We start from the raw sequence: 57,671 nt of genomic DNA, 5'->3' as shown, positions 1-57,671 counted from the left end.
CAGATTTGGACATCTTTTTGGTCGGCTCCAGCAGCGACATTACGCGCGCGCCGGATTTAGGAATAAACGGCTCCGGCACCTTAAAGATCTCGCCGTACAGCGCGTTGAAACGTGAAGCGATATCGCGACTCAGCTCGAGGTGCTGCTTCTGATCGTCGCCCACCGGCACCTGGTTGGTCTGGTACAGCAGGATATCCGCCGCCATCAGCACCGGATAGTCAAACAGCCCGGCGTTGATGTTCTCTTCGTAGCGTGCGGACTTATCCTTGAACTGGGTCATGCGGCTCAGCTCACCAAAATAGGTGTAGCAGTTCAGCACCCAGCCGAGCTGCGCGTGCTCGGGCACGTGGGACTGAACGAAGATGGTGCTTTTTGCCGGATCGATACCGCAGGCCAGGTAGAGCGCCAGCGTATCCAGTGAGGCTTTACGCAGGGCCACCGGATCCTGACGGACGGTAATAGCATGCATATCCACGATGCAGTAAACGCAGTGATAGTCGTCCTGCATCTGAACCCACTGACGCAGCGCACCCATATAGTTGCCGATGGTCAGTTCACCTGAAGGCTGTGCGCCGCTGAATACGATGGGTTTGCTCATGATAGTCATCCTGATAATGGCAGCCCGAGTGCGGGCAATAAATCGTTAAAGTGATCGAGCGTGAGGTCCGGCTGGCTGGTGGCGATCGGCTCACCGTGGTTGTAGCCGTAGGTCATACCGATGCAGGGACATCCCGCCGCCTGCGCCGCCAGAATATCATTGCGCGAGTCGCCGACAAACAGCAATTCCGCGGGCAGCAGGCCAAAATGACCCAGCACCATAAACAGCGGCGCCGGGTGCGGCTTTTTCACCGGCACATCATCACCGCCGATGATCAGCGAGAAGTAGCCGGCGATGCCGAGGGACGCCAGCAGCGGCGCGACAAACGGCGTGGGTTTGTTGGTGACCAGCGCCATCGGCAGGTTGTGTGCCGCCAGCACGGCCAGCGTCTCGCGCACCTGCGGATAGAGCAGGCTGCCGCTGTTTATGCTCTGTGCGTAGTGCTGGTCCAGCAGCAGGCGCGCCTCGCGCAGGTATTCAGGCTGCGGTGCATGGCCCTGCGCCCAGGTCAGCGCACGTTCAATCAGCACGTCGGCGCCGTTACCAATCCAGGTGGCCACCCGTTCGAGGCCGGCCACCGGCAAATCCAGCTCGGTTAAAGCCGCGTCCACCGCGGCCGCCAGGCCCGGCGCGCTGTCGGTCAGCGTACCGTCAAGATCAAACGCCAGCGCGCGAGGTTTAGTGAAACGCGCCATGATGAGATTTCTCCAGTTCGGTACGCATTTCGTCGATCACTTTCTTGTAGTCAGGATGACCAAAAATGGCCGAACCGGCGACAAACATATCGGCACCCGCCGCTGCGATCTCAGCGATATTATCGACCTTCACGCCGCCATCCACTTCCAGGCGAATATCAAAGCCGCTCTGGTCGATCAGCTTGCGCACCTGGCGCAGTTTGTCGAGGGTGCCGGGGATAAACGACTGGCCGCCAAAGCCCGGGTTGACCGACATCAGCAGGATCACATCCAGCTTGTCCATCACATAGTCGAGAATGCTCAGCGGCGTCGCCGGGTTCAGCACCAGGCCCGCTTTACAGCCGTGCTCTTTAATCAGCTGCAGCGTACGGTCAACGTGTTCAGAGGCTTCAGGGTGGAAGGTGATATAGCTGGCACCAGCTTTAGCGAAGTCCGGCACCAGACGGTCAACGGGTTTGACCATCAGGTGCACGTCGATCGGCGCGGTAATGCCATAATCGCGCAGCGCTTTCAGCACCATTGGCCCCATAGTGAGGTTGGGCACGTAGTGGTTATCCATTACGTCGAAATGCACCACGTCACCGCCAGCGGCAAGCGCCTTCGCCGTGTCTTCACCCAGGCGGGCAAAATCTGCGGCCAGAATCGATGGGGCAATTAAAAACTTTTTCATTCGTTTCTCCCAAATCACTTCATGGTTTTTTACCGACGCCGCTGTACAGCGCCAGAAGCTCACTCACCTTACTACGCGTGGTGCCGCTGCGGCTGATCGAGCGTCGCACCTTAATTTCGTGCAGTTTCGCCTGATGATACCACTCACGCGTCAGCGGCGTGTCATGGTTGGAGATCAGCACCGTAACGCTCTCACTCGCCAGCGTCATCGCCAGCTCGGCCAGATGCTGCTGCTCGCGCAGGCTGAAACTGTTGGTGTGGTAGGCCGTAAAATTGGCGGTGGCGGACAGCGGCGCGTACGGCGGATCGCAGTAGACCACCGTGCCCGGCAGCGCCTTGGTCAGGGTAGCATCGTAGGATTCACAGACAAAGATCGCCTTCTGCGCCCGTTCAGCAAAGCCGTAAAGCTCCTCTTCCGGGAAATAAGGCTTACGATAACGACCGAAAGGCACGTTGAACTCGCCGCTCAGGTTATAACGGCACAGGCCGTTGTAGCAGTGGCGATTCAGGTACAGGAACAGCAACGCACGCCGGTATGAATCACGGCTGAGGTTGAACTCCCGCCGCAGGGCATAGTACACCTCCGAATCATTCACTTCCGGGGTAAACAGTGCACGTGCGTCGCCGACAAACTCGTCGGTGCGGTCTTTAACGATGTTATAGAGGTTAATCAGGTCGCTGTTGATATCAGCCAGAAGATAGCGCGGATACTGCGTATTGAGAAAGACCGACCCGGCACCGACAAACGGCTCGATCAGACAGTCCCCTTCCGGCAGATGGCGACGGATGTCGTCCAGTAGGGGATACTTCCCTCCTGCCCACTTCAAAAAAGCGCGATTTTTTTTCATGCCGTCGTTAATTATTTTTACTCATCAGGCTGTGGTTACACCGACAGCATATCTGCGCTCAGAACTGTCCACGTGCCTGCGGCACGCTCACACACTTCAGTAATCGCCGGGTTGCCCCGGCGGAGAATTATTTTCCGGCTTCTTTTTTCACCTGGCTGACCGGCTTCACCCAGGGGTTCTGCGCCCGGACTTCAGCAGGTAATGTCGCGACAGCGCGTTTGGCATCGGCAGAGGTGGCATAAGAACCACTGACCAGCACGTACCACGGCTGACCGTTACGCGTGGTCTGATAGACATGGTAGCCGTTGAGATTCTGCTTTCTTGCCCAGGCGTTCAGCGTATCTGAACGGGATGCGCTGCTCAGCTGCAGGGTGAAATTCCCGCCAGGCGTTGAACCGCCTGAGGCCACCGGGCTTCTGCTGGCGGTGTTGCTGCCTGCACTGGTGCCGGTGCTGCGGCTGGCAGGAGCGCTGCTGGCGGCATGATTAACCGTACTGCGCGCCGTGGACTGGGGTTTGCTTTCAGCGTGAGCCGCTTTGCTGTTGGGCTTATGCGCCGCCGCAGGTTTGCTGCTCTGCTGCGCGCCAACGGACGAACCGGCCAGCGGTTTACCGGCCAGGGCACGGCTGCCCGCACCTGCGGCTACGGTAGCCGGAGCCACCGGCAGGGTGGAGTCGCCGATGCCGCTCTGGGCTGCCGCATCCACCTGCCCCTGCTGATTGCTCAGGGCGTTATTCAGATCGCCCGGCAGCTCGACCCGCTGCTGATTTTGCGGTGTTGGCAGTGCCTGCGCTTCGGTTGGGCTGGACGCAATCTGCGGCGCGCTCAGCTCCTGTGGCGAGCTGCCCTGGCCGCTGGTCACCGGCTGCCCTTCAGCCGCTGCCGCAGAGGGGGATGAACCACTCATCGACGAGGAGCCAGAAAGGTCGATATTTTTCTCTGCGCTGCCGCTGGCCGGTGTGTTGCCGCCACTCTGTGCCGTGCTGCTGTCGGGCGACTTCAGCGCCGATCCAATCCCCACCACCAGCAGGATCAGCACCAGGATACCGATCGCCATCATCATATGCTGACGTGATACCGGTACCTTTGGCGCAGCGGAAGGCGTTTTACGGGGCCGCGTAGGTCGGCGATCGCTGGTGTCAGGTTTTAACTCGTCTTCCGGTTTAAACTCGTCCATTTAATCTCCTCCCATAGAGCAGCAAAGCCGTTCAAACCCTGTGAACGGCCGTAACATCTGAAGATGAACCCGCGGCAGAGCGCGGGTGGATATCACGGCTTCAGACAATCCTGAACAGAAGCCAGCACCATATCATGTGGCACATCACTACGCACTTCGGCCTGGCCTACCTTTAACGGCAGGACCAGACGCAGTTTACCGCCGATCACTTTTTTATCACGCATCATCAGTGGTAAATAGTCGGCGGGAGCCATGCTTTCCGGGCCATGTACCGGTAATCCGGCACGCTGCAGCAGCGCAATAACCCTTGCCACGTCTTCGGCAGTGAACTGACCCAGGCGCTGTGCGTTACGCGCGGCCATCACCATACCGGCCGCCACGGCTTCACCGTGCAGCCAGTTGCCGTAACCCATAAAGGTTTCGATCGCATGACCGTAAGTATGGCCCAGATTAAGCAGCGCGCGTTGCCCACGCTCATGCTCATCGGCCGCCACCACTTCCGCTTTCAGTTCGCAGCAGCGGCGGATGCAGTAAGCCATTGCGCCAGCATCCAGCGCCAGCAGATCGTCGATATGCTGTTCCAGCCAGCTGAAAAACTCGCCGTCGAGGATGATGCCGTACTTAATCACTTCCGCCAGGCCAGAGGCCAGCTCGCGCTTCGGCAGCGTTTTCAGGCAGTCGAGATCGATAATAACCGAGGCCGGTTGATAAAACGCCCCGATCATGTTTTTACCCAGCGCATGGTTCACGCCGGTTTTACCGCCAACGGAGGAATCCACCTGTGATAACAGCGTGGTGGGGACCTGAATAAAGCGCACGCCGCGCTGATAGCTGGCGGCAGCAAAACCGGTTAAATCACCGATCACTCCACCACCCAGCGCGACCAGCGTGGTATCACGGCCGTGGGGTTTAGACAGCAGCGCGGTAAACACCTGGTCCATCACGGCCAGCGTCTTATGCTGTTCACCGTCGGGCAGGATCACGCTGTCGACCAGCACGCCGGCACCTTCAAGGCGTGCGCGCACAACGTCCAGATAGAGAGGAGCCAGGGTCTGGTTGGTCACCAGCATAACCTGATCGCCTGCCTTCAGTGGCCAGAATGAAGCCGGGTCGTTAAACAATCCGGCGGCGATAGTAATGGGGTAACTGCGCTCCCCCAGCGTTACTGTAATCCTCTCCATGACGCCATATCACCTTTTGTGCGCTGCCCAGGACAGGGCATCAGAGCGTTATCAGCTCTTCTCCAGCATATTGATAATCTGATTAGCGACCACTTTCGCACTCTGATCGTCGGTGCGGATGGTAACGTCAGCAATCTCTTCATACAGCGGGTTGCGTTCGTCAGCTAAGGCTTCCAGCACTTCACGTGGCGGAGAGGCCACCTGCAGCAACGGACGCTTTTTATCGCGCTGAGTACGTGCCAGCTGCTTTTCGATGGTCGTTTCAAGATAGACCACCACGCCACGAGCGGAAAGACGGTTGCGCGTTTCGCGAGACTTGACGGAACCGCCACCTGTCGCCAGCACAATGCCCTGTTTTTCAGTGAGTTCGTTAATGATTTTTTCTTCGCGGTCGCGGAAGCCGTCTTCGCCTTCAACGTCGAAAACCCAGCCCACATCCGCTCCGGTACGTCGCTCAATTTCTTGATCGGAATCGAAAAATTCCATATTGAGTTGCTGAGCTAATTGACGCCCAATAGTGCTTTTGCCGGCACCCATAGGCCCAACCAGAAAGATATTGCGTTTCTCTGCCATTTTTTCGATATAACTAAGACAATTCGTTGATGATACCCCACCCTAAACCAGGCAGGACATGAACTGAAACCTCATGAGCGATAGTGCGAGAGTCAGACTAAAAATTATCTCAACACTGAAGGTGTTTTGGCAACCGATTAAATTTACCTTGCCCATTGCACACAGAACTGTCGCGCGTTTCAGTCCGCTTCATTTATCAGCCGGATGTGGTTGCAGCGGCTACGCCGGTTGCGCACGATAAAAAACGGTTAAAATGCATACGCTAATGGGCCGCTGGCCCGTAATTCAAAATCGCTAAACCTTGTAAGCTAATTCCGCCCTTGCGTCAAACGTAACCGTTACCAATTCCGGAAAAAACATGCTGGTGCTTCAGTTTGGTTCAAAATTCGCATTAATCGCTGCGGATCAGCCTTGGTGTGATGAAGATCACCAATTCTCGCCTTTTCTGCTCACGAACACCGTGCCGGAACAGGGCGCCCAGCAGTGGAATATCCCCGAGCAACGGTACCGCTCTCCGGCCGGCAGCGCTCTCCTGCTGGAAAATACCGCCCAGCGCCAGCGTCTGGCCATCCTTCAGCGTCACCTGGGTGGTGATCTCCTGTTTATCGATGGTCAGCACCTCGCTGTCACCGCTGCGCATCGTGCGCCCGGGCACGTTCTGCGTGATGTGCAGCTTCAGCAAAATACGTCCGTTGGCCTGCACCGCCGGGGTCACCTCCATGCCCAGCACCGCCTCTTTAAACTCCATGGTGGTCGAGCCGCTGTTACCGGTCGCCACTTCATACGGGATCTCAGTGCCCTGCTTAATGCTGGCCGTCTGCTGGTGCGAAGTAAACAGGCGCGGGCTGGCGATGATATCCGCCTGATGCTCACGCTCCAGCGCGCTGAGCTCCAGCTCCAGCAGGCGGCCGTTCAGCCGTGCGAGGGTAAAACCGGCCGCCGCCGCGGGCCGCGCCACACCGAGGTCAACGCGCAGCTGGCTGGCACGCAGGGCGTCAGCGACCGGCGGCTCGCCGCCCAGCCCCCAGTTAACGCCAAGCTCACGCAGGCTCTCTTCACTCAGGGTAACAATCTGCGCGGCCAGCTCGATCTGCTGTAGCGGCACGTCAAGCGAGCGCAACCAGCGGCCGGTCTGCTCTAACGCCTGCGCCGTGTCGCGCAGCAGCAGCGTGTTGGTACGGGTATCCAGCGTTACCGACCCGCGTGGCGTCATCAACTGCGCACGTTCACTCTGCAGGCTGGCATTGACCACGCTGGCATCGGCATGCTGCAGCGTCAGGTTCAGCGTCTGCAGCGGCATACGGCGCTCGCGATCTTCCCGTTGCTGCTCGGCCTCACGCTGCTTCTCCTGCTGCCGGCCGGGGGGATAGATCAGCATCACGTTGCCCTGCTGTTCCAGGCTCAGCCGCCCCAGCTTCAGTACCAGTTGCAACGCCTGACGCCAGGGCACCCCCTCCAGGCGCAGGCTGATGCGCCCCTCCACGCCGGGTGCCAGCATCAGGTTAAGCTGCTGGTAGTCGGCCAGCGCCTGCAGCACCTGGCCCACCGGCGCATCATCAAAGTTAAGCGACAGCGGCACGCGCCCGGCCTGCGGCCTGCGTTCAGCTGGCAGCGTCCGCTCAGCTACCGGAGGGCGGTCAGCCAGCAGCACAGGCTCAGCCAACGGCGTACGTTCAGGTTCAGCCAGCGCCGGACCGCTGAGCGCCAGCAGCAGCAGTGGGATTGGTAGTCTGTCCACGGTTTCTCTCCTTGAGTGCCAGCCTCAGCGGCGGCGGGCAGCCGTTGTCTGCGCCCAGCGTGATGCTGAACCGGGCAATCTCCACTACCTGCCAGCGGGTCCCCGGCAGAGTTTCACCGGCCCGCAGCCGCAGCCGGGTGGCCGGCGGGGCCACCAGCCAGGCATGAAACTCGCCCGGCTGGCCAATCACCCCCTGCAGTTGCCAGCTCAGCCGTTCGGCGGCCTGCAGCTCACAGCGGGCCAGCGCCGGCGGGGCAAAAGGGTCACGCAGAGTCACCCCCTCCCCGGCCAGTAACGGCCCCGGCAGCAGCAGGGAGAGTATGAAGGTCGCTCCACGCACCTTAAGAAGTGGGCAGCGTGGTACAGCCGCACAAAGCCTGTTAAGCAGCCTACAGCGCGATATGGCTGCACAAAGCCCATCAGGCAGCCGACAGCGCCATATGGCTGCACAAAGCCCATCAGGCAGCCGACAGATCGTGGTAGCCGCTCTGAGCGGCACCTTCAGCCGGCGGTAACGCGTGATCATCGCGCGCCCCCGACATCCGGCTCCGTCACCAGCGTCAGCAGCAGACGCAGTGCCTCAGCGTTACCGTGCAGCGAAAGCCGTACGATCGACACCGTCGGCCGCAGCGTGGTCAGGTAATCCAGCAGCCGGATAAACTGCGGCCACTGCAGCGTCAGCGCCAGCTCCCCGCCCTGTGGGCCGGGCTGCCAGTGCTGCAGCCGCGCGCCGCTTTCACTCAGCAGTGCCGGCAGGGAGAAGTCGCGCCGTGCCTCGCCAGCCGCCTGCAGTTGCTCTAGCCTGGCGCGAAGCGTGCTCAGCGCCGGTATTTTTTGCAGCTGTTGCAACTGCAAACGGTAACGCAGCAGCGCCTGACGCTGCTGGTGTGCCAGCTGGTCAGCCTGCTGCAGCGCCGGTCTGGCTCCCCACAGCCACCCCAGCGCCGCCAGCACAGCCACCAGCGCCAGCACGCTGGCGGTTTTCAGCCACCACGCGGCCTGCAGCCACCTGAGCAGATAACGTTGAGTCATGCGTGTTCTCCCTGTCGCCTGCAAACCGGCAAAAAATACGTCACTGTCGCTCGTTCTGTCGTCAGCCGGACAGATAAGCCCGGGTCATGAGGGTTCTCCTGCAGCCCGCCCAGCCGGCAGTCCTGAATCACGGGGGCACCGGTTGACGCAAATGAACCTGCAGGCTGAAATGCACCTCGTCCTCTGCGTTACGCACCACGCTGCCGGACGTGACCTGCTGCACCCAGCTCAGCTGCCCGAGACGGTCACGGAACCTGTGCACGCCCGCAACGCCACGGCTGGCACCTTGCAGCTGCACGCCAGCGGTGCCTGTTTTCAGCTCGCTCAGCCACACCCCGGCAGGAATGACCTGCGCTATCCGTTCTGCAACATCCCGCCACTGCAGAAGCCGTTGCAGCCGCTGCTGCTGCTGCAGGCGCTGCAGTTGCAGAGCGTTCAGCGGCTGCAAAACGGCCTGCGTGCGCGCCTGCAGTGCGGCGGCCAGCCGCTGCGCCTCGACGCAGGTTGCCAACAGCGCCTTCTGCTGGCGGTTAAGCTGATGCTGCCACTGCAGCCACAGACCCGGCAGGGCACTCAACAACGGCAGAGCCACCAACAGCAGCAGACACCAGCGCCGCCACTGCCGCCGCAGGCGCTGCGTGCGCCACGGCAGCAAATTGACCGGCACCATCAGCGATCCTCCGGGCGCAGCGCCAGCCCGATCGCCAGCGAAAAAGCACCGGCACAGGCAGGTAACGGCGGCTGCCAGAAGCGCATCGTCTGCAGCGGAGACAGCGCCAGGGTGCCCGGCGGCGGCGGCTCCGCCAGCGCCGAGCTGTACCAGATCTCACCCGCCGCCGGCAGCTTACTCAGACGCAGGCTGCCAAAGTCTGCCGCCTCCTCCAGCGCACACCATCCCCACGGCTGCTCTGCATGCTGCGGTGCATACCACAGCCAGTGATCGCTGGTGCGGTGTACCAGCGTGGCGTGAGGGTCAAGGTTCAGGGTAGCGGCCAGCACGCCGAGTGCACCGGGGGTCAGTTCCAGCACCTGCGGCACCAGGCCGGCCTGCTGCAGACAACTGACCCAGCTGTGTAACGCTTCCTGGCGGGTGGCGGTCAGCATCAGTTGCCCGGCGGCCGCAGAGCGGTAATCCAGCGCCAGCGCCTCCGGCTCGATCGGGAACAGCTGACGCGCCGCCGCGGTGATATAGCGGTGGCGATCGGGTTCGTGCAGGCGCATCGCCGGCAGGCTCAGCGGGCGCTGCATTACCGGATGTGGCGGGAACCCCACCCGTAGCGAAAAGCGGCCCGGCAACAGCCGACGCCAGCGCTGCAACAGCGCGCTAACGATGTCCGGACGTTGCATGAGGCCATTTCTTAACGTATCTTGCGGCAGGTCGTGTTGCCACCAGTGGCGGAGCTGCCAGCCGTTGCGGCGTTGCTGAACGGCAAGGGCACACAGCTGCCCGTTTTGAATATCCAGCCCGATCTGCCATATCTGAAGAGCCATGCGGCGATCTCCTTATCGTCAGTTTTAAAAGGACGTATCCAAGCTACTGGCTAGCCTTTATACTACCGCGCGATTGTTTATAAACTGCCCAATCGACTTTAAATGGGAAATATCAGGTGAAGTTCGTAAAGTATTTATTGATCCTTGCAGTGTGTTGCATTTTGCTGGGAGCAGGCTCGATCTATGGTTTATACAAATACATAGAGCCGCAGCTACCCGACGTCGCCACGCTGAAAGATGTGCGTCTGCAGACGCCGATGCAGGTGTTCAGCGCAGACAACGAGCTGATCGCCCAGTACGGTGAGAAACGCCGTATCCCCCTGACGCTGCAGCAGATGCCGCCGCAGCTGGTGAAGGCCTTTATTGCCACCGAAGACAGCCGCTTTTATGAGCACCACGGCGTCGATCCGATCGGCATTTTCCGTGCGGCCAGCATTGCGCTGATGTCAGGGCACGCCTCGCAGGGTGCCAGTACCATCACCCAGCAGCTGGCGAGGAACTTCTTCCTCAGCCCCGAAAAAACGCTGACGCGCAAAATCAAGGAAGCCTTCCTGGCGATTCGTATCGAACAGACGATGAGCAAAGATGAGATCCTTGAGCTGTACCTGAACAAGATCTACCTCGGCTACCGCGCCTATGGCGTGGGCGCGGCGGCGCAGGTCTACTTCGGTAAAAACGTCGATGAGCTGTCGCTGAGCGAAATGGCGATGATTGCCGGCCTGCCGAAAGCGCCGTCGACCTTTAACCCGCTCTACTCCCATACCCGGGCGGTGCAGCGCCGTAATACGGTGCTGGCGCGCATGCTGGACCAGCAGTACATCACCCAGTCACAGTATGATGATGCGCGTAACACGCCGCTGGTCGCTAACTACCACACGCCGGAGATCGCCTTCGGCGCCGCGTATCTGACCGAAATGGTGCGCCAGGAGATGGTTAAGCGTTACGGTGAAGACGCCTACAACGACGGCTACAAGGTTTACACCACCGTCACCCGCAAGCTGCAGCTGGCCGCGCAGGACGCGGTACAGAACAACGTGATCGCCTACGATATGCGCCACGGCTACCGCGGCCCGGCCAGCGTGCTGTGGCAGGCCAGCCAGCCGGCCTGGGGCCATACGGAGATCGTGAAGACCCTGAGAGCGCTGCCGGTCTATGGCCCGCTTAATCCGGCGGTGGTCACCCAGGCGAGCAGCGAGCAGGCCAGCGCCACGCTGCGTGACGGCAGCATCGTCAGCCTCGATCTGGCGGCCGTCCGCTGGGCGCGTCCGTTTAAGTCGGATACGCTGCAGGGCGCCACACCACGCTCCGTGAGCCAGGTGCTGCAACCCGGCCAGCAGATCTGGCTACGCCAGGTGGATAACGCCTGGCAGCTCGCCCAGGTGCCGGACGTCAACTCCTCGCTGGTGTCGCTCGATCCCAACGACGGTGCCGTGCGCGCGCTGGTCGGCGGCTTCGACTTCAACCTCAGCAAATTTAACCGCGCCACCCAGGCGCTGCGTCAGGTCGGTTCGAACATCAAACCCTTCCTGTATACCGCAGCGATGGATCGCGGCCTGACGCTGGCCTCGATCCTCAACGACGTGCCGATCTCGCGCTGGGATGCCGGTGCCGGTGCCGACTGGCGGCCGAAAAACTCACCGAACACCTACGCCGGGCCAATCCGCCTGCGCCAGGGGCTGGGTGAGTCGAAAAACGTGGTGATGGTGCGCGCCATGCGCGCCATGGGCGTCGACTATGCCGCTGAGTATCTGCAACGCTTCGGCTTCCCGGCGGAAAATATCGTGCATACCGAATCGCTGGCGCTGGGCTCGGCCTCCTTCACCCCGCTGCAGATGGTGCGCGGATATTCGGTGATGGCCAACGGCGGTTTCCTGGTCGATCCGTACTTTATTACCCGCATTGAGAACGAGCAGGGTGACAAGGTCTTTGAGGTCAAACCGAAAATCGCCTGCCCGCAGTGCAATCTGCCGGTGATTTACGGCGAGACCCAAAAAGCGGTGGCGCTGAGTGAAGACAGCGTGGAAAACGTGGCGGTATCGCAGGAGAAAACCAACTTTGCCGTACCGCAGCCGCAGCTGGGCGAAGTCACTCAGCAGCAGGTGCAGCAGGACGGTGAGCAGCAGTATGCGCCACACGTGATCAACACCCCGCTGTCGTTCCTGATCAAAAGCGCGCTGAACTCGAACATCTTCGGCGAGCCGGGCTGGATGGGCACCGGCTGGCGTGCCGGCAAGGAGCTGAAACGCAACGATATCGGCGGCAAAACAGGCACCACCAACAGCTCGAAGGACGCCTGGTTCTCCGGCTACGGCCCTGGCGTGGTGACCTCGGTGTGGATTGGTTTTGACGACCACCGCCGCGATCTGGGGCGCACCACTGCGTCAGGGGCGATCAAGGAGCAGATCTCCGGCTACGAAGGCGGGGCCAAGAGTGCTCAGCCGGCGTGGGATGATTATATGAAAAGCGCGCTGGATGGCGTACCGCTAGAGCCACTGACGCCGCCGCAGGGCGTGGTGACGGTGAATATCGACCGCGGCACCGGTAAGCTGGCCAACGGTGGCGGCAACACCCGCCAGGAGTACTTTATCGAGGGCACCCAGCCCACCGAATACTCCGTGCACGACACCGGTACCACGCTTATTGATAACGGCGAAAGCCACGAGCTGTTCTGATCGAGTGATGCCGGGCCAGCCCGGCGGTTCAGCGATACAGGCCGGGGCAACCCGGCCTTTTTTTATCCCCGCGCCCGATCCTGACTAAGGTTGTGACTGCGCGTTTACCCTAAAGGGGTCACCGCTGTATGACTGCACGTACCGCGTTTACCTGCGGATCAGTACGCTATACGCCCCTGCTTCACCAGCCATTCACGCACCAGAAACAGCGCGCTGACGTTACGCGCTTCGCGGAAATCCGGCTCATCAAGCAGCGCCAGCAGGTTGTTAAGCGGCCAGCGCAGCTGCGGCAGCGGCTCCGGTTCATCTCCTTCAAGCTGTTCCGGATATAACCCTTCCGCCACCACGATATTCATCTTGCTGGAGAAATAGGAGGGGGCCATGGTCAGCCTGCCGAGACTTTCCAGCTGCTCTGCCCCAAAACCGGCCTCTTCTTTCAGCTCACGGTTCGCGGCTTCAAACGGGGTTTCACCCGGGTCGATCAACCCTTTAGGGAAGCCCAGCTCGTAGCACTCCAGCCCCACCGCGTACTCCTGAATCAGGATCAGGTGATCGTCAACGATCGGCACAATCATCACCGCTTCACGATCGGACGGGCGCATCCGTTCATAGACCCGGCGTGCGCCGTTGCTGAAGGCAAGATCCACCGCTTCAACGGTAAACAACCGCGATTGCGCCACCGTCTCGACCTTGAGGATGTCAGGTTTTTGTAATTGTCTGGTCATCATGGCCCCAGGATATAACCGAAGTAAGCGCCGGTACCCGCGTCGACAGCGAGAACTGACCGTATTAACGTTCATTGTGCGGCAGCCACCGCAGGAATCCAATCATCGCATGAATCATTTCACCTATTTATAACAAATCATTGTAAACATAAGGAAATTCTTTTAATGCAAGTCAAGCCACCCACAGATAAATAGGATTATGCCGATATTCTTCATGAGAAATTCCGGGTACCATTCAGGACGGGCATCGAATACAAACATTATAACGCTATGATTTTTATTACTCTTTTTCCATTTATTGCTGATTGCAAGCACGGCGCAAACTCGCCACAATTGGTCAGGGCATGACGAGAGTCTTACGCGAGAACGGTGACAGGGGAATCGTGGCGGAAATGAGGGAAGCATGAGCACAGTGGTCATCATCCTGGCTGTAATGCTGGCCGGCTTCGTCGTGGCCGGCTGCCTGTTCTGGTTCGCCATGCGCCATCGCCCGCCTTTTGCTAAACCCCTGCCGTTTATCAGCCCCCCCAATCGCAAGCTGAACAGCACAGAGCGTGCGGCGGTTGAACGCTATCTGTCCGCGCTGGCGCGCCATCGTAGCGGTACGATCCCGTCAGGATCCAGCAGCTCGCCGCAGCAGCTCGCCCTAACGTCACAAAGCAACAACGTTTACCCGGTCACTCGGGCCATCACCCGCTACGGTCTGTCGACCGACGAACCGCATAAGTGGCGCTACTACCTTGATGAAGTTGAGGTGCATCTGCCCGCGCAGTGGGAGCAGTTCATTGCCGAAGAGAACTTCGTCGAGCTGATTAAAACGCAAAGCGTGCCATTAGTTATCTCCCTGAACGGCCATACGCTTGACGAATACCGCTGGGAGCCCCCGGTGCTCAGCAGCGCCCTGCGCGTCAGCGGACAAAACGCCTCAATCCGCCAGGAAGAGAGGGAAAACGTTGAGCTGCTGCGCGTGCGTAAAGAGAGTGCGGAAGAGTACGCGCTGAACCGCCCGGACGGCACGCGTGAGGCGCTGGTGATCGGCGTGGCCCTGCTGCTGTTCTTCGTTGCCCTGACCGGACCGCTGGTGCTAATGCCGTGGCTGGTGCTGGCCGGCGTCAGCATGGTGCTGGTCAGCTGCTGGTTCCTCTATCGCCCGCCCGCCAGCAAGGCACTGCGTGATATCCACTGCCTGCGCGGCACGCCGAAACGCTGGGGGCTGTTTGGTGAATCGAACCAGGGCCAGGCCAGTTCGATCTCGCTGGGCATCATCGATCTGATCTATCCGCCGCACTGGCAGAACTACGTCACCCAGGATCTCGGCCAGACCACAGAAATCGATCTCTACCTCAGCCGCCACGTAGTGCGCCAGGGGCGCTTCCTGTCGCTGCAGGATGAAGTGCGTAATTTTCCCCTGCAGCGCTGGCGCAAAAACGTGGTGCTGGCGGCCGGTTGCCTGCTGGTGCTGGCGCTGCTGATGAGCTGGGTTCCCCTCAGCATGCCGTGGAAAATCAGCCTGGCGTGGATTAAGGGCACCGAAAGCCTGCAGGTCAGCCAGGTCAGCGAGCTGGAAAAAGCCCACCTGCGCGTCGGCGACAGCCTGCGGGTAAAAGGTACCGGGATGTGTTCAGTACCGGCCATTTATCAGGGCAACCGAAACTACGCGTTTATGCCGTTCGACTGTTCTGCGGTGTACTGGAATAACGCCGTGCCGCTGCCGCTGCCGCAGTCAGAAGTGATCGATAAGGCCACCGCACTGGTGGACGCCATCAGCCAGCAGCTGCACCCGCAAACCGGCGGCGATGCCAAGCTGAACCCGCAGCTGGCCAGCGCCATTCAGAAGGCCGGGATGATCCTGCTGGATGACTTTTCGGATATTGTGCAGAAAACTCAGGCGCTGTGCAGCCAGGAGCAGGATTGCGTCCGGCTGAAAAACGCGCTGGTCAACCTCGGCAGCGCCAAAGACTGGCCGACGCTGGTACGCCGCGCGGACTCCGGGGCGCTGAACGGCACTAACGTGATTCTGCGTCCGGTCAGCGCCGACGCACTGGAAAATCTGGTCAACACCGCCACCGCCACCTTCTTCTATCGCGAAACGCGCCGGGCTGCCGAGGCGCTGAACAGCCCGCCGCCGGGCGGTTTTTTGCTGATCAGCGACGAAGGTCGTCAGCTGGTCAGCCAGCCAGCCCCGCCGGTATCACTGTTTGACTACAACGCGCCGGACCAGTGGCCGGCGCTGCAGCGGCTGGCCGGCATGATGCTGCATACGCCTTTCAACGTTTCCGGCATCGTCACCGGTATCACCACCGATGCCAACGGCACCCGACACGTGGTGCTGCACAGCGAACCCGACGTCACGACTCTGTGGCGTTATCTGGGCACCAGCCTGCTGTTGCTGGTGCTGCTGACAGGTTTTATCCTCAACACGCTGCTGGCCCTGCTGCGTATTCAGCGCAATCGTCAACGCCTGCTGGCTATCCAGCAGTACTACGATAAGTGCTTCAGCCACTCGCTGGGCGATATCAAGGCCATCCGCCCGTGACAGGCCCTGTACAGTTTGTGCTATTTTTAAGTCTAATCTGACTTCACCGACCCGATACCTCCTGCGGCGATCCCTTCGCTGACTTGAAAGCACCCAGGGTGCCCACATATAGGGGTATTCCCAAGGAGCCACGATGAAAGAAAAACCCACTGACGGGGTCCGTCTTGATAAATGGCTGTGGGCGGCGCGCTTCTATAAAACCCGCGCCATCGCCCGCGAAATGATCGAGGGCGGCAAGGTTCACTATAACGGCCAGCGCGGTAAGCCGAGCAAACTGGTAGAGAGCGGTGCCGAACTGACGCTGCGTCAGGGAAACGACGAGCGCACGGTAGTGATCCAGGCCGTCAGCGACAAACGCGGCCCGGCTGGCGACGCCCAGCTGCTCTACCTGGAAACCGCGCAGAGCATTGAGAAGCGCGAAAAGGTGGCGCTGGCGCGTAAGCTGAATGCGCTGAGCATGCCGCACCCCGACCGCCGCCCGGATAAAAAAGAGCGTCGCGACCTGATGAAATTTAAAAATTCCGGCGAGGGTGCTGAGTAACCCCGGCCCGCCACAACGAGAGAATAAGCTATGTCCCAGCAAGATCAGATGCACCGTTACCTGTTTGAAAACCACGCCGTGCGCGGCGAACTGGTCAACGTTTCCCAGACCTGGCGCGAAATCACCGCCGGGCACGACTACCCGCAACCGGTGCAGCAGATCCTCGGTGAGCTGCTGGTGGCCACCAGCCTGCTGACCGCCACGCTGAAGTTTGACGGTGATATCACCGTACAGCTGCAGGGTGACGGCCCGCTGAATCTGGCGGTAATTAACGGTAACAATCAGCAGGAGATGCGCGGCGTGGCGCGCGTGCAGGGCGAGATCGCCGACGGCAGCAGCCTGAAACAGCTGGTCGGCAACGGCTACCTGATCATCACCATTTCGCCGAAAGAGGGTGAGCGCTATCAGGGCGTAGTCGGTCTGGAAGGCGACACGCTGGCCGCCTGTCTGGAAGATTACTTTATGCGCTCCGAGCAGCTGCCAACCCGGCTGTTTATCCACACCGGTGAGGCCGACGGCCAGCCGGGCGCGGGCGGCGTACTGCTGCAGGTGCTGCCGGCCCAGGACAGCCAGATGGACGATTTCAGCCACCTCGCCACCCTGACCGAAACCCTGAAAACCGAAGAGCTGCTCGGCCTGCCGGCCACCGAAGTCCTGTGGCGTCTCTACCATCAGGAAGAGGTGACGGTGTACGATCCGCAGCCGGTTTGCTTTAAGTGCACCTGCTCGCGCGAGCGCTGCGCCGATGTACTGAGCACCCTGCCGCAGCACGAAGTCGACGAGATCCTGGCGGAAGATGGCAATATTGATATGCACTGTGACTACTGCGGCAGCCACTATGTTTTCGACGCGGTGGATATTGCGGCCATCCGCAGCGGGTCGGCGGCAGCGGACCAACAGGTTCACTGATTTATAGCGGCATTGCGCCCGCGCCACTACCGGGCCCTCAACTGAGGGCCCGGTAGTGGCGACTTCAGCGGCGGTCTATTTCTATCCTGCCAGACTCCCCGATGGCCTGAATCATTTTACCAACCGGGCTTTCCCTGTTTTCTCCTGCGCAGTCGTGCTGTTCAGGTGCCCCGCTCGCGCCGGGAAGTGGCTCATATTCCCCTGAGTCGCCGCAATACCGCATCTTCTGACACGACTCCTGCGGCATCCTGCAATCCGAACGGACGAATAACGTACGGCCTCTCACTTTTACCTTTTACCCCTTTCCCTTACTCGTAGCAGGTGTACACTGCGCGCGATCTCTCCAGCCGATTTTTATCCTGCCCTGACCGAAACCTGCGGATTTAATCGCTATTCATCCAGAAACACGCCATTTATGTTGTTGCAGCACACCACCAAAGGAGCCGTTATGAGCGTATACAGCCTGACTTCCGGGGAGCTTGCTACTTATGGTATTACCGCCACGACTGAGGTAATCCATAACCCCGATTACGACCTGCTGTTTAAGGAAGAGACCCGCCCCGGGCTGACCGGTTACGAGCGCGGTACGGTGACCGACTCCGGGGCCGTTGCCGTCGATACCGGCGTCTTTACCGGCCGTTCGCCAAAAGATAAGTATCTGGTGCGTGACGAGACCACCCGCGACATGCTGTGGTGGAGCGACCAGGGCACCGGTAAAAATGATAACCAGCCGCTGACGCCGGAGACCTGGCATGCGCTGAAGGAGCTGGTTAGCCGCCAGCTCTCCGGCAAGCGGCTGTTTGTGGTCGACGCCTGGTGCGGCGCTAACCCGGATACCCGCCTGTGCGTGCGTTTTATTACCGAGGTTGCCTGGCAGGCGCACTTCGTCAAGAACATGTTTATCCGGCCGGACGACGCGTCGCTCTCCTGTTTTACCCCGGACTTCGTGGTGATGAACGGCGCAAAATGTACCAATCCGCACTGGCAGGAGCAGGGGCTGAACTCGGAAAATTTTGTCGCGTTTAACCTGACCGAGCGTATGCAGCTGATCGGCGGCAGCTGGTACGGCGGCGAAATGAAGAAGGGCCTGTTCTCGATCATGAACACCCTGCTGCCGTTGAAGGGGATCGCATCCATGCACTGCTCGGCCAACGTGGGGAAACAGGGCGACGTGGCGATATTCTTCGGGCTTTCAGGGACCGGCAAGACCACCCTCTCGACCGATCCGCAGCGCCAGCTGATTGGCGATGACGAGCACGGCTGGGATAACGACGGCGTGTTTAACTTTGAAGGCGGCTGCTACGCTAAAACCATTAACCTCTCCGCACAGGCCGAGCCGGAGATTTATCACGCCATACGCCGCGACGCGCTGCTGGAGAACGTAGTGGTGCGCGCGGACGGCTCGGTGGATTACGCCGACGGCAGCAGGACCGAAAATACCCGGGTTTCTTACCCGATTAATCATATTGAAAATATCGTTAAGCCGGTCTCGAAAGCGGGTCACGCGAAAACCGTGATCTTCCTCACCGCTGACGCCTTTGGCGTGCTGCCGCCGGTGTCACGGCTGACCCCGGCACAAACGCAGTACCACTTTCTGTCCGGCTTTACCGCCAAGCTGGCCGGCACCGAGCGCGGCGTCACCGAACCGACGCCAACCTTCTCCGCCTGCTTTGGCGCGGCGTTCCTCACCCTGCACCCGACGCAGTACGCCGAGGTGCTGGTAAAACGTATGCAGGCCGCCGGCGCGCAGGCGTGGCTGGTGAATACCGGCTGGAACGGCAGCGGTAAACGGTTTTCGCTGCAGGATACCCGCAACATCATCAACGCCATTCTCAGCGGCGAACTTAACGAGGCGGAGACGGTAACGCTGCCGGTGTTTAACCTGGCGATGCCACTGCAGGTCAGCGGCGTAGACGGTCAGCTGCTGGATCCGCGTAACAGCTACGCTAACGGGTCGGAGTGGCAAACGAAGGCGCAGGATCTGGCGCAGCGCTTTATCGCCAACTTTGAAAAATTTACCGATACCGCAGCGGGTGCCGCGCTGGTGAAGGCGGGCCCGAAACTCTGAGGACGTTTGTGACCGCGGTCAGGCGGTCAGGCGGTCAGTCAGGGTGCCGGCGTGCCCGGCAGGGTATTCACCGGCGGCAGCGGCAGCCAGGCACGGATTTTCAGGCCGCCCCTGTCGCTGCGTCCAATCTCCAGCGTGCCCTGGTGGGCGTCGATAATACGCTGCACGATAGCGAGACCAAGGCCGGTACCGCTGGTGCTGCGCGCGCTGTCACCGCGTACAAACGGCTGGAACAGATGCTTGAGCTGATCCGGCTCAATGCCCGGACCATCATCCTCCACCTGGAACCACGCCCGCTGCAACTCACGCCCCGAACTCACCTTGATCCAGCCGTTGCCGTAGCGCGCAGCGTTCACCACCATATTGGCCGCAGCGCGCTTGATTGCCAGCGGGTTAATATCCAGCATCAGTTCCGACGGCATCACCGCGCTTTCGATCTCGCGTTCATAGCCGCTTTCGGCCGCCACGACCTCGCCCAGTACCCCGTTCAGATCGGCGACCTCAAACTGCATCTCCTGGCCGGTGCGCAGGTAGTCGATAAACTGCTCGATAATCGCGTTGCACTCTTCGATATCTTTGTTGATCGACTCGGCCAGATAGCCGTCCTGCCCGGACATCATCTCTGTCGCCAGGCGAATGCGCGTCAGCGGCGTGCGCAGATCGTGGCTGACCCCGGCCATCAGCAGCGTGCGATCGTCGGCCAGCTGCTTCACGCCGGAGGCCATCTGATTAAATGCGCGGGTTACCGATCGCACCTCCGACGCGCCGTACTCGCGCAGCGGCGGCGGAATAATGCCTTTCCCCACCTGCACCGCCGCGTGCTCCAGTTCCACTAAGGGTCGGTTCTGGATGCGGATAAACAGCCAGGCACCGCCGATCGCCAGCAGCATAATCGCCAGCGTATAGCGGAACAGCGGCGAGAAGTCGCCCTGGTGGATCTCCGTTAAGGGTACCCTCACCCAGATATCCGGCGACAGCCAGGTTTTCAGCCACACCACCGGCGAGTTTTTATTTACTTCAACCCGCACATCGGTCGGCCCGCCCAGCTGCTGCGCCATCTGCTGGCTGAGAAACTCATAGTGTTGCGCCCAGCGCAGTCCGCTCTCTTCCGCCGCCGCATTGGTATACAGCGAAATGCCCAGCTCGCGATAGATCTCACGGCGGAAGGCCGGTGGCACCTCCAGCTGCGTGCCATCTTCCAGCTGCAGCCGATCGGTCATCAGCATCCGCACCTCATAGGCCAGCACTTTATTGAACTGCTGCAGGCTGGGCAGAATGGCAAAGTTCAGCACCACCAGGTAGGTCGTGACCAGGCTGACAAACAGCAGGGTCACGATCAGCAGCAGCGTACGGGCAAATGAACTGCGGGGAGAGAAGCGGAATCGCCTCATGCTTTACTGCCGTCCGGTACAAACACGTAGCCCAGGCCCCAGACGGTCTGAATATAGCGCGGGTGCGCCGGGTCCTCTTCCACCATGCGGCGCAGGCGGGAGATCTGTACGTCGATAGAACGTTCCATGGCGCTGTATTCGCGGCCGCGCGCCAGGTTCATCAGCTTATCGCGCGACAGCGGCTCGCGCGGGTGGCTGACCAGCGCCTTCAGTACCGCAAATTCACCGCTGGTCAGCGGCATCGGTTCGTCTTCACGGAACATCTCGCGGGTGCCGAGGTTCAGCTTAAACTTGCCGAAGGCGATCACCGCCTCTTCCTGCGACGGCGCGCCCGGCAGCTCGTTGGCCTGGCGGCGCAGCACGGCGCGGATACGGGCCAGCAGCTCACGCGGGTTAAACGGTTTAGGAATGTAGTCATCGGCACCGATCTCCAGGCCGACGATACGGTCAACTTCTTCCCCTTTCGCCGTAACCATAATGATCGGCATCGGGTTGCTCTGGCTGCGCAGACGGCGGCAGATCGACAGGCCGTCTTCGCCCGGTAACATCAGGTCCAGCACCATCAGGTGGAAGGACTCACGGGTCAGCAGGCGGTCCATCTGTTCGGCATTGGCGACGCTGCGCACCTGGAAGCCCTGTTCGGTCAGATAACGTTCCAGCAGCGCACGCAGGCGCATATCGTCATCCACGACCAGAATTTTGTAGTTTTCTTGCATTTCGTTACTCCCAAAGGCGCTATTGCCCGTGCTGGTATTTTTAAAAAAGATGCCTGAATGTAACAGTCAATAATGGTTTATATTGTAGCCGAAATTGTTACAAAGCATATTAAACAGGGGTTTATCTTGCGATCCTCCCTCACAAGCGCACCCTGACAAGGGGCAAAGAGGATGAATTCGCCATCACAAACAGAGAGTAAGCACACTTCTGACAGCGCCCTACCGCACGGTCTATTACGTCATTTGCATCCCGCCCCCCTTCATCACAGAATAGCGCCTTACCCGAGGCAACCCCGGCTTAACCATGAAAACCAAACTGATCACCCGTGAAGGCTACGACCTGCTGAAGCAGGAGCTGGATTTTCTGTGGCGCGAGGAGCGCCCGGACGTGACCAAAAAAGTCACCTGGGCCGCCAGCCTCGGCGACCGCAGCGAAAACGCCGACTACCAGTACAACAAAAAGCGCCTGCGCGAAATCGACCGCCGGGTGCGCTACCTGACCAAATGCCTCGAGCAGCTGCGCATCGTTGACTACTCGCCGCAGCAGGACGGCAAGGTGTTCTTCGGTGCCTGGGTAGAGGTGGAGAACGACGACGGCGAGATCAAGCGCTTCCGCATCGTCGGCTACGACGAGATCTTCGGCCGCAACGACTATATCTCCATCGATTCACCGATGGCGCGCGCGCTGCTGAAGAAAGAGGTCGGCGATGCCGCTACCGTGCATACGCCGCTGGGTGAGGCGCTGTGGTATGTCAATGAGATCACCTATAGCAAACCTGCGTAAAGCGTGCTGAAACACACTGCAGAGACCCGGCAGCACAGGAAAGAAATTTCCCGTCAATGCACGCTGCCGGGTTAAAGATTCTTAAAGCACGCGCGCCGTGCCGCATCCAACACCCCCGCCGCTGGAAATACCGCGCTGTAATCCGTATAACTGATGCCCTGTTTGTTAAGCCATAAAAGAACATCATGATGAATGAATCACTGAGCCGCATTATTGCGCAGGAACTGCAGGCGCGGGCAGAACAGGTCGACGCCGCTGTTCGCCTGCTGGATGAAGGGAATACCGTGCCGTTTATCGCACGCTATCGTAAGGAAGTGACCGGTGGGCTGGATGATACCCAGCTGCGCCAGCTGGAAACGCGCCTTAGCTACCTGCGCGAGCTGAACGATCGCCGCCAGTCGATTCTGAAATCCATTGCCGATCAGGGCAAGCTGACCGACGAGCTGGCCGCGGCCATCAACGGCACGCTGAGCAAAACCGAGCTGGAAGACCTCTACCTGCCCTACAAGCAGAAGCGCCGCACCCGCGGGCAGATTGCCATTGAAGCCGGGCTGGAGCCGCTGGCGGAAACGCTGTGGCACGAGCCAAAGCATGACCCCGAGCAGTTGGCGGCGGGCTACGTTGACGCCGACAAAGGCGTAGCCGACGTGAAGGCCGCCCTCGACGGCGCACGCTATATCCTGATGGAGCGCTTTGCCGAAGACGCCGGCCTGCTGGCGAAGGTGCGCGACTATCTGTGGAAGAACGCTCACCTGGTGGCGAAAGTGGTAGCCGGTAAAGAGGAAGAAGGCGCCAAGTTCCGCGACTACTTCGACCATCACGAAGCACTGGCCAGCGTGCCGTCCCACCGCGCGCTGGCGATGCTGCGCGGCCGCAATGAAGGGGTGCTGCAGCTGGCGCTGAACCCGGATCCGCACTCTGACGAACCGCCGCGCGAAAGCCACGGCGAGCAGATTATCACCAGCCATCTTGACCTGCGCCTGAACAACGCCCCGGCAGACGCCTGGCGTAAAGCGGTGGTCAGCTGGACGTGGCGCATCAAGGTGCTGCTGCACCTCGAAACCGAACTGATGGGGACGGTGCGCGAGCGCGCGGAAGATGAGGCGATCAACGTCTTCGCCCGCAACCTGCACGATCTGCTGATGGCCGCTCCGGCCGGGATGCGCGCCACCATGGGCCTCGATCCGGGCCTGCGCACCGGAGTAAAAGTGGCCGTGGTCGACGCCACCGGCAAGCTGGTGGCTACCGATACCATCTATCCGCACACCGGCCAGACCGCCAAAGCGGCCGCCAGCGTCGCCGCGCTGTGCCAGAAGCACAACGTCGAGCTGGTGGCGATCGGTAACGGCACCGCCTCCCGCGAGACTGAGCGCTTCTACCTCGACGTGCAGAAACAGTTCCCGGCGGTGAAGGGGCAGAAGGTGATCGTCAGCGAAGCCGGCGCCTCGGTCTACTCCGCCTCCGAGCTGGCGGCGCTGGAGTTCCCGGACCTCGACGTCTCGCTGCGCGGTGCGGTCTCCATCGCCCGCCGCCTGCAGGATCCGCTCTCCGAGCTGGTGAAGATCGACCCGAAATCGATCGGCGTCGGCCAGTACCAGCACGACGTCAGCCAGAGCCAGCTGGCGAAGAAGCTGGATGCGGTGGTGGAAGACTGCGTAAACGGCGTTGGCGTCGATCTGAATACCGCTTCGGTGCCGCTGCTGACCCGCGTGGCGGGGCTGAGCAAAATGATCGCCCAGAATATCGTCAGCTGGCGCGACGAGAACGGCCGTTTTCAGAACCGTCAGCAGCTGCTGAAGGTCGGCCGCCTCGGGCCGAAAGCCTTTGAGCAGTGCGCCGGCTTCCTGCGCATTAACCAGGGTGATAACCCGCTGGATGCCTCAACCGTCCACCCGGAAGCCTATCCGGTGGTCGAGCGCATTCTGGCCGCCACCGAGCAGGCGCTGAGCGCGCTGATGGGCAACCCGGCGGCGCTGGGCGGCCTGAAAGCCGTCGATTTTACCGACGAGCGCTTCGGCGTGCCGACGGTCAGCGATATCATCAAAGAGCTGGAAAAACCGGGCCGCGACCCGCGTCCTGAGTTCAAAACCGCGCAGTTCGCCGACGGTGTGGAACAGATGAGCGACCTGCTGCCGGGCATGGTGCTGGAAGGCGCGGTGACCAACGTCACCAACTTCGGTGCGTTTGTTGATATCGGCGTGCATCAGGATGGCCTGGTGCATATCTCGTCGCTCTCTGACAAATTCATCGACGATCCGCACAAAGTCGTGAAGGCCGGGGATATCGTTAAGGTCAAGGTGATGGAGGTCGATCTGCAGCGCAAGCGCATCGCGCTGACCATGCGTCTGGACGAGCAGCCGGGCGAAGGCAACGCGCGGCGCGGCGGTGGTAACGCGCCGGCTAACCGTGATAACGCCCGTCCGGCCAGAGGCGCGAAGCCGCGCCCGGCGGCACAGCCTGCCGGTAACAGCATGATGGGCGACGCGCTGGCGGCAGCGTTCGGGAAAAAACGCTAAGCCCGTTCAGGTAAGATCACCGCTTATCTGATCGCTGCCAGAAAGGGCGGATCGCAGGATCCGCCCTTATCACTTCTCACTTATCGCTTGTCACTCTGCTGCCGCTGACTTTTCTCAGCCACTCAGCTGAATTACCCCGCTGCTTTGCCGCGATGGCCGGCCTGAACAGTGATATCTGTCATATCCATGATGTGCGTTTACCGCTGTGATTCAACGCTTCAGGTCAGAGCGGTCGTTATCGCCCCTGTTCTGTTCTGTTCTGTTCTGTTCTGTTCTGTTCTGTTCTGTTCTGCCAGATTGGCGATTTTTCCCCCAGAGACTACAGTGAAATCAACCTACGCACTCTTCAGGCCGGTTCACAGACTATGCAACGCATTACCGCCCTGCTCGACCAGATCTACGGCACCACCCTCTCCGTCAGCCATCGGCAGCAGCTGCTGAAAGCCATTAATGATGCCCGCGAAGGTATCGAACATCAGCGCAAGCCGCACTGGGACGAGCAGGACGTGGTGTTAATCAGCTACGCCGATCAGTTCCGCGAGGAGGGCGTGCCAACCCTGCGCACCTTTAACCGCTTCCGCCAGCAGCACCTGCAGGACAGCTTTACGCTGCTGCACCTGCTGCCGTTCTATCCCTGGTCGGCGGACGACGGCTTCTCAGTTGTCGACTACCACCAGGTTAACCCGCCCTACGGCGGCTGGGCGGATATTGCTGAACTGCATCGCCATACCCGGATGATGTTCGATTTTGTCTGCAACCATATGTCGGCGCACGGCGCGTGGTTTAAGCACTACCTGGCCCAGGAGCCGGGCTGGGACGACTTCTTTATCAGCATGCCGCCGAACGCCGATCTCAGCGCGGTGATCCGTCCGCGCACCTCGCCGCTGCTGACTCAGTTTACCCTGCAGAGCGGCGAAACCCGCCTGCTGTGGACCACCTTCAGCAGCGATCAGGTCGACCTGAACTTTGCCAGCGGCGCGGTATTGCTGAAGATGGCCGGCGTGCTGCTCGACTACCTGCAGAAAGGGGCCGACTACGTGCGGCTGGACGCCGTCGGCTATATGTGGAAAACCCCCGGCACCACCTGCATCCACCTGGAGAAAACTCATCTGCTGGTGAAGCTGTTTCGCGCTATCGCCGATGAGGTGGCCCCCGGCACGGCGATCGTCACCGAAACCAACGTGCCGCATCAGGACAATATCCGCTACTTCGGCAACGGCGACGACGAAGCACAGATGGTCTATCAGTTCTCGCTGCCGCCGCTGGTACTGCACGCCATCCACACCGGCTCATCGACCGTGCTGGGCAAGTGGGCCGCCACCCTGACGCCCGGCAGCAGCCCGACCACCTTCTTTAACTTTCTTGCCTCCCACGACGGCATCGGCCTCAACCCGCTGCGCGGCATCCTGCCCGAAGAGGAGATCGTCACGCTGGTGCGCGATCTGGCCGCCGAGGGCGCGCTGGTGTCGTGGAAAAATAACCCGGACGGCAGCACCAGCCCGTATGAGGTCAACGTCACCTGGATGGACGCACTGAATCAGCAGGCGGACGATGACGATCGGCGGCTGCGGCGCTTTATGCTGTCGCACGCGCTGCTGCTGGCCTTCCCCGGCGTGCCGGCCGTCTATATTCAGAGCCTGCTCGGCTCGCGCAACGACCGCGAAGGGGTGACCGCCGCCGGCTACGCGCGGGCGATTAACCGCCAGAAGTATGATCTCGCAGAGATTGAGCAGGCGCTGGCCGACGATGGCTCGCTGCGCCATCGCACCTTTCACGCGCTGCGCGCCCTGATTCAGGCACGGATGCGCCAGCCCGCCTTCCACCCGGACAGCCCGCTGCAGGTGTGTGAGGCCGATGAACGGCTGCTGGTGCTGTGGCGCGGCGGCGCGGCTGCGGCCGGGCGGCTGCTGTGCGTGTTTAATCTGAGTGCGGAAACGGTGAGCTACCCGTTACCGGAAGAGCGTGACTGGCAGGACGTGGCGGGCGGGAGTCGCATTGACGGCACGCTACCGATGCTGCTGGCGCCCTGGGAATATTACTGGCTGAAGGCGTAAAGCGTAATGAGCAACGTATGCCGGCAGGGCACGTGACGTGCTCAAGCGGTCAGGCGGTATGAAAACCATAATGCTGACAAGGTGAACGGGCCAGCGCCCGTTCTGTCAGAGAGTTATTTGTACACTTCCGCCATTGCCAGCGTGCGGTTACGCTCGTCGGCCGCGATAATCACATAGTAGCGCCCGCCCTTCTCGTCGGCCTTTTTCGACAGCCGGGCTTTGGCATCCATCGGCGAGCTGGTGCTGGTGGTGTCAACGGTGCCCAGCGTCTGCAGGTTCATCTCTTTCGCCTGCTCGCGGGAAATCTCTTCGGCCGCCACGGCATTAAAGGCCGCTGCGCCGCTCAGTAACAGTGCTGCGGTAACGATTAAACGTTTCATCATGTCCTCTCCTTAGGTCTGAAATCAAACGGAATCAGGTTTACGCATCAACGCATCAACGCATCAACGCATCAACGCATCAACGCATCAACGCATCAACGCTGTCTATTATCGGCCGTCATATCGTAAGCGCCAGCCAGCACCGTTATTATCGTAATTTATGGGATGGCTTTTTCTCAGTTGACGCCCATTACATCTATCTGATTACAGAATCCACTAACCTGCTCGCAGAACGCATCGGGGTGAGAAATAAAGGGCGCGTGGGCCGCCTTACTGAAGAGATGGCTGCGGCTGGCGGGCCACAGCGCGTCGAGCAGCGGCGCTATCGCCCGCGGCACCAGCCCGTCCAGCGCGCCGTACAGCCGCAGCTGCGGCAGCGTCAGCCCGCTCATCGCCGCGCGCAGATCGATGCTGCGCAGGATCTCCAGCCCGCCGTTGAGCACGGCAACCGACGGCACCGGCTGTTCCAGTACCACCTCTTTCAGCCGCCGAGCGTCCTGACGGGCGCTCTCGGTCCCCAGGGTTTGCAGCGCCAGAAAGCGCTCGACGGTGCGCTGGAAGTCTTCGCTCAGCTGCTGCTGGAACTGGCCGAGCGTGGCGGGCCCGATCCCCGGCCAGCCGTCGCCGGCGCTGAAGCACGGCGATGAGGCCACGGTAATCAGCCCCGCCACGCGATGCGGGTGGCTCAGCGCCAGCTGGCTGGCCACCAGCCCGCCCAGCGACCAGCCGAGCCACACCGCCCGCGCGGGCGCCTGTGCCAGCAGCGCGTCCGCCATCTGCGGCAGCGTTAACGGGCCAAAACCCTGGCTGCGGCCGTAGCCGGGCAGGTCCACCAGGTGCAGCGTAAACTGTGCGCTGAGCCGCACGCTGATGTCATGCCACACGCCGGCGTTCAGCCCCCAGCCGTGCAGCAGCACAAGATGGCGATCGCCATGGCCTATGGTCTTCCAGTAAAGCGGCATCATCGGTTAGGGTCCTGTTTTTGCTTTGGAGATCGCTATGCTACCAATGCCGGCAGGCTGCTGGCTATGCCAGATGCCCCTCGCCTTTGCCCGACACGGCATCTGCTCGGTCTGTCTGCGCCAGCTGCAGCGCCAGCCGTCCTGCTGCCCGCAGTGCGGGCTGGCCAGCCATCGCCCGCGGCAGCCGTGCGGCCGCTGCCTGCAAAAACCGCCGCCGTGGCAGCAGCTGATCGCGGTCACGGCCTGGCAGCCGCCGCTCAGCCAGCTGGTCAACCGGCTAAAATTCAGCGGCGGCACCGCACAGGCGGACATGCTGGCGCGGTTAATTTTGCTAAAGTGGCTGATGCGGCGGCGGGAAAACGGCCTGCCGCGCCCGGACCTGCTGCTCCGCGTGCCGCTCTACCATCACCGCGCCTGGCAGCGCGGCTATAATCAGTTAGATGACATTGCGGCCAGGCTGGCCCACTGGCTGCAGTGCCGCTTCGATCCGCGCGGGGTAACCCGGGTTCGTGGCGGCAACATTCAGCACCGGCTCGGGCGGCTGGCACGCAGGCGTAACCTGCGCGGCGCGTTCAGGGTTGAAAGTGCGGTACAGGGGCGTCATATCCTGTTAATCGATGACGTAATCACCACCGGCAGCACCGTGGCCGAAATCAGTCGTATTCTGCTGGCGCACGGCGCGGCCAGCATCCAGGCTGGCTGCCTGTGCCGCACCTTGTAGCAGGGTGGGGATGGGCGTATTATAACCAGTGAATTTATTTAACAATTGAGCAATCGCCATGATCGTAATTACCGATGCTGCACAAGAGCACTTCTCCAAATTGCTGTCAAAGCAGGAAGATGGCACCCAGATCCGCGTATTCGTGATTAACCCGGGTACGCCAACCGCCGAGTGCGGCGTCTCCTACTGCCCACCCGATGCGGTAGAAGCCACCGACACCGAGCTGAAGTTCGAGCGCCTGTCCGCCTTTATCGACGAGCTGAGCAAACCCTATCTGGAAGATGCGGAAATCGACTTCGTTACCGATAACCTCGGTTCACAGCTGACGCTGAAGGCGCCGAACGCCAAAATGCGCAAGGTGAATGAAGATGCGCCGCTGGTTGAGCGCGTTGAATACCTGCTGCAGTCGCAGATCAACCCGCAGCTGGCCAGCCACGGCGGTAAAGTCTCGCTGATGGAGATCACCGATGAAGGCCTGGCCATTCTGCAGTTTGGCGGCGGCTGTAACGGCTGTTCAATGGTCGACGTGACCCTGAAAGAAGGCATCGAAAAAGAGATGCTGCAGGCCTTCCCGGAGCTGAAGGGCGTGCGCGATCTGACCGAGCACCAGCGCGGCGAGCACTCGTTCTACTAATCCTGAAGGGCAGTTTTGCCCACCTGAACGCCACCGCCGAGAGGGCCAGCACTGTCTGGCCCTTTTTATTTGCCTGCGATCTGACCTGGAATTGTCACTGGATCTTTCAGCTTACACGTGTACACTGAAACTCCTTTCGTTACTTTACAGGTCCTTATGACAACGATTATTGGCAGAAGAGTAGTGATTACCGGAATGGGGCTGACCAGCCCGCTGGCTCACGGCGTTATCCCCAGCTGGCAGCGGTTGATCGCCGGCAAATCCGGCATCCGTCTGTTGCCGGAAGCGGTGCACGGCGATACCGCCATTCGCGTGGGCGGCCTGGTACCGTCGGTCACAGAAGACGTTCACGGGCTGGATCTCGATGCGTTAATTGCGCCGAAAGAGCAGCGTAAGTCCGACCGCTTTATTCATCTGGCGCTGGCCGCCGCCGCCGAGGCGGTGGAGCAGGCCGGGCTGCACAACCTGACCGAAGCCGCGCGCCAGCGTACCGCCACCATTATTGCCACCGGCATCGGCGGCTTTCACGCCATCACCCAGGCGGTGAAGACAGTAACGGAGAAAGGCAGCCGTAAGCTGTCGCCGTTTACCATTCCCTCGTTTATCGGCAACCTGGCGGCTTCGCAGGTGGCGATCAAATACGGCCTGAAGGGAATGCTCGGCACGCCGGTATCCGCCTGTGCCGCCAGCATTCAGAGCATCGGCGACGCGATGCGTGTCATCCGTTACGGCGAAGCTGACGTGGCGCTGGCCGGCGGTACGGAATCCTGCGTCAACCCGGTATCGCTCGGCGGCTTCCAGGCGGCACGGGCGCTCTCCACCGACTTTAACGATCGGCCGGCGCTGGCCTCGCGGCCGTTTGACGCCGGGCGCGACGGCTTTGTGATGAGCGAAGGCGCGGGCGTGCTGGTGCTGGAGTCGCTGGAACATGCGCAGCAGCGCGGCGCGACCATCCTCGCGGAAGTGGCCGGCTACGGCACCACCTCTGACGCTTACCACATCACCGCCGGGCCGGAAGACGGTGAAGGCGCGGCGCGGTCGATGACCCTTGCGCTGCAGCAGGCGGGCCTCGCCGCCGCCGAACTGGACTACGTCAACGCGCACTCCACCTCCACCCCGGTGGGCGACGTGGCCGAACTCAACGCGCTGCGTCAGGTACTGGGTGACGGTGCACGCGCCGCGATCTCCTCCACCAAATCGGCCACCGGCCATCTGCTGGGTGCCGCCGGGGCGCTGGGGGCGATCTTCTCGGTGCTGGCGATACGCGAAGGCATTGCGCCGCCGTCGCTGAATATTGACCGGCTGGACGAGCGGGCGCAGGGGCTGAATATTGTGCAGAACGAAGCACGGCAGATGCCGATACGCAGCGCGCTGGTCAACGGCTTTGGCTTTGGCGGGGTGAACGGTTCGCTGGTGCTGAAGGCGTTTAACGGCTGAGTGCCAGGCTGAAAGGGATAACGGGACAGCTCACGCCTTGGTGGCTGCGGAGATCAGCCCGGTGAACGCCCGTTATCCCACGCCGGCCGGCGCAGGTACTCACCCGATACGCGGGCCGATCGCTCAGCCTGCGGGTCTGCCACCTGCTTCACCCCGCCTCAGGTCAAGGCGACAGGATCCTGTCGCCTGACAGGTTCACACCTCCCCGTGGCGGGAATGCCGGTATCTGCACCGGGCGTTCAGGATTCAGATTGTCGCCGCTGCTTATCCACCTTTTTCAACAGCCGCCTGACTTCCGCATCGGCGAAAGTCTCCTCAAGCGTGTGGCTCATCTTACGCCGCCAGTTAGGATATTCGTTGCTGGTGCCGGGCACGTTGACCGGTTCGGCCATCAGCAGCCAGTCCTCCGGCTGCAGGCCCAGCAGCAGGCTGCGGGTGTTGGCGACAAACGCGTGCAGCCCCTGACTGAGGGCGGCGCTGACCTCCAGCTTATCGGCCCGCTTAACGAAGCGCTGCGGCACACAGCCGTACTGGTGCAGTGCATCAAGCAGCGCCTGCTTCTTCACCGCGCGATCGGCGTACAGCTCGCTGAGCACCGCTTTATCCGGGTAGATACCGAGCTTTTCGCCCAGCGCCAGGTCACCTGCGCTCCAGAAGCCCCTCAGGGTCGGCAGATCGTGGGTGGTCAGGGTGGCCATTGCCTGCTCTGCCCAGTCGCCCGGGGCACGATAATGCTGGCCGTCCTGCTGTTCAAACCACAGCACCTTCCACGAGTAAATGCCAAAGCGCTTCAGCTTGCCGACGATCTCCGGCGGCACGGTACCAAGATCTTCGCCGATCACCATGCACTGATGGCGCTCGCTCTCCAGTGCGAGGATCGCCATCAGATCGTCCACCGGGTAGTGCACGTAAGCCCCGGATGCTGCCGTTTCCCCGTGGGGGATCCACCACAGCCTCAGCAGCGACATCACGTGATCGATGCGCAGCGCGCCGCAGCTGGCCATACTGGCGCGCAGCAGATCGATAAACGGCTGATACGCCCGCGCCGCCAGCACCTGCGGATCCATCGGCGGCAGGCCCCAGTTCTGCCCCTGCGGCCCGAGCGGATCGGGCGGTGCGCCGATCGACGCCTGCAGCCGGTAGAGTTCACGATCGCACCAGGTCTCCGATCCCCCTTCCGCCACGCCCACTGCCAGGTCGCGGTACAACCCGATCGGCAGCTGCAGTTCCGTACAACGCTGCCAGCAGGCGTCTAACTGACGCTGCGCCAGCCACTGCAGCCACAGCCAGAAGCGCACTTCATCCTGCTGCCCGCGGCAAAACTGCTGCACCGCCTCGCTGTCTGCCTGCTGATACTCCGCAGGCCAGCCCTGCCAGCCCCAGCCAGCCGCGTTCTGCTTTGCCATCTCCGCCTGCAGCGCATCGTAGGCGGCCTGAGCCTGCAGGCTGTCGCCACCGTCGGCAATAAAGCGCTCAAAATCCGCACGCTGAGCATCTTCCGCGCCGCGCAGCCCAAACTGCGGCCAGGCGTGGCGCAACCCCTGAATTTTCAGCGCGGTGACGCGCGCATAATCCACCTGGTCGCTTTCACGGGCTTTGTTCAGCGCCTGCTGCGTGTTTTTCTGCTGCCACCAGCGCTGCGCGCGCGGACTGCTCTTAAAATCCTCTACTGCCGCCACATCAATATACAGCACGTTCAGCCAGCGGCGGGACGACGGGCTGTACGGGCTGGCGTTCTCCGGCTGGGCCGGATAGAGCGAGTGAATCGGGTTAAGGCCGACAAAGGCACCGCCGTGCTGCGCCATCCCGGCCAGCAGCAGCAGCAGATCGCTGAAATCGCCGATACCCCAGTTCTGTTCGGAGCGCAGCGTATAGAGCTGCACGCAGGCTCCCCACAACTTCTGGCCCTGCTTCAGCGCCGCCGGTTCGTAACAGCGCTTCGGTGCAATAATCAGCCGGCACGAATGCTGTTTTTTGTCCTGGCTGAGCAGCAGCTGGTGATAGCCGGTGGGCAGGTTTTGCGGCAGGTCCAGTACCTCACCGCCGCTGACCTTGCCGCGAAAGGTTTTACCCTTTTCGGTCTGCAGCTGCCACAGCCAGTCACCCTTGCCGCCGATCTGCAGCTGCTGGCTGCGCCGCCTGAGTAACACCTTACAGGGCGGCAGCGGCGCACGGCTGCGCACCGGCACGGCCATCGCCGCCAGCAGCATGTGAAGCGTTTCCACGCTGACCTCCTGCGGCTTACCGCGGGAGTTGGTAAACGTTGGCGCGATACCCGCCGCCAGCGCCGCTTTCTGCAATTTTTTCGCGTCCATTGCTGCTCCTTAGCGTTTTGCCTGCCAGATGCGCTGCTGGTAATCGCGCACCGATCGGTCAGAGCTGAATAGCCCGGTGCGCGTGGTATTAAGGATTGCCGCCCGCGTCCACGCCTCCGCATCGCGATACAGCGCCTCGACCTGCTGCTGCGCCGCGCAGTAGCTGGCAAAGTCCGCCAGCACCAGCCACGGATCGCCACCCTTGCCCAGGCTGTGCAGCATCAGATCAAAGGCGTGCTTATCACCGTTGCTGAAGAAGCCTTTCTCCAGCTCCTTCAGCAACCCGTCCAGATGCTTATCTTTTTTGCGCAGCTTCTGCGGGGTATAACCGCCGGCCTTCAGCGCCTTTACCTCCTCCACCCGGTTGCCAAAGATAAAGATATTGTCATCGCCCACCTGTTCGGCGATCTCAACGTTGGCCCCGTCCAGCGTGCCGATGGTCAGCGCACCGTTCAGCGCCAGCTTCATATTGCCGGTGCCGGAGGCCTCATAGCCGGCGGTGGAGATCTGCTCCGACAGGTCGGCGGCCGGGATAATCAGCTCGGCGGCGCTGATGCGGTAATCGGGGATAAACACCACCTTCAGCTTGTCCCCCACCAGCGGATCGTTGTTAATCTTCTCCGCCACCTTGTTGATGGCAAAGATAATATTTTTCGCCAGGTAGTAACCCGGCGCGGCCTTGGCACCAAACACGCAGACCCGCGGCACCACGTCGAGCTCCGGGTTATCGCGCAGCCGCTTATACAGCGACAGGATATGCAGCAGGCCAAGGTGCTGACGCTTGTACTCGTGCAGCCGCTTGATCTGCACGTCAAACAGCGCCTGCGGGTTCACCACGATGCCGGTACGCTGCAGTATGTACTCCGCCAGCCGCCGCTTGTTGTCCTGCTTGATCTGCCGGTAGCGTTCGCGGAACACCGGGTCATCCGCGTGCGCCTCCAGCCCCTTCAGCGCATCGAGATTATTGACCCACTCCACCTGCAGCGTCTCGTCGATCAGGCGCGACAGCGCCGGGTTGCACTGCTTCAGCCAGCGGCGCGGGGTAATGCCGTTGGTGACGTTATGGAACTTCTCCGGCCACAGCTGGTGGTACTCCGGGAACAGATCGCTGACCACCAACCGCGAGTGCAGCGCCGCCACGCCGTTGACCGCAAAGCCGCTGACCACGCACAGGTTGGCCATCCGCACCTGCTTATCGTGCAGCACCGCCAGCTTCGCCCACACCCTGTCATCGCCCGGCCACTGCTGCTGCACCTGTTTCTTAAAGCGGCGGTTGATCTCTTTAATCAGCTGGAAGTGGCGCGGCAGCAGGCTGCGCACCAGCCGTTCATCCCAGCGTTCCAGCGCTTCCGGCATCAGCGTGTGGTTGGTGTAGGCGAAGGTGTTGCTGACGATCGCCCAGGCCTCATCCCACGCCAGCTGGTGCCGATCGATCAGCAGCCGCAGCAGCTCCGGAATGGCGATGGTCGGGTGGGTATCGTTGAGCTGGATCACCTCGTACTCCGCCAGCTGGTGAATGCTGCGCCCGGCCAGATGGTGGCGGCGCAGGATATCGGCCACCGAGCAGGCGCACTGGAAATACTGCTGCATCAGCCGCAGGCGCTTGCCTTCCTGGTGGTTGTCGTTCGGGTAGAGCACCTTAGTCAGCTTTGCGGCATCAATCCCCTGCCGTTCGGCCTTGAGGAATTTACCGTCGTTAAAGCGAGTGAGGTCAAAGGGATGCGCGTGGCTGGCCTGCCACAGTCGCAGCGGCTGCACCACGCCGTTGCGGTAACCGGTGACCGGCAGGTCCCAGGCTTCGCCACGCAGGGTAAAGGCCGGCTGCCAGCGCCAGCCGCCGTCGGTTTTCACCACCTTACCGCCCAGCGCGACCTCTACGTCCAGCGCGGCGTTGTGGCGAAACCACGGGTAGCGATCGCGCTGCCAGTCATCCGGCGCTTCCACCTGCTGACCGTCGGCAAACGACTGGCGAAACAGGCCGTACTGGTAGTTGAGACCGTAGCCGGTGGCGGGCTGGCCGACGGTGGCCATCGAGTCCAGGTAGCAGGCGGCCAGGCGGCCCAGGCCACCGTTGCCCAGCGCCGGGTCAACCTCCTCTTCCAGCAGCTCGCTGAGATCCAGATGGTGCGCCGCCAGCGCCTCGCGCACGCCGTCGTACCAGCCGAGGTTAAGCAGGTTGTTGCCGGTCAGGCGGCCGACCAGGAATTCCATTGAGATATAGTTAACGTGCCGCTGCACCTTCGCCGGGCTGACCGCCGGCAGCGCGGCCAGCAGTTCGGCCAGCGCGCCGCTGACCGCCTGCCACCACTGATGGCGGGTCATCTCCCCGGCGGACGCGCACCCCAGATGCTGAAACTGGCGGGTAAGCGCCGCTTCAAAGCGGGTCTTGCTGAATTTCTGTTGCGACATCGTTTCCCTCTCAAAATGGTTGCAGGCCAAAGCGGACAAAACGGAACACTTACAGTTAAGACGGCAACAGCTGAAAAAGCTCACCGTGTGATGCCTTGAGCAGAAAAAAACCAAAACAGGTCGTTAACCAACATAGCATGCGTGGGGTGCAGGACGATGTCAGACGCTCAGGATTTTTATGCAGGGCGGGAACGGGTGAGACAGGTCAGGCAGGATGCGCCGCAGGACGGATAAAGCAATATTTGCCTGGCAGATTAAGTCTGCCAGGCAAACAGACGGTGGCGGCTCAGCAGAGTTCGAGATGCACCTCGTACTTCTCGATGGTTTTCATTACCCCTTCCGGCGGCGTCTGGTCGGTAAACAGATAGTCGATCAGGCTCATATTGCCGAGGTTCACCATCGCGTTACGGCCAAACTTGGAGTGGTCGGCTACCAGCATTACGCAGCGTGAGTTCTCGATGATCGCCTTTTTGGTGCGCACTTCGTGGTAGTCGAAGTCGAGCAGCGAACCGTCGTAGTCGATGCCGCTGATGCCAAGAATGCCGTAATCGAGGCGGAACTGCGAGATATAGTCGAGCGTGGCTTCGCCCATAATGCCGCCGTCGCGGGTGCGCACCTCGCCGCCCGCCAGGATCAGGCGGAAGTCCGGTTTCGCCATCAGCAGCACCGCCACGTTAAGGTTGTTGGTGACGATGCGCAGGTTGCTGTGGTTCATCAGCGCGTGCGCTACCGCTTCCGGCGTGGTGCCGATGTCGATAAACAGCGAGGCGCCGTCCGGGATCTGACTGGCTACCCGCTCGGCGATACGCGCCTTCTCCGCCGACCACATCATTTTACGATCCTGCCAGGCGGTATTTTCCGAGCTGGAGGGCAGCGCCGCGCCACCGTGGTGGCGCTGGATCTTGTTCTGCTCCGCCAGGTCGTTTAAGTCGCGGCGAATGGTCTGCGGGCTGACGGCAAAATGCTCTACCAGCTCCTCGGTACTGACATATCCCTGATGGCGGACCAGATCGATAATCGCATCATGGCGTTGCGTCTGCTTCACACTCACTCCTTGCGGCCCAGGCCGCCCTGTTATCTTTTTTTCTGTGAACCGTGCCGGGTATCCACAAAGGCCATCGCCACGCCGACCAGCAGCCCGGTCACGTGCGCCGCATTGGCAATCGACAGGCCAAACCAGCCGAACCAGCCCACCAGCAGCCACAGCACCGCAAACGCCATCATCCCGCGCTGCAGGAACACGCCGCTATGCGGATCGCGCTCGCCTCTGAGCCAGGTGTAGCCCATCAGCGCATAAACCACGCCGGAGAGGCCGCCAAACAGCACGCCGCTGAATTTCGCCTGCATCCAGCCGCTGAGCAGCGCCGAAATCAGCATAATGACGAACAGCTTGCCGCTGCCGAGGCGCTTCTCAACCATGCCGCCAAGATACCACCACCACAGCAGGTTGAACAAAATATGCAGCAGCGAGAAGTGCAGCAGCGCGTGGCTGAACCAGCGCCACAGCTCCAGCCGCTGGTCCGGCTGCGGCCACGACAGCAGATCCATCACCGTGCCGTCGCCGAACAGTTGCATCAGGATAAACACCAGCACGCAGGCCGCGGCCACCCCCAGCGTCAGCGGCCCGGCGCGTTCGCGCATCCCGGCCAGTAACGGCGTGTGCTGATAGCGGATACCGCTGTCGGTGGTGCCGCTCTGCCAGCTGGCCGCCTGATAGCGCGGGTGGTTGGGATCGCGGATGAACTGGTTAAGTTCGTTTTCGACGACGCCAACCTGCGACTCATCGTCAAGCCACAGCTGATAGTCGCCGTCGTGCTCGATGCGCAGGGTGATGCCCCGCGTGGCCATGTAGTCAACGAAGGCCTGCGCCAGGCGCAGGTGGGTAAAATGGGTGATACGCATGATGGGCGGGCTCCCTGTCAGGTCAAACCAGAGCAGCCGGTGTGGCTGCACGCTGTCATAGCTGTGGCCCTAAGCCGATTCAACCTGTTGCGGGAACACCGCGCGCCAGGCATCAAAGCCGCCGTCAATGCTGTAAGCCTCGGCAAACCCCTGGTTCAGCAGGTACTGCGCCGCACCTTTGCTGCTGTTGCCGTGATAGCACATCACCAGCACCGGCTGGCTGAGATCGGCCTGGGCAATAAACTGCGGCAGCGAGTCGTTGGTGAGATGAAACGCCCCGCTGGCGTGGCCGGCGGCAAAGCTTTGCGGATCGCGGATATCGACCAGGTGTACGTTGCCAGCGGCCAGCTGCTGTTGCGCCTGCTGCACGTCGATGCACTCAAATTGTTCCATGGTGGGGTCTCATAAAAGCCAAAAAATAACGTCAAATAGCGCTTATTGTATCCTGGCTGCGGGGAACAATAACCCGATAAATGGAGTGGTTATCGGGTTTTTCTCTTAGCAAATATGTTACCTGCATCACGCATAAATGTTTTTATCTGGTTAACGCGGTGGCAATGTTGGTTTTCGCTGAGTATAATGCTCGAAAACGAACATTACTGAGCAATTCCGAACACCGGAGGAGATAGCGTGGAAATCAAAGACCTGATCGTCATCGGCGGCGGTATTAATGGTGCAGGCATTGCAGCCGACGCGGCAGGACGTGGGCTGTCGGTGCTGATGCTGGAGGCCCAGGATCTGGCCTGCGCCACCTCGTCTGCCAGCTCCAAACTGATCCACGGTGGCCTGCGCTATCTGGAACACTACGAATTCCGCCTGGTCAGCGAAGCGCTGGCAGAGCGTGAAGTTCTGCTGAAGATGGCGCCGCACATTGCTTTCCCGATGCGCTTCCGCCTGCCGCACCGCCCGCACCTGCGCCCGGCGTGGATGATCCGCGTTGGCCTGTTTATGTACGATCATCTGGGCAAACGCACCAGTCTGCCGGGCAGTAAGAGCCTGCGTTTTGGCGCAGAATCAGTGCTTAAACCTGAAATCATGCGCGGTTTCGAATATTCCGACTGCTGGGTGGACGATGCGCGCCTGGTGGTGCTGAACGCCCAGGAGATCGAAAAGCGCGGCGGCGAGGTGCGTACCCGTACCCGCGTGACCCGCGCCTGGCGTGAAAACGGTCTGTGGACGGTGGAAGCGGAAGAGGTGGATACCGGTAAGATCCACACCTGGCAGGCAAAAGGCCTGGTTAACGCCGCCGGCCCGTGGGTTAAGCAGCTGTTCGACGAGAACCTGAAGCTGAAGTCGCCGTACGGAATTCGCCTGATCAAGGGTAGCCATATCGTGGTGCCGCGCGCGCACAACGAGAAACAGGCCTATATCCTGCAGAACGAAGATAACCGCATCGTGTTTGTTATTCCGTGGATGGATGAGTTCTCGATCATCGGCACCACCGACGTCGAGTACAAAGGCGATCCGAAGAGCGTGAAGATCGACGACAACGAGATCGACTATCTGCTGAAGGTTTACAACAGCCACTTTAAGAAAACGCTGGCGAAGGACGATATCGTCTGGACCTACTCCGGCGTGCGTCCGCTGTGTGATGATGAGTCCGATTCACCGCAGGCGATCACCCGCGACTACACGCTGGACGTGCACGACGACGCCGGCCAGGCCCCGCTGCTGTCGGTATTTGGCGGCAAGCTGACCACCTACCGCAAGCTGGCCGAGCACGCGATGGAGAAGCTGAGCAAGTATTATCCGAACATCGGTGCGGCCTGGACCAAAACCTGCGTGCTGCCGGGCGGTAATATTGCCGGCACCCGCGAGGATTACGCCGCCAGCCTGCGTCGTCGTTATCCGTTCATTACTGAAGCGATGGCGCGTCACTATGCCCGTACCTACGGCAGCAACAGCGAGCTGCTGCTGAAGGATGCAAAGAGCCTGGACGATCTCGGCGAGCTGTTTGGTCACCACTTCTACGAGGCGGAGCTGCGTTATCTGGTCGCCAGTGAGTGGGTTCGCGCCACTGACGATGCGATCTGGCGTCGTACTAAAGAGGGCATGTGGCTGAACGACGAGCAGAAAGCCCGCGTCACCGAATGGCTGGCGCAGCACGTCACTCCGGCGCTGTCGCTGGCATCGTGATAGCTGACTAAGCGGTATTTAAGGGGCCTTGATGGCCCCTTTTGCTTTTGTGGCGGAGGCACATAATGTGGCTGTCAGATCTATGCCAGTGGTGCCTATCCCAGGCTAATGCGTCGCTGCGTGTATGTGGCGGCCAGATCGGTGCCAACGGTGCCCGGTATGGGGCAGATCGCCGGGTCGCCGTAAACCCTTCCCTGGGGGCTCGGATGCTGCATCCATGCAGCATACGCCCGGCTAACCTGTCCCCATACCGTGCCCCTCTCAGGCTTATCGCGTCGCTGCGTGGATATAGCGGCCAGATCGGTGCCAGCGGTGCCCTCCTAGGCTAGCGCGTTGCTGCCGGTCATATTACTGCCTGCTCGTATTGCTGTGTCACTTAAATTTCTATGATGCGCCCCGCTTACTTGACCTGTTTGCACTGCCTCTTTCATTTGCCTGCGGGCGTGCTTCCAGTATTTGAACATAGGTGAAAAAGGCGATTGTCTTCCGTGTTAGCGAGGGGTAGCGTCAGGGGGTGCTTAAAACAGCACCAGGATTGGCGTCCTGAACAGTTAATAGCGACAGGCAAAATGCCGTCTTTTTTGTCGCAGGCTCATTACGTATGTATTATTGCACTGCGGTAATACAGACAATGGTGGGTTGAATGGAGGCTTCTTAAGAAGCGCCGGTAATGTTAACTGCTGGTACGCCAACTCTGTTCAACTCACCACCCGCGAACGTGGCGTTTCCGGTGGTGGAATAATTGCTAAGTTAACGAGGTTCCCATCATGGCAATGAAACCGCTATTCCGCTCCCACTATCAGTCCAGTTCTCTTTCCCTTCCTGCGCAGGGAGGTGCCCAATGAATTACGGCATATCAGACACAGCAAACCTTGATAACACCGAACTTTGCGACCAATGCCGCGCATTGGCTTACGCTATGACTGAGCTCACCCAGCCCATAATGCGTGATGTACTGCTATGGGTGCTGGTTGAAAAGATTGAAATGCTCAGCCTACGATTCGAGGATGAAAGTAGCCTGCTGGATACCAAAAGCCTTTCAGCAACAATACACTAACAAGGTCAGGTAGCCATCGAAATTACATGACTGACAGCAACTTAGTTGCTTACAGGCAATCGGGGCTATCCGGATAAGCGGACCGTCGGCGCGCAGGGACGCGCGCCGCCGAGCGCACACGGACGTGTTCACAGCGTGTCCGCGTTCCGGATAGCCCCGATAAGCCAGGCAACTGCATCTGCAGCGACCCGGCCCGAGAGCGCCGAACTCAAAGCTTAACCGGCTTAATCCCCCAGATCTCGTCCGCATACTCCTGGATCGTACGGTCGGAAGAGAAGTAACCCATATTGGCGATGTTGTGCACCGCCCGGCGCGTCCACTCCTCCTGATTGCGGTACAGCTTATCCACCTTATCCTGCTCGTCCACATAACTGCGGTAATCCGCCAGCAGCTGATAATGATCGCCCAGATTGACCAGAGAATCGAAAATATTACGGTAACGCCCCGGCTCCTGCGGGCTGAACGCCCCGGTGGCGATCTGCGTCAGCGCCAGATGCAGCTCCGCATCCTGCTCGTAATACGGGTGCGAGTTATAGCCCTCAGCACGCAACGCCTCCACCTGCGGCGTGGTATTACCGAAGATAAAGATATTCTCCTCGCCCACGTGTTCCAGCATCTCCACGTTGGCCCCGTCCAGCGTACCAATGGTCAGCGCACCGTTCAGCGCAAACTTCATATTACTGGTGCCCGACGCTTCCGTCCCCGCCAGCGAGATCTGCTCGGACAAATCGGCGGCCGGAATAATGATCTGCGCCAGACTCACGCCGTAGTTGGGAATAAACACCACCTTGAGCTTATTCTTCACCTGCGGATCGCTGTTAATCACCGCCGCCACGTCGTTAATCAAATGGATAATGTGCTTAGCCATGTAATACGCCGAGGCGGCCTTACCAGCGAAAATATTGACGCGCGGCACCCAGTCAGCCTGCGGATCGGCCTTAATGCGGTTATAGCGGGTAATCACGTGCAGCACGTTTAACAGCTGGCGCTTGTACTCGTGAATACGTTTAATCTGCACGTCAAACATCGCGTGCGGATCGACCACGATATCCATCTTCTGCGCGATAAACTGCGCCAGCCGTTTCTTATTAACCAGCTTCGCCTCGCTCACCTGTTCAATAAAATTAGGGAAGTCGATATGCTGCTTCAGATCGTCCAGTTGACTCAGGTCGGTACGCCAGTTGCGACCAATCGCTTCATCCAGCACGCCGGATAGTGCCGGGTTAGCCAGCGCCAGCCAGCGACGTGGCGTTACGCCGTTGGTTTTATTACAGAAACGGTTAGGGAACAGCTTCGCGAAATCCGCAAACAGCGACTGCACCATCAGGTTGGAGTGCAGCTCAGACACGCCGTTCACCTTGTGGCTGACCACCACAGCCAGCCAGGCCATACGGATCCGGCGACCGTTGTTCTCGTCGATGATCGAAATGCGCGACAGCAGCTCCCAGTCATTCGGGTACTGATCCTGAATGGTCTTCAGGAAATGGTCGTTAATGTCGAAAATGATCTGCAGATGGCGCGGCAGGATCTTGCCGATCATATCCACCGGCCAGGTCTCCAGCGCTTCCTGCATCAGCGTATGGTTGGTGTACGAGAACACCTGACAGGCAACGTCGAAGGCATCTTCCCAGTCAAACTTCGCGTCATCGATCAGCACGCGCATCAGCTCAGGGATCGCCAGCACCGGGTGGGTATCGTTCAGGTGAATGGCTATCCGGTCCGCAAGGTTGTCAAACGTCTCATGCATCACCCAGTGGCGGTGCAAAATGTCCTGCACGGTAGCCGACACGAGGAAATACTCCTGACGCAGACGCAGCTCGCGGCCGGAGTAGGTGGAATCATCCGGGTAGAGCACGCGCGAGACGTTTTCCGAATGGTTCTTGTCTTCTACTGCCGCAAAATAATCCCCCTGGTTGAATTTACCCAGGTTGATCTCGTTACTGGCCTGCGCGCCCCACAGCCGCAGCGTGTTGGTGGCGTCGGTATCAAAGCCCGGAATGATCTGATCGTAGGCCATCGCCAGGATCTCTTCGGTCTCGACCCAGCGCGCGCGGCTGCCCTCATGCTGGATCCGCCCGCCAAAACGCACTTTATAGCGGGTGCTGAAACGCTGAAACTCCCACGGATTACCGTACTCCAGCCAGTAATCGGGTGACTCCGCCTGCCGCCCTTCGACAATGTTCTGCTTAAACATCCCGTAGTCGTAGCGGATGCCGTAGCCGCGGCCCGGCAGCCCTAAGGTTGCCAGCGAGTCGAGGAAACAGGCCGCCAGACGGCCTAAACCGCCGTTGCCCAGCCCCGGATCGCTCTCCTCCTCAATCAGCTCTTCCAGATCGAAGCCCATATCCTCCAGCGCCGTACGCGCATCGTCATAAATGCCCATCGCCAGCAGCGCGTTCGACAGGGTACGCCCGACCAGAAACTCCATCGACAGGTAGTAGACCTGGCGCACGTCCTGCGACAGCTGGGCACGGTTGGAGCGCAGCCAGCGTTCCACCATGCGGTCACGTACCGCCAGCAGGGTCGCGTTGAGCCAGTCGTGTTTATTGGCGATCGACGGGTCTTTGCCGATGGTAAACATCAGCTTGTAGGCGATAGAGTGCTTCAGCGCATCAACGCTGACGGTCGGGGAAGCGTAGGAGAAAGGTGCATTCATATCAGTTTCCTAGTGTCTGGTTACAGCAAACGTTGATAGAGATCGCGGTAGGCAACAGCCGCTACCTGCCAGCTAAAATCCATCCCCATTGCCTGGCGCTGCACGTAGCGCCAAAGCGAAGGACGAGACCAGAGGACAAAAGCACGTCGAATTGCACGCAGTAATGACCATGCATTACTGTCTTCAAAGACAAAGCCGCTGGCGATGCCGTCTGCCAGATTCTCCAGAGAACTGTCGTTCACCGTATCCGCCAGCCCGCCGGTGCGCCGCACCAGCGGCAGCGTGCCGTATTTCAGGCCGTAAAGCTGGGTCAGCCCGCAGGGCTCAAAGCGGCTCGGCACCATAATCACGTCGGCACCGCCCATAATGCGGTGCGAGAAGGCTTCGTGATAGCCGATCTGCACGCCCACCTGGCCCGGATATTCGGCCGCGGCGGCAAGGAAGCCCTGCTGCAATACCGCATCGCCGGCCCCCAGCAGCACCAGCTGGCCGCCCTGCTCCAGCAGCCCCGGCAACGCCTCAAGCACCAGGTCCAGGCCCTTCTGGGTGGTTAAGCGACTGACTACGGCAAAGATCGGCGCTTTCTCATCGACGGTCAACCCCATGGTAATCTGCAGCTGGCGTTTGTTTTCCGTTTTGGCGTCCAGAACATCACGGTTGTAGCGCGCCGTCAGCAGCAAATCATGCTCAGGATCCCAGATCGCCGGATCAACGCCGTTGAGAATGCCGCTCAGCCGCCCTTCCAGCATGCGCTGTTTCAGCAGCGTTTCCATGCCATAACCGAACTCCGGCAGGGTGATCTCCCGCGCGTAAGTCGGGCTGACCGCCGTAATATGATCGGCATAAAACAGCCCGGCCTTGAGGTAAGATATCTGACCGAAGAACTCCAGCCCGTGCATATTGAAAAACGACTGCGGCAGCTGGATCTGTTCCAGATGATGCGCGTGGAACAGCCCCTGATAGGCCAGGTTATGCACCGTAAACACCGACTTCGCCGGACGGCCGCGCGCCGCCAGGTAAGCACAGGTCAAGCCGGCGTGCCAGTCGTGCGCATGCACCACGTCAGGACGCCACCAGGTATCCAGCCCGCAGGCCATCTCACAGCCCATCCAGCCGAGCAGCGCAAAGCGTAAATAGTTATCGGTGTAAGCAAACTGCGACTCATCGTGATACGGACTGCCGGGGCGATCGTACAGGCCCGGCGCATCAATCAGATAGATGCCCACGCCGTCAAAGTGACCGAACAGCAGCTCAACCGGGCCGGCGAAGGTTTGCAGTTTTGCCACCACTTCCGCACCCGGAATGCCTTTTTTCAAATCAGGAAACGCCGGCAACAGCACCCGGGTGTCCACACCTTCTGCAATTTGCGCCGCCGGTAATGCCCCAACAACATCAGCAAGCCCACCGGTTTTCAGCAGCGGGAAAATTTCTGAACAGACATGTAACACCTGCATTCGCGGCTCCTTTAACGTGCTGAAGCGGCATCCCTCCCCGGAAGTGCCGCATCTCCCACTCAGCTAGACCCAGCCAAGCTTCGCCAGCATGGTCCTTGTGACCAGAACAATCCCCTCATCCGATCGGTGGAAGCGCCGGGCATCATCATCCGGATTCTCACCGATCACCGTCCCTTCAGGCAGTACGCAGGCGCGGTCAATCACACAGCGGCGCAGGCGGCAGGAACGTCCTACCACCACGTCCGGCAGTAATACCGACGACTCGATATTGCAGAAGGAGTTAATGCGAACGCGGGAGAACAGCACCGAGTTCACTACCACCGATCCGGAGATAATACAGCCCCCGGACACCAGCGAATTCATGGTCATACCGTGGCTGCCGGAGCGGTCCTGAACAAACTTCGCCGGCGGCAGCGGCTCTACATAGGTGCGGATCGGCCAGGCCTGGTCATACATATCCAGTTCCGGCGTGACGGACGCCAGGTCAAGATTGGCTTTCCAGTACGCCTCCAGCGTGCCCACATCGCGCCAGTAGGGTTCGGTCGCCTCGCCGTTTTGTACGCAGGAAACGCCGAACGAATGGGCGACGGCATCGCCGCTGGCCACAATTTTAGGCAGCAGGTCCTTACCGAAATCGTGGTCGGACTCCGGCAGACCCTGATCCTCTTCCAGCATGCTGTAAAGATAGTCGGCATCGAAAATATAGATACCCATACTGGCCAGCGCTTTGCTGCTGTCGTCCGGCATCGCCGGCGGATCGGCTGGTTTTTCAAGGAATTCCACCACCCGACTATTTTCGTCCACCTTCATAATGCCGAAGGCGCTGGCCTCGGCCAGCGGCACCGGCAGGCAGGCAATGGTGCAGCGGGCGTTGCTCTCGACGTGGTCGATCAGCATCCGCGAATAGTCCATCTTGTAAATGTGATCGCCGGCCAGTATCACGATGTACTTCGCGCGGTAGCGGCGGATGATGTCGAGGTTCTGCGTCACCGCATCGGCGGTGCCGCGATACCAGTGATCGGTGGAGAGCCGCTGCTGCGCGGGCAGCAGATCGACAAACTCGTTCATCTCTTCGTTGAGGAACGACCAGCCGCGCTGGATGTGCTGCACCAGGGTATGCGACTGGTACTGGGTGATCACCGCGATACGCCGGATGCCGGAGTTAAGGCAGTTGGAGAGGGCGAAATCGATAATGCGGAACTTGCCGCCAAAGTGAACGGCAGGCTTGGCGCGCTTGGCGGTCAAATCTCTTAGCCGCGTACCGCGGCCCCCGGCAAGGATCAGCGCGACCGTCTGGGTGGGCAGTTGACGTGCCAGCATCAGCGGATCGTTTCGTTCTAATTTGACCATGTCTGACTCCCTTTATGATTGATGATGGAACACACACACGCCGTGCGCGCCCCCATGCCAGACCGTTGACACGATGGGATTATCTTCCCCGGCAAAAGGAGGAATGGCATACCAACGTCCTTCTGGCAGTACCTGGTCACACACCGATTCTGTTGCATTGATCGTTATCAGCCAGCGTTGCGAAAGGCGGATCTGCAGGCGGTGTTCACCCTGCTGCCACTGTTCATCCGCAAGCGGCTGCCCCTGGTCGTTCAGCCACTCCACATTGCCATCGCCGGGTTGCCACCAGCGGTCCTGCTGCAGCGCCGGAATTCTGCGGCGCAGATGGATTAGCGCAGCGGTAAAAGCAAACAGACCGTTATCGTGCCTGCGCCAGTCAAACCAGGTCAGCGGGTTATCCTGGCAGTAGGCGTTGTTATTACCGTGCTGACTGTGGCCGCGCTCGTCGCCGGCCAGCAGCATCGGCGTTCCCTGTGACAGCAACAGCGTGGTCAGCAGCGCATGCACGCTGCGGCGGCGATGCTCTGCCACCAGTAATGGCGCATTCAGCCCTTCAAAACCGTGATTGTGGCTGAAATTATTGTCACTGCCGTCCCGGTTGTCCTCACCGTTTGCTTCATTATGCTTACGACTGAAGCTCACCAGGTCACGCAGGGTAAAACCGTCATGGGCAGTGACCAGATTGATGCTGGCGGAAGGTAAACGGCCGTCACGCTGGAACAGATCGCTGGAGGCAGCAAAGCGGCGGGCGAACTCGCCGTTGGACAGCGATCCGTGCAGCCAGTAACGGCGCGCGGCATCACGGAAATGGTCGTTCCACTCGGCAAACGGCGGCGGGAAGTTACCAACCTGATAGCCCCCCGGGCCGATATCCCAGGGCTCGGCGATCAGCTTGCACTGTGACAGCAGCGGATCGGCGGCGATCGCCTGAAACAGCGGCGCATCCTGCCGATACTCCGGCGTGCGCCCCATCACCGTGCCCAGGTCAAAGCGGAAGCCGTCAATATGGCACTCTTCCACCCAGTAGCGCAGGCAGTCCAGTGCCCAGGCCATCACCTGCGGATGGCTGAGGTTCAGCGTATTGCCACACCCGGTCCAGTTGCTGTTGTCGCCACCCGGCTCCAGCCAGTAGTAGCTGGCGTTATCCACGCCACGCTGCGAAAGCGTTGGCCCGCTCTGTTCCAGCTCGGCGGTATGGTTAAACACCACGTCGAGGATCACTTCGATCCCCGCCGCGTGCAGCGCCTTCACCGCCTGCTGAAACTCCTGCCGGGCGTCAGGCCCTGAGGCATAGCCGGGATGCAGAGCCGAGCAGGCCAGCGGGTTGTAGCCCCAGTAGTTATCCAGCCCCATGCGCAGCAGGCGCGGCTCGCTGGCAAAACAGGCCACCGGCAACAGCTCCAGCGTGGTGATCCCCAGCCGGGTGAAGTAGTCGATCATCACCGGGTGGCCCAGCGCCGCATAGCTGCCGCGCAGCGGCTCCGGGATGTCCGGATGCAGCCGGGTCAGGCCGCGCACGTGGGCTTCAAAAATCACCGTACTGCCCCAGGGCACCCGCGGCGGCTGGTCATCTTCCCAGTCAAAATCATCCGCCAGCACCACGCCTTTCGGCGCAATGCTGCCGGTATCTGCCGGGTCGGGTGCCGCGTCACCGCTGTAAAAGCGTCGGTCGTCGCTGACTTCCCCCTCCACCGCGCGGGCGGCCGGGTCCAGCAACAGCTTCGCGGGGTTAAAACGCAGCCCCTGCTGCGGTGCCCAGCGCCCGTGTACGCGGTATCCGTAGCGCTGACCGGGGCGCAGCGCCGGGATAAAACCGTGCCAGATATCGCCGCTTCGTGCCGGTAAATCCACGCGCGTCTCAATCCCCTGCTCATCAAACAGGCACAGCTCGACGCGCTCAGCATGCTGAGAAAACAGGGTAAAGTTGACGCCTCTGCCGTTATAGCTGGCACCCAGCGGCTGCGGATCTCCCGGACGAATCGGCATCATGGCGTCAGGCCTCCCGCACCAGCCACAGCGTGGAGAGCGGCGGCAGCGTGAGGCTGAGCGAGTGGCTGCGCTGATGGCTGCCAATCTCGTCGGTGTGAATGCTGCCCAGATTGCCGTTGTTGCTGCCGTGGTAGTGGCCGGAATCGGTGTTCAGCACCTCGCGCCAGCTGCCCGCGCCGTTAACGCCGAAGCGATAGTCGTAGCGCGGTACCGGCGTAAAGTTGCTGGCCACGATCAGCTCATTGCCGTCGCGGTCGCGGCGTACAAAGACAAATACCGAGTTGTCGAAGTCATCCACCACCAGCCACTCAAAGCCCGCCGGGTCAAAGTCGAGCTGGTGCAGCGCCGGGTGCGCCCGGTAGGTGTGGTTCAGGTCGCGCACCAGCCGCTGCACGCCGTTGTGCCAGTTATCCTCGCCCTCCAGCAGATGCCAGTCGAGGCTGCTGTCGTGGTTCCACTCGCGCCCCTGAGCAAATTCATTGCCCATAAACAGCAGCTTCTTGCCGGGGAAGCCAAACATCCAGCCATAGTAGGCGCGCAGGTTAGCGAACTTCTGCCACGCGTCCCCCGGCATGCGGTCGAGGATCGAGCGCTTACCGTGCACCACCTCATCATGCGACAGCGGCAGCACGAAGTTTTCGGTGTAGTTGTAGAGCATGCCAAAGGTCATCAGCTGGTGATGATGACGGCGATAGATCGGGTCGAGCTTCATGTAGTCGAGGGTGTCGTGCATCCAGCCGAGGTTCCATTTGAACCAGAACCCCAGCCCGCCGGTCTCCTGCGGTCGCGATACGCCGGGGAAGTCGGTTGACTCTTCGGCGAGGGTGATTGACCCCGGCGCGGCCTGCCCCAGCGTGCGGTTGGTGTAGCGCAGGAAGGAGATGGCTTCAAGATTCTCACGCCCGCCGTACCAGTTCGGCACCCACTCGCCCTCCGCGCGGCTGTAGTCGCGGTAGATCATTGACGCCACCGCATCCACGCGCAGACCGTCAATGCCGAAGCGCTCGATCCAGTACAGCGCGTTGCCCGCGAGGAAGTTGCTGACCTCGCGGCGGCCGTAGTTATAGATCAGCGTGTTCCAGTCCTGGTGGTAGCCCTCCTGCGGGTTACCGTGTTCATACAGCGCGGTGCCGTCAAACGTCGCCAGACCAAAGTCGTCCGACGGGAAGTGGCCCGGCACCCAGTCGAGCAGCACGTTCAGCCCGGCGTTATGCGCCGAGCGGATAAATTCACGGAATTCGTCGCGGGTACCAAAGCGGCGGGTCGGCGCGTAGAGGCCCAGCGGCTGATACCCCCAGCTGCCGTCGAACGGATGCTCGTTAATCGGCAGCAGTTCAAGGTGGGTAAAGCCCATGTCACGGGCGTAAGGCACCAGCTGTTCGGTCAGCTCTTTGTAGCTGAGCCAGAAATTATCATCGGTATGACGCCGCCAGGAGCCGAGATGCACCTCATAGATTGAGATCGGCGCGTCAAAGCCGTTGGCGCGCTGCCGCTCCGGCGACAGGGTGGTTTTTTCCGGCAGGCCACAGATCATCGAGGCGGTCTGCGGGCGCATCTGCGCCTCAAAGGCATAAGGATCCGCTTTCAGCTTCAGCTGGCCGTGAATATCGATGATTTCAAACTTATACAGCTGGCCCTGACGGGCGGCGGGCACAAACAGCTCCCAGATCCCCTGTTCGCGGCGCAGTCGCATCGGATGGCGGCGGCCATCCCAGTAGTTGAACTCGCCGACCACCGACACGCGCTGCGCGTTCGGTGCCCAGACGGCAAAACGGGTGCCGATCACCCCGTCGATCACGTCGGCGTGTGCGCCGAGGGTTTCATACGGCCGCAGATGGGTACCTTCGGCCAGCAACCAGCTGTCCATTTCCGCCAGCAGCGGACCGAAACGGTAGGCATCATCAATCAGATTCTGCTGGCCGTGCCAGGTGACCGCCAGCTGATAACGAAAAGGATTTTTACGGCGCGGCACCACGGCACTGAAAAAGCCGCGGCCGTCAATGCACTCCAGCTGGGCACATTTACGCCCGGTACGGGTTTCGATCACCCACACTTCACTGGCATCCGGCAGCAGTGCCCGCACTTCCAGCCCCTGTTCAGTCTGGTGCATGCCTAACAGGGAAAAAGGGTCAGCAAAGTGACCGGAGAGTAAGGCGTTAATAACACGACGATCCACTAGCTCTGACATACTTTCTTCCCGTGATGTTCGGCAGCCGATCGGCCTGAACGTTGAACAATCCAGGCAAGATGCTGCTCTTCGTTGAGCCTGAGGCGCGCAGGGGGAATCAACGATCCGTGACAAACCACCAGTGCACGCGACATAACAATTGAAAATCAAAAAGTAAGGAATCAAACCGGCAGATGGTCCCGGCAACGGCTGTCTGTCTCATCCCGTGCCATACGGGCCGGGGTAGTGCCTGTTAAGCATAGCCAGGCCACCGGCAAAGCCTGCATCGAAAATGTAAAAAACTGGTCCACTTTGCTGATGGTATGTAGCCTGCCAGCCAGCGTACACAGTTAAAAATGCTCATTTTTTATGACGACAGCATGTCGGGTGGCGGCGAAAGCGAAAAATTAACGTTACAACGGCCGTATCAGCGCTGCCGGAAGGTGAATACCATTAATAACGAAATGGACGGGAAAATACTCAATTGTGAAAAAATTTCATGTTTCAGGCAGCACCCACACCGGCGTGGACGGTCGATGAACACAGGACAGACTGTCAGACACTGCGCTGGCTGAGCGAGAAGAGGCAAAGCGGGGGCATAACGAACGGGATGACTGAGGATCGCTGCCCCCGCCAGCAGGCGGAGGCAGCCTGGGATTAATCCACCAGTAAACGCAGCATACGGCGCAGCGGTTCAGCGGCACCCCACAGCAGCTGATCGCCAACGGTAAAGGCCGAGAGATACTCCGGCCCCATGTTCAGCTTGCGCAGGCGGCCAACCGGGGTGCTCAGGGTACCGGTTACGGCAGCCGGCGTCAGCTCACGCATGGTGATTTCACGGTCGTTAGGGATCACTTTCACCCAGTCGTTATGAGACGCCAGCAGCTGCTCGATCTCGGCCAGCGGCACGTCTTTTTTCAGCTTCAGGGTAAACGCCTGGCTGTGGCAGCGCAGCGCACCAACGCGCACGCACAGGCCATCAACCGGGATCAGGCCAGCAGGACGCAGGATCTTGTTCGTTTCTGCCTGCCCCTTCCACTCTTCACGGCTCTGCCCGTTTTCCAGCTGCTTGTCGATCCACGGGATCAGGCTGCCGGCCAGCGGCACGCCAAAGTTGTCCACCGGCAACGCGCCCGCGCGGCTCAGTTCAGTGACCTTACGCTCGATGTCGAGGATCGCAGAAGCCGGATTGTTCAGTTCCGCCGCCACGTGGCCGTGCAGCTGGCCCATCTGCGCCAGCAGCTCACGCATGTGGCGTGCGCCGCCGCCGGAGGCCGCCTGATAGGTAGCAACGGACGCCCACTCGACCAGATTATTCGCAAACAGGCCGCCCAGTGACATCAGCATCAGGCTGACGGTACAGTTACCGCCAACGAAGGTTTTAATGCCGTTGTTCAGTCCGTCCTGAATCACCTGATGGTTGACCGGATCGAGGATAATGATCGCATCCTCTTCCATGCGCAGCGTAGAGGCGGCATCGATCCAGTAGCCCTGCCAGCCGGCAGCGCGCAGTTTAGGATAAACGTCGCTGGTGTAGTCGCCGCCCTGGCAGGTGATAATAATATCCAGCGCCTTGAGCGCCTCGATATCAAACGCATCCTGCAGCGTACCGGCAGACTGGCCGCCGAACGCCGGCGCGGCCTGGCCATGCTGCGAGGTGGAGAAAAATACCGGGCGCACCGCATCAAAATCGCGCTCTTCGCTCATGCGCTGCATCAGCACCGAGCCCACCATGCCACGCCAACCTACTAAACCAACAGATTTCATTTTGCACCTGCTTCAGGCTACCTGACTGCGACAGAAACGCCTGATAAGAGTTGAAGAAAAAGAGTCAGGCTAAACCTTACAATGTGCAGCCAAAGTGGCAAGTGAATTAAATCGATTAGGTGAATATTTTTAGCAGAGTTGCTTATAACGGGCAGAAAAAGCGGCGATTTTGCGAGGAAAGCGCATGTAAACGTCCTCCGGAGCGGGAGGAGATCCCCGCCCCGGAAGCGATCGGCCGGGCGTTATGACAGCAGTTCGAAGGCGATCATCCCGGTCACCGCGCCGACGGTGCCCAGAATGGTCTCCATCAGCGTCCAGGTTTTCAGCGTCTGCGCCTCGGTAGCACCGGTAAAGCGGCCAAACAGCCAGAAACCGGCATCGTTGACGTGGCTGATGATAATCGAGCCGCCGGCGATGCAGATCGACAGCGCGGCCATCTGCGCGCCGGAGTAATGCAGCGGCTCAATCACCGGCATAATCAGCCCGACGGTGGTCAGGCAGGCGACGACCGCCGAGCCCTGAATCACGCGAATCGCTCCGGCCAGCACAAAGCAGGCCACCGCGACCGGCATCCCGGCACCGGTCAGCGCATTGCCCAGCGCCGGGCCGACGCCGGAGTCGACCAGCACCTGTTTAAACACGCCGCCTGCGCCGATCACCAGCAGAATGATACCGGCGGGCTGCAGCGCCGCGCCGCAAATCTGCATCACCCGCTCTTTATCCATCCCCTGGCGGTACGCGAGGCCATAGATCGCCACCAGGCAGGCCAGCAGAATGGCGGTAAACGGATGGCCGATAAACTCCAGCCACTCATACAGGCGGGAACCGGGTTCGGTAAAGCGCGCGCCGATGGTTTTCAGCCCGACCAGCAGCAGCGGGAACAGGATCAGCGCCAGGCTGAAGCCAAATGACGGCAGCTTGCTTTCGTCAAACTCCGGGTGTTCGCTCTCCTCCGGCGGCGTGAACTGCACGTGCCGGCTGATAAAGCGGCCGAACAGCGGCCCGGCGATCAGCATGCCCGGAATGGCCGCGCACAGCCCCAGCAGGATCATCCAGCCAAAGTCGGCGTGCATCTGCGAGGCCAGCAGCATCGGGGCCGGGCCGGGCAGCAGGAACGCGGCCGCGGCCGCGACGCCGGCAAATAGCGGGATCACCAGCTTCACCAGATTATCGCCGGTGCGGCGGGCAACGGCGAAGGCGATGCTGATCAGCAGCACCACCGCCACTTCAAAAAACAGCGGCAGCGCGCAGATCAGACCGGCAATGCCCATCGCATAGTGCGCGCGGCTTTCGCCAAAGGTTTTCAGCATGCGGATGGCGATCTGATCCACCGCGCCGGTTTCATGCAGGATTTTGCCAAACATCGCCCCCAGGGCAACGACAATGGCGAGGAAGCCGAGGGTGCCGCCCATGCCTTTCTGCATGGTGTCGGCAATTTTATCCAGCGGCATGCCGGAGAACAGGCCGGCTCCGACCGAGACCAGCATCAGCGCCACAAAGGCGTGCATGCGGGCTTTCATCACTAAAAACAGCAGCAGTAACACCGACCCTGCTGCCGTTAACACCAGTGTTGCAGTACTCATTACATCCTACTTATTGTTGTTGATCGCGCCGTCAATGGTCTTCAGGGTGGCGGCAATTACCTCTTCCAGCGACTGATTAATATCGACGACCAGCACGTCCTGCTCATCCCGGCCCGGCTCTTCCAGCGTGGCGAACTGGGTGACCAGCATCTGCGGCTTAAAGAAGTGGCCTTTGCGCGCGCGCAGACGTGACTCAATGGTGTCGAAATCGCCCTTCAGATAGACAAAGGAGAGGTTCTGGTTGCCGTCGCGCAGGATATCGCGGTAGTGCTTTTTCAGCGCCGAACAGACGATCAGCGACACGTCGTTGGTGCGCTGCATGGCGAAAGCGGCATCGTTAATCGCCTGCAGCCACGGCTTACGGTCGTCGTCATTCAGCGGGTGCCCCTGCGACATCTTTTCGATATTGGCGCGCGGATGCAGAAAATCGCCGTCAAGAAAGGCGGCTTTCAGCTCATGGGCGACGGCGTTGGCCACGGCGGATTTGCCGCTGCCGGAGACGCCCATCAGCACAAACACGTGATTGGCGACGGAAGCTGTTGTCATGGTAGTCACTCCGTTTATCGGGTACAGGTGGAAGAGTTAGGTTTGTTATCGGTAACTTGTTATCGGTAACATTGTCTGGTGGTGTAAGAAGTATGGCAACAGCTGGCGCGTAAAAAGCTGGTAATTGTGAGGAGGTTCAAAAAATGGAGAGAATTAACCGGCAAGGGGCACGAAGGGATAACTTAGGGTGCTGACAGGTGCAAACCGCTCATAAGCAGCCGGCAGTCTGTTAGAGGTTTGCCGCTGTCAGCAGCCACAGACCGGACAATCTGACCGAACGTAGGGCTGCAGGCCTGGTCTGCCAGCCTGATCCAGCAGCACGTAGCTCAGGCTTCATTCCACTCCGGCGGGAGGGGAACGCGACCCGCTACCGCTCATATGCCGCCGCCCGAACGTTAACCTACTTTATCCCGTCCCGGCGGCCCGGTTCGTCAGCCACTCCAGGTCAGATACTGCCACCCGCTGAAATGGTAAAGCCGATATCAACAGGCTTATCACTTACGGCTTCGCCGGCAATACGCGCCAGCAGCAGCCGGGCGGCCTCCTGCCCCATCCGCTCACGCGGCGTCTGCACCGTCGCCAGCGGCGGATTGATCGCCTGGGCGATATCGTGGCCGTGGAAGCCGGCGATCGCCATCTGTTCTGGCACCTTAAGCCCCTGACGCTGGCACTCGAACAGCGCACCGACCGCCAGGTCATCGTTGGTACAGAACAGGCTGTCGACCTGCGGATAACGCTTCTGCGCCTCGCACATCAGCATCGCCCCGGCCGAAAACGAGGATGCCGCTTCCATCATCACCGTCATTGGCTCCAGCCCGGCATCGTGCATCGCCTGCCGGTAACCCTGTTCTTTCAGCAGCGTGCGCTCGTCCAGCCGCGCGCCGAGATAAACCGGATGGCGGTGGCCCTTATCGAGGATCGCCCGGGTCATCTGCCGTGCCGCCTCGACGTTATCAAAGCCCACTGCCATATCCAGGCACGGCGATACCGAGTCCATCATCTCGATCACCGGGATACCGGCGGTTTCAATCATCCGCAGGCTGGCGGCGGTGTGGGTGCGTTCGGTGAGGATCAGGCCATCGATGTTCCAGCCCAGCAGCGAGCGCAGCTGCAGCTCCTCCTTCTCCGGGCTGTAGCCGAAGTGGCCCAGCAGGGTCTGATAGCCCGCCGCATCGGTAACGGTCTCGATGCCGCGCAGCACGTCGGCAAACACCTGGTTGGTCAGCGAGGGCAGCAGCACGCCGATCGCCCGGCTGGTGGCGTTGGAGAGCATATCCGGCGCGCGGTTAGGGATGTAACCCAGCTCGTCCAGCGCCGCCGCGATCTTGTCACGCAGCGCGGCAGAGACCTGATCGGGGTTGCGCAGGTAGCGGCTGACGGTCATTTTGGTGATACCGATGCGATCGGCAACATCCTGTAGTACCGGTCTTTTTTTCTTCATCAGGCCCAACGGCGGTTACGGAAATATGCCGCTGAGTGTATCAAAGACCGTTACAAAAAGAGAAAGGGCGCGGTAAACCGCGCCCAAAGTGTGATGGAGTTAACGTTGCGGCCCGCCTCCCGACCTGACGGATGGCGGCCATACCCGGGATAATCCTGGCGGATGGCGTGCCGGTCTGACTGCGATAACCCGGCCGACACGCCATTTAACGCCATATAATCACACCGGCGGCAGATCAAAGATCAACACTTCCGCATCGCTGCTGGCGGTAATCGCCACGGTTTTTTCGTCCCAGATGGCGAAGGCATCACTGGTACCGGCGCTTTCACCGTTAACGGTAACGTCACCTTTTACCACCTGGATCCAGATGCGGCGGGTGTCGGCCACGTCAAACTGCCCCTCTTCACCGGCTTTCAGCGCCCAGCGCGACAGCGTCATATCCTGGAACACCTTCAGCGAACCGTCACGGGCGTCCGGCGACAGCACCAGCTGGCGGCCCTGCACGTCGTCGAAGCGGCGCTGCGCGTAACGCGGCTCGATGCCGGTTTTCTCCGGAATGATCCAGATCTGGTACAGGTGCAGCGGCACCTCTTTGCTGGCGTTGTACTCAGAGTGACGCACGCCGGTACCGGCGCTCATAATCTGGAACTCACCCGCCGGGATCTGCTCCTTGTTGCCCATGCTGTCCTGGTGCTCTACGGTGCCGGAAAGCACGTAGGTCAGGATTTCCATGTCTTTGTGCGGATGGGTGCCGAAGCCCTGGCCCGCGTCGATCACGTCTTCGTTAATCACCCGCAGCGCCGAGAAGCCCATAAAGTTGGCGTCGTAGTAGTTAGCGAAAGAAAAGGTGTGGTAGCTGTCCAGCCAGCCATGGTTAGCGTGACCGCGATCTTGTGCTTTGCGTAAGAAAATCATATTCAGTTCTCCTCAATGTTTAGACTTAGTCTGAACCTGATTCACCGCCGTTGATAGCGGACAAAATTGTCTCCTCTGTTCAAAATATTCGAGTAAGTTTCAGCAGGCACATCAGGAAAACTGCGAGTGTGAGGATCCCAGGTGTTGAACGGCAAATGGCAAATAGCGAACGGTGGAAGGTTGGCGGTGGGCGGTGGCGTAGTGGCGTAGTGGCGTAGTGGCGTAGTGAGCAAGGATTAGTAAGTACAAACTGTAAGCAGTAAGCAGTGGCCAGTGGGCAGTGGGCAGTGGGCAGTGGGCAGTGGGCAGTGGGCAGTGGGCAGTGGGCAGTGGGCAGTAAGTAATGAGTGGCGGGAGATTTAGGCAAAAAAAAGCCAGCACCCGAGCTGGCTAAGTAAATCCTGGAAGCAATGTGAGCAATGTCGTGCTTTCCAGCCCGGACCGTGAGCCCTGCTGAAAACGCATGACAATAATAATCATTATCATTCGCACCTGTAAAGCCCTTTCCCGAAGTTTTTTTGCTTGATCTGTCAATTAAAAACCCTGATTTTAAAGAGGATTTCATTAACTACGGAGAGGAAAAATGAGTGAGATAACCGTTCGCCACGTGGTCCCGGAAGATGCCGAAGCCCTGCAGGCGCTCTATGGCCAGCCAGAAACCTACAGCGACACGCTACAGCTCCCTCATCCCTCTCTAATGAAATGGCGCGAAAAGCTCGCCGCAATCCCGGACGGCACGCAGATGCTGGTCGCCTGCATTGACGGTAAGATAGCTGGCCAGGCCACCGTTTACATTAACGGCCCGGCCCGCCGCCGCCATTCGGCCAGCTTTGGCCTCGGCGTGGACGTGCAGCAGCGCGGTAAAGGCGTCGCCAGCGCGCTGATGCGCGCGATACTGGATCTGTGCGACAACTGGCTGGGCGTCGATCGCATTGA

46 protein-coding genes (2 of these 46 only partly in view) are annotated in these 57,671 nt (G+C 60.4%); 14 read left to right on the top strand and 32 right to left on the bottom strand.

Translation table 11 applies throughout. The features are described 5' to 3' along the window. From trpS to pilM, 12 genes are all read right to left on the bottom strand, one after another. Window positions 1-598 carry the 5' portion of a tryptophan--tRNA ligase gene (gene trpS, locus GKQ23_RS02900; RefSeq protein ID WP_056232522.1) on the bottom strand. Its footprint begins 407 nt before the window's first position, so only the first 598 of its 1,005 coding nucleotides appear in the window; the start codon lies at window positions 596-598; the stop codon falls past the left edge of the window. 5 nt (window positions 599-603) lie between these two features. Beyond that, complete coding sequence (locus tag GKQ23_RS02895; protein WP_212409734.1) at window positions 604-1,293, bottom strand: phosphoglycolate phosphatase; 690 nt, start codon at window positions 1,291-1,293, stop codon at window positions 604-606. After that, window positions 1,277-1,963: a ribulose-phosphate 3-epimerase gene (gene rpe, locus GKQ23_RS02890; protein WP_056232525.1), complete on the bottom strand. Its 687-nt coding sequence runs from the start codon at window positions 1,961-1,963 to the stop codon at window positions 1,277-1,279. The genes GKQ23_RS02895 and rpe overlap by 17 nt, the downstream gene beginning before the upstream one ends. 19 nt (window positions 1,964-1,982) lie before the next feature. Then, window positions 1,983-2,810: an adenine-specific DNA-methyltransferase gene (gene dam / locus GKQ23_RS02885; RefSeq protein ID WP_056232527.1), complete on the bottom strand. Its 828-nt coding sequence runs from the start codon at window positions 2,808-2,810 to the stop codon at window positions 1,983-1,985. Window positions 2,811-2,937: 127 nt separating this feature from the next. Then, entirely contained in the window at window positions 2,938-3,987 is a 1,050-nt protein-coding gene (locus tag GKQ23_RS02880; protein WP_212409733.1) for an SPOR domain-containing protein, read from the bottom strand. 92 nt (window positions 3,988-4,079) lie between these two features. Continuing rightward, entirely contained in the window at window positions 4,080-5,168 is a 1,089-nt protein-coding gene (gene aroB, locus GKQ23_RS02875; RefSeq protein WP_056232532.1) for a 3-dehydroquinate synthase, read from the bottom strand. Window positions 5,169-5,219: 51 nt separating this feature from the next. After that, window positions 5,220-5,741: a shikimate kinase AroK gene (gene aroK, locus GKQ23_RS02870; protein ID WP_056232534.1), complete on the bottom strand. Its 522-nt coding sequence runs from the start codon at window positions 5,739-5,741 to the stop codon at window positions 5,220-5,222. A gap of 391 nt (window positions 5,742-6,132) precedes the next feature. Beyond that, window positions 6,133-7,353, bottom strand: coding sequence for a DNA uptake porin HofQ (hofQ, locus tag GKQ23_RS02865; protein ID WP_212411532.1), 1,221 nt, complete (start codon window positions 7,351-7,353; stop codon window positions 6,133-6,135). Between the two features lie 67 nt (window positions 7,354-7,420). Then, window positions 7,421-7,819, bottom strand: coding sequence for a HofP DNA utilization family protein (locus GKQ23_RS02860; RefSeq protein ID WP_212409732.1), 399 nt, complete (start codon window positions 7,817-7,819; stop codon window positions 7,421-7,423). Between the two features lie 182 nt (window positions 7,820-8,001). After that, on the bottom strand, window positions 8,002-8,511 hold the full coding sequence (locus GKQ23_RS02855) for a hypothetical protein (protein ID WP_212409731.1): 510 nt from the start codon (window positions 8,509-8,511) through the stop codon (window positions 8,002-8,004). 127 nt (window positions 8,512-8,638) lie between these two features. Next, complete coding sequence (locus tag GKQ23_RS02850) at window positions 8,639-9,181, bottom strand: PilN domain-containing protein (RefSeq protein WP_212409730.1); 543 nt, start codon at window positions 9,179-9,181, stop codon at window positions 8,639-8,641. Continuing rightward, the gene (gene pilM / locus GKQ23_RS02845; protein WP_212409729.1) at window positions 9,181-10,002 is read right to left on the bottom strand and encodes a type IV pilus biogenesis protein PilM; all 822 of its coding nucleotides are present in this window, start codon (window positions 10,000-10,002) and stop codon (window positions 9,181-9,183) included. Before pilM ends, GKQ23_RS02850 begins: the two co-directional genes overlap by 1 nt. A gap of 116 nt (window positions 10,003-10,118) precedes the next feature. Here pilM and mrcA point away from each other — a divergent pair, with 116 nt between their 5' ends. Further along, a complete protein-coding gene (gene mrcA, locus GKQ23_RS02840) occupies window positions 10,119-12,674 on the top strand; it encodes a peptidoglycan glycosyltransferase/peptidoglycan DD-transpeptidase MrcA (RefSeq protein WP_212409728.1) in 2,556 nt (851 codons plus the stop codon). Window positions 12,675-12,832: 158 nt separating this feature from the next. On the opposite strand, the gene nudE is transcribed toward mrcA, so the two are convergent. Further along, the gene (nudE, locus tag GKQ23_RS02835) at window positions 12,833-13,399 is read right to left on the bottom strand and encodes an ADP compounds hydrolase NudE (protein WP_056232545.1); all 567 of its coding nucleotides are present in this window, start codon (window positions 13,397-13,399) and stop codon (window positions 12,833-12,835) included. Window positions 13,400-13,802: 403 nt separating this feature from the next. Between nudE and GKQ23_RS02830 the strand changes: the two genes are divergently transcribed. From GKQ23_RS02830 to pckA, 4 genes are all read left to right on the top strand, one after another. Next, on the top strand, window positions 13,803-15,935 hold the full coding sequence (locus GKQ23_RS02830; RefSeq protein ID WP_056232547.1) for an intracellular growth attenuator family protein: 2,133 nt from the start codon (window positions 13,803-13,805) through the stop codon (window positions 15,933-15,935). 133 nt (window positions 15,936-16,068) lie between these two features. Continuing rightward, window positions 16,069-16,476 carry a ribosome-associated heat shock protein Hsp15 gene (hslR, locus tag GKQ23_RS02825; protein WP_212409727.1) on the top strand — a complete coding sequence of 136 codons (408 nt, stop codon included), beginning with the start codon at window positions 16,069-16,071 and terminating at the stop codon, window positions 16,474-16,476. A gap of 30 nt (window positions 16,477-16,506) precedes the next feature. Next, window positions 16,507-17,385, top strand: coding sequence for an Hsp33 family molecular chaperone HslO (hslO, locus tag GKQ23_RS02820; RefSeq protein WP_212409726.1), 879 nt, complete (start codon window positions 16,507-16,509; stop codon window positions 17,383-17,385). Window positions 17,386-17,833: 448 nt separating this feature from the next. After that, window positions 17,834-19,453 carry a phosphoenolpyruvate carboxykinase (ATP) gene (gene pckA, locus GKQ23_RS02815; protein ID WP_212409725.1) on the top strand — a complete coding sequence of 540 codons (1,620 nt, stop codon included), beginning with the start codon at window positions 17,834-17,836 and terminating at the stop codon, window positions 19,451-19,453. A 38-nt stretch (window positions 19,454-19,491) separates the two neighbouring features. Here the strand turns inward: pckA and envZ are convergent, their stop codons facing one another. Further along, window positions 19,492-20,844, bottom strand: a complete 1,353-nt coding sequence (envZ, locus tag GKQ23_RS02810; protein WP_056232555.1) for a two-component system sensor histidine kinase EnvZ — start codon at window positions 20,842-20,844, stop codon at window positions 19,492-19,494. Next, window positions 20,841-21,560, bottom strand: a complete 720-nt coding sequence (ompR, locus tag GKQ23_RS02805) for a two-component system response regulator OmpR (RefSeq protein ID WP_001157751.1) — start codon at window positions 21,558-21,560, stop codon at window positions 20,841-20,843. The genes envZ and ompR overlap by 4 nt, the downstream gene beginning before the upstream one ends. Before the next feature lie 304 nt (window positions 21,561-21,864). Here ompR and greB point away from each other — a divergent pair, with 304 nt between their 5' ends. The 3 genes from greB (at window position 21,865) to GKQ23_RS02790 (ending at window position 26,914) form a co-directional block, all read left to right on the top strand. Further along, window positions 21,865-22,344 (top strand): transcription elongation factor GreB, encoded by a 480-nt coding sequence (greB, locus tag GKQ23_RS02800; RefSeq protein WP_212409724.1) that lies wholly within the window; start codon window positions 21,865-21,867, stop codon window positions 22,342-22,344. Between the two features lie 185 nt (window positions 22,345-22,529). Next, a complete protein-coding gene (locus GKQ23_RS02795; RefSeq protein ID WP_212409723.1) occupies window positions 22,530-24,860 on the top strand; it encodes a Tex family protein in 2,331 nt (776 codons plus the stop codon). Between the two features lie 365 nt (window positions 24,861-25,225). Then, entirely contained in the window at window positions 25,226-26,914 is a 1,689-nt protein-coding gene (locus tag GKQ23_RS02790) for an alpha-amylase family glycosyl hydrolase (protein WP_212409722.1), read from the top strand. A 113-nt stretch (window positions 26,915-27,027) separates the two neighbouring features. Here the strand turns inward: GKQ23_RS02790 and GKQ23_RS02785 are convergent, their stop codons facing one another. Next, the gene (locus GKQ23_RS02785) at window positions 27,028-27,297 is read right to left on the bottom strand and encodes a YdgH/BhsA/McbA-like domain containing protein (RefSeq protein ID WP_371820043.1); all 270 of its coding nucleotides are present in this window, start codon (window positions 27,295-27,297) and stop codon (window positions 27,028-27,030) included. Window positions 27,298-27,470: 173 nt separating this feature from the next. Next, window positions 27,471-28,259 (bottom strand): pimeloyl-ACP methyl ester esterase BioH, encoded by a 789-nt coding sequence (bioH, locus tag GKQ23_RS02780; RefSeq protein WP_212409721.1) that lies wholly within the window; start codon window positions 28,257-28,259, stop codon window positions 27,471-27,473. A gap of 34 nt (window positions 28,260-28,293) precedes the next feature. Here bioH and gntX point away from each other — a divergent pair, with 34 nt between their 5' ends. The 3 genes from gntX to fabF all read left to right on the top strand — a co-directional run bounded on the left by gntX (window position 28,294) and on the right by fabF (window position 31,048). After that, window positions 28,294-28,977, top strand: coding sequence for a DNA utilization protein GntX (gene gntX / locus GKQ23_RS02775; protein ID WP_212409720.1), 684 nt, complete (start codon window positions 28,294-28,296; stop codon window positions 28,975-28,977). A 58-nt stretch (window positions 28,978-29,035) separates the two neighbouring features. After that, window positions 29,036-29,611 (top strand): Fe-S biogenesis protein NfuA, encoded by a 576-nt coding sequence (gene nfuA, locus GKQ23_RS02770; protein ID WP_056232567.1) that lies wholly within the window; start codon window positions 29,036-29,038, stop codon window positions 29,609-29,611. Between the two features lie 156 nt (window positions 29,612-29,767). Further along, window positions 29,768-31,048 (top strand): beta-ketoacyl-ACP synthase II, encoded by a 1,281-nt coding sequence (fabF, locus tag GKQ23_RS02765; protein ID WP_212409719.1) that lies wholly within the window; start codon window positions 29,768-29,770, stop codon window positions 31,046-31,048. 239 nt (window positions 31,049-31,287) lie between these two features. Here fabF and malQ read toward each other — a convergent pair whose 3' ends face one another. The 5 genes from malQ to glpE all read right to left on the bottom strand — a co-directional run bounded on the left by malQ (window position 31,288) and on the right by glpE (window position 38,067). Then, window positions 31,288-33,363, bottom strand: coding sequence for a 4-alpha-glucanotransferase (gene malQ / locus GKQ23_RS02760; protein WP_212409718.1), 2,076 nt, complete (start codon window positions 33,361-33,363; stop codon window positions 31,288-31,290). A 9-nt stretch (window positions 33,364-33,372) separates the two neighbouring features. Next, window positions 33,373-35,772 carry a maltodextrin phosphorylase gene (gene malP, locus GKQ23_RS02755; protein WP_212409717.1) on the bottom strand — a complete coding sequence of 800 codons (2,400 nt, stop codon included), beginning with the start codon at window positions 35,770-35,772 and terminating at the stop codon, window positions 33,373-33,375. Between the two features lie 286 nt (window positions 35,773-36,058). Continuing rightward, the gene (locus tag GKQ23_RS02750) at window positions 36,059-36,817 is read right to left on the bottom strand and encodes a DeoR/GlpR family transcriptional regulator (RefSeq protein ID WP_056232572.1); all 759 of its coding nucleotides are present in this window, start codon (window positions 36,815-36,817) and stop codon (window positions 36,059-36,061) included. Between the two features lie 29 nt (window positions 36,818-36,846). Then, window positions 36,847-37,674 carry a rhomboid family intramembrane serine protease GlpG gene (glpG, locus tag GKQ23_RS02745; RefSeq protein ID WP_212409716.1) on the bottom strand — a complete coding sequence of 276 codons (828 nt, stop codon included), beginning with the start codon at window positions 37,672-37,674 and terminating at the stop codon, window positions 36,847-36,849. A gap of 69 nt (window positions 37,675-37,743) precedes the next feature. Continuing rightward, window positions 37,744-38,067, bottom strand: a complete 324-nt coding sequence (gene glpE / locus GKQ23_RS02740; RefSeq protein ID WP_056232576.1) for a thiosulfate sulfurtransferase GlpE — start codon at window positions 38,065-38,067, stop codon at window positions 37,744-37,746. A 237-nt stretch (window positions 38,068-38,304) separates the two neighbouring features. Between glpE and glpD the strand changes: the two genes are divergently transcribed. Beyond that, window positions 38,305-39,810: a glycerol-3-phosphate dehydrogenase gene (gene glpD, locus GKQ23_RS02735; RefSeq protein ID WP_212409715.1), complete on the top strand. Its 1,506-nt coding sequence runs from the start codon at window positions 38,305-38,307 to the stop codon at window positions 39,808-39,810. Window positions 39,811-40,651: 841 nt separating this feature from the next. Next, a complete protein-coding gene (locus tag GKQ23_RS02730) occupies window positions 40,652-40,867 on the top strand; it encodes a hypothetical protein (RefSeq protein ID WP_101505898.1) in 216 nt (71 codons plus the stop codon). Window positions 40,868-41,075: 208 nt separating this feature from the next. Here GKQ23_RS02730 and glgP read toward each other — a convergent pair whose 3' ends face one another. The 10 genes from glgP to GKQ23_RS02680 form a co-directional block, all read right to left on the bottom strand. Then, window positions 41,076-43,523 carry a glycogen phosphorylase gene (gene glgP, locus GKQ23_RS02725; RefSeq protein ID WP_101505897.1) on the bottom strand — a complete coding sequence of 816 codons (2,448 nt, stop codon included), beginning with the start codon at window positions 43,521-43,523 and terminating at the stop codon, window positions 41,076-41,078. A gap of 20 nt (window positions 43,524-43,543) precedes the next feature. Next, window positions 43,544-44,977, bottom strand: coding sequence for a glycogen synthase GlgA (gene glgA / locus GKQ23_RS02720; RefSeq protein ID WP_056232584.1), 1,434 nt, complete (start codon window positions 44,975-44,977; stop codon window positions 43,544-43,546). A gap of 63 nt (window positions 44,978-45,040) precedes the next feature. After that, the gene (gene glgC / locus GKQ23_RS02715; protein ID WP_056232585.1) at window positions 45,041-46,327 is read right to left on the bottom strand and encodes a glucose-1-phosphate adenylyltransferase; all 1,287 of its coding nucleotides are present in this window, start codon (window positions 46,325-46,327) and stop codon (window positions 45,041-45,043) included. A 12-nt stretch (window positions 46,328-46,339) separates the two neighbouring features. Then, window positions 46,340-48,316 (bottom strand): glycogen debranching protein GlgX, encoded by a 1,977-nt coding sequence (glgX, locus tag GKQ23_RS02710; RefSeq protein ID WP_212409714.1) that lies wholly within the window; start codon window positions 48,314-48,316, stop codon window positions 46,340-46,342. A 4-nt stretch (window positions 48,317-48,320) separates the two neighbouring features. Continuing rightward, window positions 48,321-50,504 (bottom strand): 1,4-alpha-glucan branching enzyme, encoded by a 2,184-nt coding sequence (gene glgB, locus GKQ23_RS02705; protein WP_212409713.1) that lies wholly within the window; start codon window positions 50,502-50,504, stop codon window positions 48,321-48,323. A 636-nt stretch (window positions 50,505-51,140) separates the two neighbouring features. Further along, window positions 51,141-52,250, bottom strand: a complete 1,110-nt coding sequence (gene asd / locus GKQ23_RS02700; protein ID WP_056232608.1) for an aspartate-semialdehyde dehydrogenase — start codon at window positions 52,248-52,250, stop codon at window positions 51,141-51,143. Window positions 52,251-52,492: 242 nt separating this feature from the next. Beyond that, window positions 52,493-53,833, bottom strand: a complete 1,341-nt coding sequence (gene gntU / locus GKQ23_RS02695) for a gluconate transporter (RefSeq protein ID WP_056232610.1) — start codon at window positions 53,831-53,833, stop codon at window positions 52,493-52,495. Between the two features lie 6 nt (window positions 53,834-53,839). Continuing rightward, entirely contained in the window at window positions 53,840-54,379 is a 540-nt protein-coding gene (gene gntK / locus GKQ23_RS02690) for a gluconokinase (RefSeq protein WP_056232613.1), read from the bottom strand. 445 nt (window positions 54,380-54,824) lie between these two features. Continuing rightward, entirely contained in the window at window positions 54,825-55,820 is a 996-nt protein-coding gene (gene gntR, locus GKQ23_RS02685; RefSeq protein ID WP_212409712.1) for a gluconate operon transcriptional repressor GntR, read from the bottom strand. Window positions 55,821-56,039: 219 nt separating this feature from the next. Continuing rightward, complete coding sequence (locus tag GKQ23_RS02680; RefSeq protein ID WP_056232617.1) at window positions 56,040-56,735, bottom strand: pirin family protein; 696 nt, start codon at window positions 56,733-56,735, stop codon at window positions 56,040-56,042. A gap of 583 nt (window positions 56,736-57,318) precedes the next feature. Here GKQ23_RS02680 and GKQ23_RS02675 point away from each other — a divergent pair. Beyond that, window positions 57,319-57,671: the 5' portion of a GNAT family N-acetyltransferase gene (locus GKQ23_RS02675; protein WP_212409711.1), read on the top strand. 142 nt of this gene lie beyond the right edge of the window; 353 of the gene's 495 nt are visible here — the first part of the coding sequence; its start codon is at window positions 57,319-57,321; its stop codon lies off the right edge, out of view.

This window comes from Erwinia sp. E602, from assembly GCF_018141005.1.
In the GTDB taxonomy this organism is placed as follows: Bacteria; Pseudomonadota; Gammaproteobacteria; order Enterobacterales; family Enterobacteriaceae; genus Erwinia.
This window is presented reverse-complemented; position numbering and strand designations above follow the sequence as displayed.

Bases quoted from the DNA above. Each gene is read 5' to 3' on its own strand.
- pilM (WP_212409729.1), bottom strand. From the start codon at position 10,002: ATGGCTCTTCAGATATGGCAGATCGGGCTGGATATTCAAAACGGGCAG.
- GKQ23_RS02855 (WP_212409731.1), bottom strand. From the start codon at position 8,511: ATGACTCAACGTTATCTGCTCAGGTGGCTGCAGGCCGCGTGGTGGCTG.
- glpG (WP_212409716.1), bottom strand. From the start codon at position 37,674: ATGCGTATCACCCATTTTACCCACCTGCGCCTGGCGCAGGCCTTCGTT.
- gntR (WP_212409712.1), bottom strand. From the start codon at position 55,820: ATGAAGAAAAAAAGACCGGTACTACAGGATGTTGCCGATCGCATCGGT.
- gntK (WP_056232613.1), bottom strand. From the start codon at position 54,379: ATGACAACAGCTTCCGTCGCCAATCACGTGTTTGTGCTGATGGGCGTC.
- GKQ23_RS02830 (WP_056232547.1), top strand. From the start codon at position 13,803: ATGAGCACAGTGGTCATCATCCTGGCTGTAATGCTGGCCGGCTTCGTC.
- asd (WP_056232608.1), bottom strand. From the start codon at position 52,250: ATGAAATCTGTTGGTTTAGTAGGTTGGCGTGGCATGGTGGGCTCGGTG.
- nfuA (WP_056232567.1), top strand. From the start codon at position 29,036: ATGATCGTAATTACCGATGCTGCACAAGAGCACTTCTCCAAATTGCTG.
- ompR (WP_001157751.1), bottom strand. From the start codon at position 21,560: ATGCAAGAAAACTACAAAATTCTGGTCGTGGATGACGATATGCGCCTG.
- glpE (WP_056232576.1), bottom strand. From the start codon at position 38,067: ATGGAACAATTTGAGTGCATCGACGTGCAGCAGGCGCAACAGCAGCTG.
- nudE (WP_056232545.1), bottom strand. From the start codon at position 13,399: ATGACCAGACAATTACAAAAACCTGACATCCTCAAGGTCGAGACGGTG.
- fabF (WP_212409719.1), top strand. From the start codon at position 29,768: ATGACAACGATTATTGGCAGAAGAGTAGTGATTACCGGAATGGGGCTG.
- GKQ23_RS02850 (WP_212409730.1), bottom strand. From the start codon at position 9,181: ATGGTGCCGGTCAATTTGCTGCCGTGGCGCACGCAGCGCCTGCGGCGG.
- glgB (WP_212409713.1), bottom strand. From the start codon at position 50,504: ATGTCAGAGCTAGTGGATCGTCGTGTTATTAACGCCTTACTCTCCGGT.
- GKQ23_RS02880 (WP_212409733.1), bottom strand. From the start codon at position 3,987: ATGGACGAGTTTAAACCGGAAGACGAGTTAAAACCTGACACCAGCGAT.
- aroB (WP_056232532.1), bottom strand. From the start codon at position 5,168: ATGGAGAGGATTACAGTAACGCTGGGGGAGCGCAGTTACCCCATTACT.
- hslO (WP_212409726.1), top strand. From the start codon at position 16,507: ATGTCCCAGCAAGATCAGATGCACCGTTACCTGTTTGAAAACCACGCC.
- pckA (WP_212409725.1), top strand. From the start codon at position 17,834: ATGAGCGTATACAGCCTGACTTCCGGGGAGCTTGCTACTTATGGTATT.
- GKQ23_RS02790 (WP_212409722.1), top strand. From the start codon at position 25,226: ATGCAACGCATTACCGCCCTGCTCGACCAGATCTACGGCACCACCCTC.
- glgC (WP_056232585.1), bottom strand. From the start codon at position 46,327: ATGGTCAAATTAGAACGAAACGATCCGCTGATGCTGGCACGTCAACTG.
- hslR (WP_212409727.1), top strand. From the start codon at position 16,069: ATGAAAGAAAAACCCACTGACGGGGTCCGTCTTGATAAATGGCTGTGG.
- malQ (WP_212409718.1), bottom strand. From the start codon at position 33,363: ATGGACGCGAAAAAATTGCAGAAAGCGGCGCTGGCGGCGGGTATCGCG.
- glgA (WP_056232584.1), bottom strand. From the start codon at position 44,977: ATGCAGGTGTTACATGTCTGTTCAGAAATTTTCCCGCTGCTGAAAACC.
- glgX (WP_212409714.1), bottom strand. From the start codon at position 48,316: ATGATGCCGATTCGTCCGGGAGATCCGCAGCCGCTGGGTGCCAGCTAT.
- rpe (WP_056232525.1), bottom strand. From the start codon at position 1,963: ATGAAAAAGTTTTTAATTGCCCCATCGATTCTGGCCGCAGATTTTGCC.
- GKQ23_RS02785 (WP_371820043.1), bottom strand. From the start codon at position 27,297: ATGATGAAACGTTTAATCGTTACCGCAGCACTGTTACTGAGCGGCGCA.
- GKQ23_RS02795 (WP_212409723.1), top strand. From the start codon at position 22,530: ATGATGAATGAATCACTGAGCCGCATTATTGCGCAGGAACTGCAGGCG.
- gntX (WP_212409720.1), top strand. From the start codon at position 28,294: ATGCTACCAATGCCGGCAGGCTGCTGGCTATGCCAGATGCCCCTCGCC.
- GKQ23_RS02895 (WP_212409734.1), bottom strand. From the start codon at position 1,293: ATGGCGCGTTTCACTAAACCTCGCGCGCTGGCGTTTGATCTTGACGGT.
- greB (WP_212409724.1), top strand. From the start codon at position 21,865: ATGAAAACCAAACTGATCACCCGTGAAGGCTACGACCTGCTGAAGCAG.
- GKQ23_RS02730 (WP_101505898.1), top strand. From the start codon at position 40,652: ATGAATTACGGCATATCAGACACAGCAAACCTTGATAACACCGAACTT.
- GKQ23_RS02680 (WP_056232617.1), bottom strand. From the start codon at position 56,735: ATGATTTTCTTACGCAAAGCACAAGATCGCGGTCACGCTAACCATGGC.
- envZ (WP_056232555.1), bottom strand. From the start codon at position 20,844: ATGAGGCGATTCCGCTTCTCTCCCCGCAGTTCATTTGCCCGTACGCTG.
- bioH (WP_212409721.1), bottom strand. From the start codon at position 28,259: ATGATGCCGCTTTACTGGAAGACCATAGGCCATGGCGATCGCCATCTT.
- dam (WP_056232527.1), bottom strand. From the start codon at position 2,810: ATGAAAAAAAATCGCGCTTTTTTGAAGTGGGCAGGAGGGAAGTATCCC.
- gntU (WP_056232610.1), bottom strand. From the start codon at position 53,833: ATGAGTACTGCAACACTGGTGTTAACGGCAGCAGGGTCGGTGTTACTG.
- glgP (WP_101505897.1), bottom strand. From the start codon at position 43,523: ATGAATGCACCTTTCTCCTACGCTTCCCCGACCGTCAGCGTTGATGCG.
- malP (WP_212409717.1), bottom strand. From the start codon at position 35,772: ATGTCGCAACAGAAATTCAGCAAGACCCGCTTTGAAGCGGCGCTTACC.
- aroK (WP_056232534.1), bottom strand. From the start codon at position 5,741: ATGGCAGAGAAACGCAATATCTTTCTGGTTGGGCCTATGGGTGCCGGC.